The following is a 50,477-nucleotide window of genomic DNA, read 5'->3' on the forward strand; positions in this document are numbered from 1 at the left end:
GACGAAGTCACCATCAAGGTCCAGCTCAAGGCGACCTACCAACTGGCGCCGCACCCGCCGGGTCCGGCGTTCTCGTTCACGCTCGACAACGCGCACCTGGTGAAGCTGGCCCGGACACCGGTGTCCGTACACAAGATCCTTGTCGTGATGATCGTGCCGAGGACCCGGGAGGAGTGGCTGCGGGCCGGCCACGACCGGCTTGATCTGAGGCACTGCTGCTACTGGACCAATCTGGCCGGCCACCCGGTGACCGGCCGGCGCCGGACCACCGTGCGGATCCCGGTCGCGCGCATCTTCGACGACCGGGCGCTGTGCGAGATCATGACCCGGGTCGGGACGGGAGGGAGACCTTGATGCACCGCCCGATCGGTGAACCACCACCGCCACGGACCAGTTCCCCACCGCACCGCCCGCACCCGCTGCCTCTTCCGCTGCCCGAGGACGTACCGGCCCCCTGGTACGGCGGGGACGGCCCCGACCCGTCGGGCGTCGATCCCGCCGTCCTGGCGGCACTGCTCGACCGGCACGGCTGGCGCAGGCGCGGGGGAGCGGTGGGGCGGTACGCCCGCTGGACCCCGCCCGGTCCGGCGGGCGGGAGCACCAGCCTGCTGGTGCCCGAGAGCCGGGCCTTCCCGGACGCCGACGACCTGCTGAGCGAGGCGCTCACGGCTCTGGCCCGGTCGGCCGCGCCCTCGGCCCGGGAGGTGCTCGTGGGGCTCTCGGTGGCGAGCGACGAGATCCGCTGGTGGCGGGACGTCCCGCAGGACCCGGCCGGGGCGGTGGCCTGGACGGTGCAGGAGCAACTGCGGTCGGCGGCACGGCAACTGCTGCTGGCGGGGGCCCTCGCCGCGCGGAGCCGGGCCGGGTACCACGGGGCGAGGCACCGGCGCCAGGCACTCGCCGCGCTGGAGGGCGTCCTGGTCGGCCCGGCACCGGGCGGACGCGGGCTCACCGCCTTCGTACCGGTGACGGGCGGCCGGTCCGTCACCGTCAGCCTGCACCATGCGCTCGCTGCCACCCGTGAGGCCGTCGACTACCAGCGGGCAACCGGCGGGATGGACGCGTTCGACACGGCGGTCGAGGCGGGCGTGAGCCGGGAGCTCACGGAAGCCGTCGTGGCGCTGGTGCGCGGCACCGAAGGAGCCCGGGTCGCGCTGGCCTGGTCACCCGCGGCGGGAGTGCCGGAAGGCTGCGCGGCCCGCCCCGAACCCATCGAGTTCTCCCCCGGGGACCTGCCCGCCCTGCGTGCGGCCGGCGCCCGCTATCTCCGCGAGGAACCGTCCGTCCCGGTACGGATCACCGGCGCGGTGGTACGGATGCGGCGCTCGGGGACCCGCGGCGAGGGCACCGTGCGGCTGCGGGTGCTCGCGGGGGCCGAGGTCCCCCATGTCCGCGCCGTGCTCGACGAGGAGTCGTACCGGACAGCCGGCCACGCCCATCTGGTGGGACTGCCGATCCGGGTGATCGGCCGCCTCGAAAGCCGCGGCGGCTTCCGGCGCCTGAGCGATGCGACGGGCGTGGTGCCGGTGCAGGTCGATGACGCGGAACGGGACCGGCTGATGAAGGCGCTGCACGAGAACCTCGACTTCTTCGAGGAGGCGTGCGGCTCGGAGGACTGACCGGGGGCAGTTGCGCCGTGCCGCCGGCGCTGTGACGCCCGGCCCGCCAACCGTTTCGCGGGCGGGCTGCTCGGCTCGGTAGCATGGCGTTTCGCGCACGCACCGAATCGGAGCGTGCTCCCCCATCAGGCAGGAGAGACCGGTGTCGGACGTCCGTGTGATCATCCAACGCGATTCCGAGCGGGAAGAGCGCGTGGTGACCACGGGCACGACAGCGGCCGAGCTCTTCGCGGGCGACCGGACCGTCGTCGCCGCACGGGTGGCCGGTGAGCTGAGGGACCTGGCGTACGAGGTCGCGGACGGCGAGGAGATCGAGCCGGTCGGGATCTCCTCCCAGGACGGGCTCAACATCCTGCGCCACTCCACCGCGCATGTGATGGCCCAGGCCGTGCAGGAGTTGTTCCCCGAGGCCAAGCTGGGCATCGGCCCGCCGGTCAGGGACGGCTTCTACTACGACTTCGACGTGGCGAAGCCCTTCACGCCCGAGGATCTCAAGGCCATCGAGAAGAAGATGCAGGAGATCCAGAAGCGCGGCCAGCGCTTCTCGCGGCGGGTCGTCACCGACGAGGCCGCCCGCGACGAGCTCGCGGACGAGCCGTACAAGCTGGAACTCATCGGCCTCAAGGGCTCGGCGTCGAGCGACGACGGCGCCGATGTCGAGGTGGGCGGCGGCGAGCTGACCATCTACGACAACCTGGACGCCAAGACCGGTGAGCTGTGCTGGAAGGACCTCTGCCGCGGTCCCCACCTGCCGACCACCCGCAACATCCCGGCGTTCAAGCTGATGCGCAACGCCGCGGCCTACTGGCGCGGCAGCGAGAAGAACCCGATGCTCCAGCGCATCTACGGCACCGCCTGGCCGTCCAAGGACGAGCTCAAGGCGCACCTCGACTTCCTTGCCGAGGCCGAGAAGCGCGACCACCGCAGGCTCGGCTCCGAGCTGGACCTCTTCTCGATCCCGGACGAGATCGGCTCCGGCCTCGCCGTCTTCCACCCCAAGGGCGGCGTCATCCGCCGGGCCATGGAGGACTACTCGCGGCGCCGGCACGAGGAGGCGGGCTACGAGTTCGTCTACACCCCGCACGCCACCAAGGGGAAGCTGTTCGAGAAGAGCGGCCACCTGGACTGGTACGCCGAGGGCATGTACCCCCCCATGCAGCTCGACGAGGGCGTGGACTACTACCTCAAGCCCATGAACTGCCCGATGCACAACCTGATCTTCGATGCCCGGGGCCGGTCCTACCGTGAACTGCCTCTGCGTCTCTTCGAGTTCGGGACGGTGTACCGGTACGAGAAGTCCGGTGTCGTGCACGGTCTCACCCGGGCCCGCGGCTTCACCCAGGACGACGCGCACATCTACTGCACCAAGGAGCAGATGGCGGACGAGCTCGACTCGCTGCTGACCTTCGTGCTCGACCTGCTGCGCGACTACGGTCTGACCGACTTCTACCTGGAGCTGTCCACCAAGGACCCGGAGAAGTTCGTCGGCTCCGACGAGGTCTGGGAAGAGGCCACCGAGGTGCTGCGCAAGGCCGCCGAGAAGCAGGGACTGCCGCTGGTCCCCGACCCGGGCGGCGCCGCCTTCTACGGCCCGAAGATCTCGGTCCAGGTCAAGGACGCGATCGGCCGCACCTGGCAGATGTCGACCATCCAGGTCGACTTCAACCTGCCGGAGCGCTTCGACCTCGAGTACACCGGCCCCGACGGCACCAAGCAGCGACCGGTCATGATCCACCGCGCCCTGTTCGGCTCCATCGAGCGCTTCTTCGCGGTGCTGCTCGAGCACTACGCGGGCGCCTTCCCGGCGTGGCTGGCGCCGGTACAGGCGGCGGGCATCCCGGTCGGCGACACCCACGTCCCGTACCTCCAGGACTTCGCCGCGGATGCCCGGAAGCGTGGGCTGCGGGTCGAGGTGGACGCGTCCTCGGACCGGATGCAGAAGAAGATCAGGAACTGGCAGAAGCAGAAGGTTCCGTTCATGATCATCGTCGGTGACGACGACATGAACGCGGGGACGGTGTCGTTCCGCTACCGCGACGGTTCGCAGGAGAACGGCATCCCCCGGGAAGAGGCGCTGGCGAAGCTCGCCGACGTGGTGGAGCGCCGGGTACAGGTCTGAGCCGTCCCCGCCGCAGCGTTCAGAGAGAGGACCCCGGAGGACGTCCGTCCTCCGGGGGCCTCCTCTCGTCCTCCCTGGTGAAGATCTGCACCAGCCAGGACGAGAACGAGCCCGTCACCGCGCCCAGCAGGGCCAGGCCGCAGATCATCATCCCCACCGCGATCAGCCGCCCTCGCTGGGTCACGGGCGTGACGTCGCCGTAGCCGACGGTGGTCAGCGTCTCGGAGGCCCACCACAGGGCGTCCCCGAATGTACGGATCGACGCCCCCGGCGCGTTGTGCTCCGCCTGGTAGACGGTGAGCGCTCCGGCATAGCCCAGCAGGACGGCTCCCGTCCCCGCGTAGGAGATGACCCGTGCGTGGAGGCTCAGCTTCGGTGTCTCCCGTCTGCTCTGCACCGCGGTGTAGACCTTGAGCAGCCGCAGCGGGCGCAGCAGCGGAAGGATCAGGACCAGGGTGTCCAGCCAGTGCGTCCGCAGGAAGCGGCGGGGCCGCTGACCGCTCAGCCGCAGCCGCACCACGTAGTCCGCCGCGAAGACCGCCCACATCAGGAGCGCGACCGCGAGGGCGATGTCACGCCAGGCCCGTTCCGACTCCGGGGCCAGTGCGATTACCGAGTAAGCCGCCAGGAAGACCAGCGAGGCCCAGAACAGCGGCAGCTCAACCCGCTGCTCCCAGCGCTGGAGCGGGGTGAGCGCGTCATCGACGTCCATCGGCCCAGCATCGCCCGGAGTCCGCCAGGGTCCGCCCCGGCGACACGCTCCGAACGGTCGAAGTCATATGCTGCACCACATGACGAGTGAGCCGGAGCAGCAGATCGGAGTCGGGATCCAGGACGCCTTCCAGCGTCTGTGGACCCCCCACCGGATGGCGTACATCCAGGGGGAGAACAAGCCGACCGGGCCGGGAGCCGGGGACGGCTGCCCCTTCTGCTCGATTCCCTCGAAGTCCGACGAGGACGGACTCGTCATCGCGCGCGGCGCGAGCGTGTACGCGGTGCTCAATCTGTACCCGTACAACGGCGGGCACCTGATGGTGGTGCCCTACCGGCATGTCGCCGACTACACGGACCTGGACGAGGCGGAGACCGCCGAGCTCGCCGCGTTCACCAAGCGGGCGATGACGGCGCTGCGTACGGCCTCCGGGGCGCACGGTTTCAACATCGGGATGAACCAGGGCTCGGTGGCGGGTGCCGGTATCGCCGCCCATCTCCACCAGCACCTCGTGCCCCGCTGGGGCGGCGACACCAACTTCATGCCCGTGGTCGGGCACACCAAGGTGCTGCCCCAACTCCTCGCCGACACAAGGAAGATGCTGGCGGAGGCCTGGCCGCAGGGATGACCTGGAACGGGCGCCCCCTGTCTTGCGGGCGGCACCCCGGCCTATGCGGTGGTTCTACGCGTCGTAGACATCGGCCTTGCGCGGCATCGGGTCCTGGATCATTCCGCTCACGATCAGGGACCGGTTGCTGAAGCGCTCGGTGTCCACCCCGTTCTCCTCCAGCACCCTCATCGCGGCGGCATGCGTCACCCGCAGCACGGGGGTGGCCGCGCGCATGGCGTCGTCCGCCATGAACCGGTGCCGCCAGGGCTTGTCCGCCCAGGCGTGCCGCAGCCCGAAGGGCTCCGGCAGGACCAGTTTCCCGCCGAGGAAGTCCAGCAGCGGCGGGTACCAGGTGAACGGTGCCCTGACCATCAGCCGCACCACCTCGGGCGTCTCCACCACCGGTATCGTCCGTGTCTCGGTCTCCCAGAACCGCACGGTCTTCGGGACCTCCACGGTCTTCGGCGCCGGTTTGGACGTGAACAGGGAGTGGACCGGACCGAGCGCATGGCCGGTCACCTCGATGCGCAGGGTCTCGTACAGCACGGTCACCGTGATCATCATGGTGATCACCAACTGGCCGTCCCACAGCGTGAACTGCACCCCCAGGTAGTGTCGGTTGCCGCTGCCGAACTGCTGGTGGTCGCACATGCGCTGTATCTCGTGGCGCCTGACCTGGTACCTGTTGTCCACGTCCTGGCCCTCGGGCCTGGCCACCTCCGCCGCGTTCTCCCCGACCGGCACCACGACCCAGTGCTTCACCGAAGGGGCGGGGAAGCCGCCCGTGTGCAGCGGGCCGCGCTGGAGCAGGGTGAGCTGGTCGTGGATCACCTTGATGACGTCCCAGCTGCGGAACTGGTGGAACTCCTTGGCCGGTGCCTTCGCCACCAGCTCCTCCGCGAGCTGCCAGCTGCCCCAGCGGGTGCCCATGCCCAGTATCCCCTTGGGGCCGGCGTAGAACACCGAGTTGGCGTGCTGCTCCGCCGTGAGCAGCTCCAGTCCCTGGCGCAGCTGCTCGGCCGCGGTCTCGTTCGGGTGGCCGGGCACCGCCTCGGGGACCTTCGCGCCGATTCCGCCGCCGGACAGCAGGCTGTCCCAGCGCTCGCGCATGTCCGTGGCAGTGGCCAGGCAGATCCGCTTCGCCAGCCACCAGCCGATCACCGGGGCGACGAGCATGGCACGCAGGTAGGCGCCCAGGAAGCCGGTGAACGGCAGCTTCAGCAGGAAGATCACCCCCAGCAGGGCGATCGCGGCCATCAGCGCCCCGCCCAGTGCCCCCATCCGCTTGTTCTGCGCCCCGGCGACCATCCGCCGCAGCGCGAACACGGCTATCCACAGCAGCATCCCGGGCAGGAACAGCAGCCCGAACACCGCCATGATCGCGGTGAGCTTGGCGTCCCGCTGCCTGCGGATCCCGTTCGCGGCGAGCGCGTGCTCGACCACTGTCTGGGGCTCGGTGCCGAAGGACTGGATCAGGGGCTTGCGCCCGCCCCCGAGCAGCCGCACCTGGACGGCCCGGGAGAAGGCCTCGCCCAGACTCGGCTCGAACAGCTTGATCTTGGGCTTGGTCACCTTGGACTCGTGCCACTCGCTGTTGGCCTTGAGTATCTCGTCGACCTTGCCGTCCCGGTAGGCAGCCGACGCGAGCGCGTGTGTCGCCGCCGTCTGCCCGGCCGCACCCTGGAGCGGGACCTGTGCCCCGGGAGAGAAATCGAATGCCTGCTCCGCCACCGCACCGCCCCCATCGCCGCATTCGCGGTAGTCGCCGAAATCCTCCGGCACCGCGACCTGTTCCCCGCTACCGCACCCCGCACACCTTCTGAACTGGGCACCCCAGCGTATCGAGGACGCGCTGTGTCCGCCTCATCACCATGAAATACCGCCCGCCGCAAGGGGGTACGGCGGGCGGCATGCACAACTCCTAGGCAGCCTCGGCCTGTTCCCTGATCTTGCCCGCCAACTGCGGTGGCATCGCCTCATGTCGGGCGTACGAGCGGTCGAATCGGCCGGTGCCGTGCGAGATCGACCGCAGGTCGACCGCGTACCTCCCGATCTCGATTTCCGGTACCTCAGCTCGTACGAACGTCCTTCCCTGGCCCGCCTGTTCGGTGCCGACCACCCGCCCCCTGCGGCCCGACAGATCGCTCATGACCGCACCCACGTACTCGTCAGGCACCATCACCTGCACCTCGGCCACGGGCTCCAGCAGATGGATCCGTGTCGCAGTCGCCGCCTCGCGCAGCGCCAGCGCACCCGCCGTCTGGAACGCGGCGTCGGACGAGTCCACCGAGTGGGCCTTGCCGTCCAGCAGCGTCACCCGCACATCCACCAGGGGATAGCCGGCGGCGACACCCTTCGCCGCCTGCGCCCTGATGCCCTTCTCCACGGACGGGATGAACTGCCGCGGCACCGCGCCGCCCACGACCTTGTCCACGAACTCGATGCCCGAGCCGGCGGGCAGCGGCTCGACCTCGATCTCGCAGATCGCGTACTGGCCGTGCCCACCGGACTGCTTCACATGGCGGCCCCGCCCTGCCGACCGCTCACCGAACGTCTCCCGCAGCGACACCTTGTGCGGTACCACGTCCACCTGGACCCCGTACCGGTTCCGCAACCGTTCCAGCGCCACGTCCATATGGGCCTCGCCCAGACACCACAGCACCACCTGGTGCGTGTCCTGGTTCTGTTCGAGGCGCATCGTCGGATCCTCGGCGACCAGCCGGGAGAGACCCTGTGACAGCCGGTCCTCGTCCGCCTTGCTGTGCGCCTCGATGGCCAGCGGCAGCAACGGGTCCGGCATCGCCCACGGCTCCATCAGCAGCGGATCGTCCTTGGACGAGAGCGTGTCGCCCGTCTCCGCCCGCGACAGCTTGGCGACACAGGCCAGATCGCCCGCGATACACGCCCCCATGGTGCGCTGCTGTTTGCCGAACGGTGAGGTGAGCGCCCCCACGCGCTCGTCCACGTCATGGTCCTCATGACCGCGGTCCGTCAGGCCGTGCCCGGAGACATGCACGGTCTCGTCCGGGCGCAGCGTCCCCGAGAACACCCGCACCAGCGACAGCCGCCCGACGTAGGGGTCCGAGGCGGTCCTGACGACCTCCGCGACCAGCGGCCCGTCGGGGTCACAGCTGATCGCCGGACGCGGCGCTCCCTCCGGTGTGGTGACCGCCGGCGCCTCCCGCTCGAGCGGGGTCGGGAAGCCGCCCGTGATCAGCTCCAGAAGTTCGATGGTGCCGAGGCCCTGCTTCCCGCCGTCCGCGGCGGGCGCCGCGAACAGCACCGGGTGGAAGACGCCCCGGGCGACGGCCTTCTCCAGATCGTCGATCAGCGTCTTGAGGTCGATCTCCTCGCCGCCCAGATAGCGGTCCATGAGGGTCTCGTCCTCGCTCTCCGCGATGATCCCCTCGATGAGCCGGTTCCGTGACTCCTCGATGAGCGGAAGCTGATCCTGTGCCGGTGTCTGCTCCGCGCGCCCGCCGCCCGAGTAGTCGAACAGCTTCTGCGTCAGCAGCCCTATCAGCCCGGTCACCGGAGCGTGCCCGTCGGCGGCCTCGGGGCCGTACAGGGGCAGATAGAGCGGCAGTACGGCGTCGGGGTCGTCGCCGCCGAAGATCTGCCCGCAGATCCGGGTGAGGTCGTCATAGCCGGTGCGGGCCGTGTCCAGGTGGGTGACCACGATGGCCCGTGGCATGCCCACCGCCGCGCACTCCTCCCAGACCATCCGGGTGGAAGCGGCCACGGCGTCGGCCTCCTGGGCAGCGGAGACAACGAAAAGGGCCGCGTCCGCGGCTCGCAGACCGGCCCTGAGCTCCCCGACGAAGTCGGCATATCCGGGGGTGTCCAGCAGATTGACCTTGTACCCGCCCCATTCGACCGGGATGAGGCTGAGCTGTACGGAGCGCTGCTGGCGGTGTTCGATCTCGTCGTAGTCCGAGACCGTCCCGCCGTCCTCGACCCGGCCCGCCCTGTTGACCGCTCCGGCGGTCAGAGCGAGGGCCTCGACCAGTGTGGTCTTGCCTGAGCCGCTGTGGCCGACCAGCACCACATTCCGTACGGATGAGGGCCGGTCGGCCGTCGTAGCCCTGCCGGCGGCTCCGGGGTGTGCGTTTGCCTTGTCGCCCATGATTCGTTCCTCCCGACTGCGTGCACGGTGAGGTGAGGGCGCGGACCCGGGGGCGCCGTGTCGGGGAGACCCCCGGCCGGAACGAGTCGCTCGCTCCGGCACATGCCCGCGGTGGTCTTTCGAGCTTTCCACTCCCTTCACGGTGCGTCCATACGTCGTACGTGACCGGGGGAGTCCGCTCGCCCGCGGCCGGCTTGACTACGATGGGCCCGCCGGTGGCCATTGGGGCCGCACGGCCCCACAGAACCCCGGGACGGCCATGCTGAACAAGTACGCGCGTGCGTTCTTCACGCGTGTCCTCACACCGTTCGCCGCGTTTCTGCTCCGCAGGGGGGTGAGCCCCGACGCGGTCACGCTCATCGGCACGGCCGGAGTGATGGTGGGGGCGCTGGCGTTCTTCCCGCGCGGAGAGTTCTTCTGGGGCACGATCATCATCACCCTGTTCGTCTTCTCGGACCTCGTCGACGGGAACATGGCCCGCCAGGCCGGCATCTCCAGCCGCTGGGGCGCCTTCCTCGACTCGACGCTGGACCGGGTGGCGGACGGGGCGATCTTCGGCGGATTCGCCCTCTGGTACGCGGGCAAGGGCGACGACAACATGATGTGCGCCGTCGCCATCTTCTGCCTGGCCAGCGGGCAGGTCGTCTCGTACACCAAGGCGCGGGGCGAGTCCATCGGCCTGCCGGTCGCCGTGAACGGGCTGGTCGAACGTGCCGAGCGGCTGGTCATCTCGCTGGTCGCGGCCGGTCTCGCCGGGCTGCACGGCTTCGGTGTGCCCGGTATCCAGATCCTCCTGCCGATCGCGCTGTGGATCGTGGCGGTGGGCTCCCTGGTTACCCTGGGGCAGCGGGTGGTGACGGTACGTCGTGAGGCGGCCGAGGCGGATGCCGGGGCGTCATCAGAGGGGAGTGGGGCGGCTTCATGAAGGAACGGCTGACGGACGCGCTGTACGGACTGGGGTGGTCCGCGGTGAAGAAGCTCCCCGAGTCCGCCGCGACGGGACTTGGCCGCACCATCGCCGACACGGCCTGGAAGCGCCGCGGCAAGGGCGTGCTCCGCCTGGAGTCCAACCTGGCCCGGGTCGTCCCGGACGCGGGGCCCGAGCGGCTCGCCGAACTCTCCCAGGCCGGAATGCGCTCCTATATGCGCTACTGGATGGAGTCCTTCCGGCTGCCCACATGGGACCAGGAACGCGTCAGGCGCAGCGTCCACATCAATGAAGTCCACCGGCTGACCGACGGCATCGCATCGGACCGCGGTGTGGTGCTCGCGCTGCCCCACATGGCCAACTACGACCTCGCGGGTGTCTGGGTCACCCGTGCCCTGGACACCCCGTTCACCACGGTCGCCGAACGCCTCAAGCCGGAGAGTCTGTACGACCGGTTCGTCGCCTACCGCGAGTCGCTCGGCATGGAGGTGCTTCCGCATGTCGGCGGCTCCGCGTTCGGCACCCTCGCCCGCCGGCTGCGCGAGGGCGGTCTCGTCTGCCTGGTCGCCGACCGCGACCTCTCCGCCTCGGGTATCGAGGTCAAGTTCTTCGGCGAGACGGCCCGGATGCCGGCCGGGCCGGCGCTGCTCGCCCAGCAGACCGGGGCCCTGCTGCTGCCGGTCACGCTCTGGTATGACGACACCGAGGTCATGCAGGGCCGTGTCCACCCGCCCGTCGACGTACCCGAGACGGGCACCCGGGCCGAGAAGACGTCTGTCATGACACAGGCGCTGGCGGATGCCTACGCCACCGGAATCGCCGAGCACCCGGAGGACTGGCACATGCTCCAGCGTCTGTGGCTCGCGGACCTCGAGGAGCCGAGGGCATGAGGATCGGCATCGTCTGCCCGTACTCCTGGGATGTCCCGGGAGGCGTGCAGTTCCACATCAGGGACCTGGCGGAGCACCTGATCCGGCTGGGGCACCAGGTGTCCGTACTCGCTCCCGCCGACGACGACACCCCGCTGCCCCCGTATGTGGTCTCCGCCGGGCGCGCCGTGCCCGTGCCCTACAACGGCTCGGTGGCCCGGCTCAACTTCGGCTTCCTCTCCGCGGCCCGGGTCCGGCGCTGGCTCCACGACGGCACCTTCGACGTCATCCACATCCACGAACCCGCCTCACCCTCCCTCGGGCTGCTGACCTGCTGGGCGGCGCAGGGGCCGATCGTCGCCACCTTCCACACCTCCAACCCGCGCTCGCGCGCGATGATCGCGGCGTACCCGATCCTCCAGCCCGCGCTGGAGAAGATCAGTGCCCGCATCGCGGTCAGCGAGTACGCCCGGCGGACCCTGGTCGAGCACCTTGGCGGCGACGCCGTCGTCATCCCGAACGGCGTCGACGTGGACTTCTTCGCCACGGCGGAGCCCACGGCCGAGTGGCAGGGCGGGAGCACCTCCGGTGAAGCCGGGGGCGACACCATCGGGTTCATCGGCCGCATCGACGAGCCCCGCAAGGGCCTGCCCGTGCTGATGAAGGCCCTCCCGAAGATCCTCGCGGAGCGGCCGGACACCCGGCTCCTCGTCGCCGGGCGCGGCGACGAGGAGGAGGCCGTGGCCTCCCTCCCGGCGGAGATGCGCTCGCGCGTGGAGTTCCTCGGCATGGTGAGCGACGAGGACAAGGCTCGGCTGCTGCGCAGCGTCGACGTGTACGTCGCACCCAACACGGGCGGCGAGAGCTTCGGGATCATCCTGGTCGAGGCCCTCTCGGCGGGCGCACCTGTGCTGGCCTCCGACCTGGACGCCTTCGTCCAGGTCCTGGACCAGGGTGCCGCGGGTGAACTCTTCGCCAACGAGGACGCGGACGCGCTGGCCGCCGCGGCGGTACGGCTGCTCGGTGACCCGGCCCGCCGGGAGGAGCTCAGCGCGCGGGGCAGCGCGCATGTCCGGCGCTTCGACTGGTCGACGGTGGGGGCGGACATCCTCGCGGTCTACGAGACCGTGACGGACGGCGCAGCCTCGGTGGCGGCGGTGGAACGACCTGGGCTGATGGCCCGCTTCGGCCTGGCGCGCGACTAGGGCGTGTTGTGAAAGTAGCGCCGTCCGCCCGGGGGGTGGGGCTCGCGGCGTCCGGTGCGTGCGATCGCAAGGCGGAGGGTCGTCCTCGTACTGGACGTACTTGGATGAGTCCGACAACGCAGTGAGTGTGCGTGCTGGGGGCACCTCCCAGGCGAAGCTCTGGGGGAGTCGCGTGCCAGGCGGGACTTTCGCAACACGCCCCAGGTCGCTGGGCGGGCGGAGCAGGCCCGCCACCGTGGAGCGGCCGCTGCCCGCGTCCCCTGGCGGATCAGGCAGGACGGTCCGCGAGCGCGACCGGGGGCTCGTCGTCCATCTCGAACGCCAACGGGAACGGGGCGTGACCGGCGAGACGGAACCAGCGGACCTTGCGGTGCCTGCGCAGCGCGCGGGCGGCGCGGACGGCGTCGTTGTGGAATCGGCGCGCCATGGGGACGCGTCGCACGGCCGCCGCGAGTTCGTTCGCGGCGTCGTCGCCGCCCGGGGCCTCCCTGACCGCCTCGACCTGCTCCGTCTCGCCGAACACGGCACGCAGCGCCTGGCTGAGCTCGCTCTCCGCGACCTCGCGGTGCTCCTCGTCGGCCTGGCGTGCGGCGTGGGCGGCCTCGTAGAGCACGATCGAGGACGCCGGGTCGAGCACTCCGGAAGTGGCGAGCTCCTGCGTGACCGACGCGCGCCGCAGCAACTGGGCGTCGAGCGCGGCGCGGGCGGCGTCGATCCTGGCGTGCAGGCGGTCGAGGCGGCCTGCGGTCCAGCTCAGGTAGAGCCCGATGAGGACGAGCGCGACGAGGATCCAGATCATGGTTGCGGTCACGGCGGGCAAGGGTACCGGTCAGTGCCGGTGTGCCCGCACCGTCCGGGGCGTGGCCGCCTGCGGGACGGGGCCGGTCCGACTGCCCGGCCTGTCCGCCCCGCTGCCCGGCCTGCCGGGGGCCGGAGGGCGGCTCGTCGGGTGTTCGAGGACGGACTCCTGTGCGCAGTGGGGTGCCGCGCACCGGCCGACGCCACCCGACCGGTGGCCACCCAGAACGAGCCACAGCCTCCTCATTGGCCCTTGCAGTGGCCTGGGCCCGCCCTGTTTGCTCGACGGAGCACCACTGCACCAACTCCGTCGTCACCGAATGAGGTCGATCGTGTCCAGCACGCTTTCCACCACGCCCCAGTCCCCCGAGACCGGCACCGCCCGCGTCAAGCGCGGTATGGCCGAGCAGCTCAAGGGCGGCGTGATCATGGATGTCGTCACCCCGGAGCAGGCGAAGATCGCCGAGGACGCGGGCGCCGTGGCGGTCATGGCCCTGGAGCGGGTGCCGGCCGACATCCGCAAGGACGGCGGCGTGGCCCGGATGTCGGACCCCGACATGATCGAGGGCATCATCGATGCCGTCTCCATCCCGGTCATGGCCAAGTCCCGCATCGGCCACTTCGTCGAGGCCCAGGTGCTCCAGTCCCTCGGCGTCGACTACATCGACGAGTCCGAGGTGCTGACCCCGGCCGACGAGGTCAACCACTCCGACAAGTGGGCCTTCACCACCCCGTTCGTCTGCGGTGCCACCAACCTGGGTGAGGCCCTGCGCCGTATCGCCGAGGGTGCGGCCATGATCCGCTCCAAGGGCGAGGCCGGCACCGGCAACGTCGTGGAGGCCGTGCGCCACCTGCGTCAGATCAAGAACGAGATCGCCAAGCTGCGCGGCTTCGACAACAACGAGCTGTACGCCGCCGCCAAGGACCTGCGTGCCCCGTACGAGCTGGTCAAGGAGGTCGCCGAGCTCGGCAAGCTGCCGGTCGTGCTGTTCTCCGCCGGCGGTGTCGCCACCCCCGCCGACGCCGCGCTGATGCGCCAGCTCGGTGCCGAGGGCGTCTTCGTCGGATCCGGCATCTTCAAGTCGGGCGACCCGGCAAAGCGCGCCGCGGCCATCGTGAAGGCCACCACCTTCTACGACGACCCGAAGATCATCGCGGAGGCCTCCCGCAACCTGGGCGAGGCCATGGTCGGCATCAACTGCGACACCCTCCCCGAGACCGAGCGCTACGCCAACCGCGGCTGGTAACCACTGATGAGCACCCTCCCCCCGCCTTCGCCGGCGGTGGCGCCCCCACTGGTCGGTGTCCTGGCCCTCCAGGGCGACGTACGGGAGCACCTGATCGCCCTGGCCGCGGCGGATGCCGTGGCCAGGCCGGTCCGGCGCCCCGAGGAGCTCGCCGAGGTCGACGGTCTCGTCATCCCCGGCGGTGAGTCCACCACCATCTCCAAGCTGGCCCATCTCTTCGGACTGATGGAGCCGCTGCGTGAGCGCGTGCGCGCGGGCATGCCGGTCTACGGCACCTGCGCGGGCCTGATCCTGCTCGCCGAGAAGATCCTCGACCCGCGCTCGGGCCAGGAGACCATCGGCGGTATCGACATGATCGTGCGCCGCAACGCCTTCGGCCGCCAGAACGAGTCCTTCGAGTCCGCGGTCGACGTCAAGGGTGTCGAAGACGGCCCCGTGGAAGGCGTCTTCATCCGCGCGCCGTGGGTCGAGTCCGTCGGTGCCGAGGCCGAGGTGCTCGCCGAGCACGGCGGCCATATCGTCGCCGTACGGCAGGGGAACGCGCTGGCCACTTCGTTCCACCCGGAGCTGACCGGTGACCACCGCGTCCACGCGCTGTTCGTCGACATGGTGCGCTCCGCGCAGTGACCTGGTCCCGGTAGGATCACAGGCGAACGCAGCAGAGATTGGTTACGCGAAGGAGACAGGCAGATGTCCGGCCACTCTAAATGGGCCACGACGAAGCACAAGAAGGCCGTGATCGACGCCAAGCGCGGCAAGCTCTTCGCGAAGCTGATCAAGAACATCGAGGTCGCGGCCCGCACCGGTGGCTCCGACGTGGAAGGCAACCCCACGCTCTTCGACGCCATCCAGAAGGCGAAGAAGCAGTCGGTGCCGAACAAGAACATCGACTCCGCGGTCAAGCGCGGCGCCGGTCTTGAGGCGGGTGGCGCCGACTACGAGACGATCATGTACGAGGGCTACGGTCCGAACGGTGTCGCGGTGCTCATCGAGTGCCTCACCGACAACCGCAACCGCGCCGCGTCCGACGTGCGTGTCGCCATGACCCGCAACGGCGGCTCGATGGCCGACCCCGGCTCGGTGTCGTACCTGTTCAACCGCAAGGGTGTCATCGTCCTCCCGAAGGGCGAGCTGAGCGAGGACGACGTACTCGGCGCGGTGCTGGACGCCGGTGCCGAGGAGGTCAACGACCTCGGCGAGAGCTTCGAGGTCATCAGTGAGGCCACCGACCTGGTCGCGGTGCGCACCGCGCTCCAGGAGGCCGGTATCGACTACGACTCGGCCGAGGCCAACTTCGTCCCGACCATGCAGGTGGAGCTGGACGAGGACGGCGCGCGCAAGATCTTCAAGCTGATCGACGCGCTGGAGGACAGCGACGACGTGCAGAACGTCTTCGCCAACTTCGATGTCTCGGACGATGTCATGGAGAAGGTCGACGCCTGATCCCGCTTCGTACGACGGGCCGACGGGGACGCACGCCCCCGTCGGCCCGTCGCGTTGCGGGGCGTTGTCAGTGCGAGCCGATAGCCTGCACGAACAGTTGGCTCAAAGGGGGTGACGTGTGCGAGTGCTGGGGGTGGACCCGGGGCTGACCCGTTGCGGTATCGGCGTCGTCGAGGGCGTCGCGGGGCGCCCGCTGACCATGCTCGGTGTCGGTGTGGTGCGCACCCCGGCCGATGCGGACACCAGCCACCGCCTTGTCGCCATCGAGCGGGGCATCGAGGAGTGGCTGGACGCTCACCGACCCGAACTGGTCGCCGTGGAGCGGGTGTTCAGCCAGCACAACGTGCGCACGGTGATGGGCACGGCCCAGGCCAGCGCCGTCGCCATGCTCTGCGCCGCCCGCCGCGGACTGCCCGTCGTGCTGCACACGCCCAGCGAGGTCAAGGCCGCCGTCACCGGCAGCGGCCGTGCCGACAAGGCGCAGGTCGGTGCCATGGTGACCCGGCTGCTGCGACTTGACGCACCGCCGAAGCCGGCCGACGCCGCGGACGCGCTGGCCCTCGCCATCTGCCACATCTGGCGCGCCCCCGCGCAGAACCGCCTCCAGCAGGCGGTCGCCGCACACCACGCAAGGAAAGGCCGCAGCGAATGATCGCCTTTGTGAGAGGCCCCGTGGCCGCTCTCGCCCCGACGACGGCCGTGATCGAGGTCGGCGGCGTCGGCATGGCGGTGCAGTGCACACCCAACACACTTGCCGGACTGAGGGTCGGTCAGGAGGCCACGCTGGCAACGTCGTTGGTCGTGCGCGAAGACTCGCTGACGCTGTACGGCTTCGCCGATGACGACGAGCGGCAGGTCTTCGAACTGCTCCAGACCGCCAGCGGCGTGGGCCCGCGCCTCGCCCAGGCGATGCTGGCCGTGCACAGCCCGGACGCGCTGCGCCGCGCGGTGGCCACGGGCGACGAGAAGGCACTCACCGCAGTGCCGGGCATCGGTAAGAAGGGCGCCCAGAAGTTGCTCCTGGAGCTCAAGGACCGGCTCGGCGAGCCCATCGGCTCCGCCTCCCGCGCCATCGGCGCACCCGTCACCCAGTCCTGGGGCGACCAGCTCCACGCCGCGCTGATCGGCCTCGGCTACGCCACCCGCGAGGCCGACGAGGCCGTCACCGCCGTCACCCCCCTCGCGGAGGCCGCGGACGGCCCGCCGCAGATCGGTCGGCTGCTCAAGGCCGCCCTCCAGACCCTCAACCGCACCCGCTGACACCACACCCGAGGCGATCCACTGTGAACTGGGACGACGACACCGCATCGCCGACCGACGAAGGCACCGAGGCGCGGCTCGTCGGCGCGTCCGCCGACGGCGAGGACCAGGCCGTCGAAGCCGCCCTGCGCCCCAAGTCGCTGGACGAGTTCGTGGGCCAGGAGCGGGTGCGGGAGCAGCTCGACCTGGTCCTGAAGGCGGCACTGGCCCGCGGCGCCACCGCCGACCATGTGCTGCTCTCCGGGGCGCCGGGCCTCGGCAAGACCACCCTCTCCATGATCATCGCCGCCGAGATGGGCGCCCCCATCAGGATCACCAGCGGCCCCGCCATCCAGCACGCGGGTGATCTCGCCGCCATCCTGTCGTCCCTGCAAGAGGGCGAGGTGCTGTTCCTCGACGAGATCCACCGGATGTCCCGGCCCGCCGAGGAAATGCTCTACATGGCCATGGAGGACTTCCGGGTCGACGTCATCGTCGGCAAGGGCCCGGGCGCCACCGCGATCCCCCTGGAGCTGCCACCGTTCACCCTGGTCGGTGCCACCACCAGGGCAGGACTGCTGCCCCCACCGCTGCGTGACCGCTTCGGTTTCACCGCCCACATGGAGTTCTACGAGCCGGCCGAGCTCCAGCGCGTCATCCACCGGTCCTCCCAGCTCCTCGATGTGGTCATCGACACGGAAGGCGCCGCCGAGATCGCCGGCCGTTCCCGTGGCACGCCCCGCATCGCCAACCGGCTGCTGCGTCGGGTCAGGGACTTTACGCAGGTCAAGGCCGATGGCCGGATCACCCGGGAGATCGCCGCCGCAGCGCTCGCGGTGTACGAGGTCGACGGCCGAGGGCTCGACCGGCTGGACCGTGCGGTGCTCCAGGCCCTGCTCAAGCTGTTCGGCGGCGGACCGGTCGGTCTGTCCACCCTGGCCGTGGCCGTGGGGGAGGAGCGCGAAACGGTCGAGGAGGTCGCCGAGCCCTTCCTCGTACGGGAAGGCCTGCTCGCCCGCACCCCGCGAGGACGCGTAGCCACCCCCGCGGCCTGGGCGCATCTGGGGCTCGTACCTCCGCAGCACGGCGCCGGTGGGCAGCAGGGTCTGTTCGGCGCCTGACGGCGCGGAGGGTCGCCGGGCGGGGAACGACGGTGCCATGCTGGGCGTTGTTCCATCGATGCGGACTCGCTTAGACTCCGCCGATGCCGACCTGTCTGTCACGGTCGGCTGCCCACCCCCGTAGACCAGGCCGCAACGCAGCGCGGTCGTGCGAAGGAATTCCGTCCCGTGAATATCGTGACCCTCCTCCCCTTCATCGTGCTCATCGGGGCCATGTTCCTGATGACCCGCTCTGCCAAGAAGAAGCAGCAGCAGGCGGCATCGATGCGCAACCAGATGCAGCCCGGTACCGGAGTGCGGACCATCGGTGGGCTGTACGCGACCGTCAAGGAGGTCAACGACGACACGGTCCTCCTCGAGGCCGCGCCCGGCGTCCACCTGATGTTCGCCAAGAACGCGATCGGCGCCGTCCTCGACGACGCGGAGTACAACCGGATCGTGCACGGCGACGGGGACGAAGCCCTGAAGAGTGACACGCCGATCGTGCCGGACGACGCTTCCTCGCTCACCGGCGCCCCTGGCGACGACGACCACGCCGAGGATGGCAAGATCGACCTGGGCAAGAAGGACGAGGCGGACGACGCCGCTTCCACGCCCGAAGCCAAGGACGCCGCCGAGGACGACGCGAAGAAGACCGACGGCGACACCGACGCGAAGTAGCAGCGACCGGGGGACCGCGGCGCGCAAGATGCGCAGCCTGCGGTCCCCGGTTCGTGCCGACCACTGCGGGGGCAGGTCCCCACTACACTTCGTGGCCGCTCCGTCGCACACTCGGCGCGCAGCGGTTGGACAGGGAGAATCGAGAAGGTGGCAGCACCGAAGAAGGGCCGAAAGGCGCCCTCCGGTCAGGGAAAGCCAGGGCGCACCCTGGCGATGCTCCTGATCGCCATGGCCGCTCTGGTCGGCGGGATGTTCTGGTCCGGGGAGACGACTCCCCGCCTCGGCATCGACCTCGCCGGCGGCACGACGATCACGCTCAAGGCCGAGCCGGACGCCGGCAAGGAAAGCGCGATCAACCCGACCAACATGAACACCGCGGTCGGGATCATCGACCGCCGCGTCAACGGTCTGGGTGTGTCCGAAGCCGAGGTACAGACCCAGGGCGACCGGAACATCATCGTCAACATCCCCAAGGGCACGAACTCGGAGCAGGCGCAGAAGCAGGTGGGCACGACCGCCCTGCTGTACTTCCGCCCGGTCCTGGCCGTGGCCGCCGGGGCACCGACGACGCCTGAGCCCGCCAAGAGCGGCGCCCCGAGCACCAAGCCCAGCGCCACGCCATCGGCGAAGGCAGGCAACGGCGCGCCCAAGGCGACCACCCCTTCCGGCGCGCCCAGTGCCAGCACCCAGGGCCGCGCGGTGACCGACGCGCTGAAGGCCCCGTCGCCGGGCCCGAGCGCTCCCGCGGCCAAGCCGTCCACCGTGCCCTCGGGCAAGCCGGGGGCCACGCCCAGCGCGCCCCCGACGCCGTCCCCCTCGGACGCCGCGCTCCAGAAGAAGTTCACCGAGCTGAACTGCCTGGTCCCTGCTCAGCGCGCCAACGTCGCCAAGGGCACCACGGACAAGGACACCATCGTGGCCTGCGGCGAGAACGGCGCGGGCCAGTGGGAGAAGTACCTGCTGGGCCCGGCAGAGGTCGACGGCAAGGACGTCGACAGCGCCGCGGGCGTGCTCGACCCGCAGCGTGGCATCTGGAAGGTCACCATGGACTTCACGAGCGCCGGCTCGAAGAAGTTCGCGGCGATCACCGGCAAGCTGTCGCAGCAGCAGCCGCCGATGAACCAGTTCGCCATCGTGCTGGACAACAACGTGGTCTCGGCCCCGTCGGTCAGCTCCACGCTGAGCGGTTCCGCGGAGATCACCGGAAACTTCACCCAGCAGTCCGCCCAGGACCTGGGGAACATCCTGAGCTACGGCGCACTCCCGCTGACGTTCAAGACCGAGACCGTCACCACCGTGAGCCCCGCGCTCGGCGGTGAGCAGCTCAAGGCCGGTCTCCTCGCGGGTGCCATCGGCCTCGCGCTGGTCGTGATCTACCTGCTGGCGTACTACCGCGGTCTGTCGATCGTCGCCCTGCTCAGCCTGCTGGTCTCGGGAATCCTGACCTACACGCTGATGTCGTTGCTCGGCCCGGCCATCGGCTTCGCGCTGAACCTGCCCGCGGTCTGCGGCGCAATCGTCGCCATCGGTATCACCGCGGACTCGTTCATCGTGTACTTCGAACGCATCCGTGACGAGATCCGCGAAGGCCGCACCCTGCGTCCGGCCGTCGAGCGTGCCTGGCCGCGTGCCCGGCGCACCATCCTGGTCTCCGACTTCGTGTCGTTCCTCGCCGCCGCGGTGCTCTTCATCGTCACCGTCGGCAAGGTCCAGGGCTTCGCGTTCACCCTCGGTCTGACCACCGTGCTCGACGTCGTCGTGGTGTTCTTCTTCACGAAGCCGCTCATGACGCTGCTGGCCCGTACCAAGTTCTTCGCGAGCGGCCACCCGTGGTCCGGTCTCGACCCGAAGCGGCTGGGCGCCAAGCCCCCGCTGCGCCGCACCCGGCGTACCTCCGCCCCCGTCGACCCGAAGGAGGCGTGAGATGTCGCGACTCGGAACTCTCGGCGCCCGGCTCTACCGCGGCGAAGTCGGCTATGACTTCTACGGCAAGCGGAAGATCTGGTACGGCGTCTCGATCCTGATCACCATCACGGCCATCGTCGGCCTGGCGGTGCGGGGTCTCAACATGGGCATCGAGTTCAAGGGCGGTGCCGTCTTCACCGTGGAGAAGGCGTCCTCGATCTCGGTCACCCAGGCCCAGGAAGCCGCCCAGGAGGCGTCGGGGCACCCCGCGATCGTGCAGAAGCTCGGCAACGGCAGCATGCGCATCCAGGTCAGCGAGGTGGACGGCGCCAAGGCAGGGCAGGTCGGCGACGCGATCGCCAAGGAGCTGAAGGTCCCAGCGGACGAGATCAACGACGAGGTGGTCGGCCCCAGCTGGGGTGAGCAGATCGCCAACAAGGCGTGGACCGGCCTCGGCGTGTTCATGTTCCTCGTGGTGATCTATCTGGCGATCGCCTTCGAATGGCGCATGGCGGTCGCCGCGCTGGTCGCGCTGATCCACGACCTCACCATCACCGTCGGTGTGTACGCACTCGTCGGCTTCGAGGTCACCCCGGGCACCGTGATCGGTCTGCTGACCATCCTCGGCTACTCGCTCTACGACACGGTGGTCGTCTTCGACAGCCTCAAGGAAGGCACGAAGGACATCACCAAGCAGACCCGCTGGACATACAGCGAGATCGCCAACCGCTCGATCAACGGCACCCTGGTGCGGTCGATCAACACCACCGTGGTGGCGCTGCTGCCGGTCGCCGGTCTGCTCTTCATCGGCGGAGGCTTCCTTGGCGCGGGCATGCTCAACGACATCTCGCTGTCGCTGTTCGTGGGTCTCGCCGCCGGTGCCTACTCGTCGATCTTCATCGCCACTCCGCTGGTCGCCGACCTGAAGGAGCGCGAGCCGCAGATGAAGGCCCTGCGCAAGCGGGTCCTCGCCAAGCGCGCCGCTGCCGCGGCCAGGGGCGAGTCCCTCGACGACACCTCATCGGAGGGCGCGGAGGGTGAATCCACCGAGCGGAACGCGCCCGCCGCAAGCGCCGTCGTGGGCCAGCGCGACCGCGGTCGTGGCCGTCCCTCGCAGGGAAGGCGCCGATGACGGGAGCGACGCGCGAGCTGCTGCTCAGCCGTATCCGTGACGTGCAGGACTATCCGAAGCCGGGGGTGCTGTTCAAGGACATCACCCCGCTGCTCGCGGACCCCAAGGCGTTCACGGTGCTCACCGACACCCTCGCCGAGCTGTGCGTGCGCGAGGGAGCGACCAAGATCGTCGGCTTGGAGGCGCGCGGCTTCATCCTGGCCGCGCCGGTCGCCGTCAAGGCCGGGATGGGCTTCATCCCCGTACGCAAGGCGGGCAAGCTCCCCGGCGCGACCCTGTCCCAGGCGTACGACCTGGAGTACGGCTCCGCCGAGATCGAGGTGCACGCCGAGGACCTCGACGCGGACGACCGCGTCATGGTCATCGACGATGTGCTCGCCACCGGCGGAACCGCGGAAGCGTCGCTGGAGCTGATCCGCCGCGCCGGCGCCGAGATCGCGGGCGTCGCCATACTGATGGAGCTGGGCTTCCTCGGCGGGCGCGCCCGTCTGGAGCCCGCCCTTCGGGGCGCTCCGCTGGAGTGTCTGATCACGCTCTGAGCACGCCGCGCCGCTCAGCGGCCCCAGAGAACGGGCACCCGGGAACACCGGGTGCCCGTTCCACGTTGTGGACAGTCCCGGGTCCCCGGGCGAGGTCGTCGCCCGGGATCGATACCATGGCATTTCCGGGCCTGACCGGGGGACCCGGATCCGCTTGAGGAGCGCCCTTGCCAGACGAGGCCAAGCACGCCACCGCGCAGTCCGACCAGCAGGCCGAGCAGGCTGTCGCGGACTCCGCCACGCCCGAGGAGAAGTCCGTGCCCGAGCGGAGCGAGCAGCCCCGCCCGGCCGAGGGCTGGGGCAGCGCGAAGAGCCAGGCCCCGGCACCGGTGACCGCCCCCAAGCCCGCTCCGGCCGCGCCCTCGCGTTCGGGCGGTTCGTCCAACCGCGTCCGCGCCCGGCTTGCCCGGCTCGGGGTGCAGCGCTCCAGCGCCTACAACCCCGTCCTGGAGCCCCTGCTCAGGATCGTCCGCAGCAACGACCCCAAGATCGAGACGTCGACGCTGCGCCAGGTCGAGAGCGCCTACCAGGTGGCCGAGCGCTGGCACCGCGGTCAGAAGCGCAAGAGCGGCGACCCGTACATCACCCATCCCCTGGCCGTCACCACCATCCTCGCCGAGCTCGGCATGGACCCGGCGACTCTCATGGCGGGCCTGCTCCACGACACCGTCGAGGACACGGAGTACGGCCTGGACACCCTGCGCCGCGACTTCGGCGACCAGGTGGCCCTGCTGGTCGACGGCGTGACCAAGCTGGACAAGGTGAAGTTCGGCGAGGCCGCGCAGGCAGAGACCGTGCGCAAGATGGTCGTCGCCATGGCCAAGGACCCCCGGGTGCTGGTCATCAAGCTCGCCGACCGGCTGCACAACATGCGCACGATGCGCTACCTCAAGCGGGAGAAGCAGGAGAAGAAGGCCCGCGAGACCCTCGAGATCTACGCCCCGCTGGCGCACCGCCTGGGCATGAACACCATCAAGTGGGAGCTCGAGGATCTCGCCTTCGCGATCCTCTACCCCAAGATGTACGACGAGATCGTCCGGCTCGTCGCCGAGCGCGCGCCCAAGCGCGACGAGTACCTCGCCATAGTGACCGACGAGGTCCAGACCGATCTGCGGGCCGCCCGGATCAAGGCCACCGTCACCGGCCGCCCCAAGCACTACTACAGCGTCTACCAGAAGATGATCGTCCGCGGCCGTGACTTCGCGGAGATCTACGACCTGGTCGGCATCCGCGTCCTCGTCGACACCGTCCGCGACTGTTACGCGGCGCTCGGCACCGTCCACGCCCGCTGGAACCCGGTCCCGGGGCGGTTCAAGGACTACATCGCGATGCCGAAGTTCAACATGTACCAGTCGCTGCACACGACGGTCATCGGGCCCAACGGCAAGCCCGTCGAACTCCAGATCCGGACCTTCGACATGCACCGCCGCGCCGAGTACGGCATCGCCGCGCACTGGAAGTACAAGCAGGAAGCCATGGCCGGTGCTTCCAAGGTCCGCACCGATGTCCCCAAGGTCAGCGGCAAGGACAAAGACGCGCTCAACGACATGGCGTGGCTGCGGCAGCTCCTCGACTGGCAGAAGGAGACCGAGGACCCGGGCGAGTTCCTGGAGTCGCTGCGCTTCGACCTGTCCCGCAACGAGGTCTTCGTCTTCACCCCCAAGGGCGATGTCATAGCGCTGCCCGCGGGCGCGACCCCGGTCGACTTCGCGTACGCCGTCCACACCGAGGTCGGTCACCGCACCATAGGAGCCCGGGTCAACGGGCGCCTGGTGCCGCTGGAGTCCACCCTGGACAACGGTGACCTGGTAGAGGTCTTCACCTCCAAGGCCACGGGCGCGGGCCCGTCCCGCGACTGGCTCGGCTTCGTCAAGTCACCGCGCGCCAGGAACAAGATCCGGGCCTGGTTCTCCAAGGAACGCCGCGAGGAGGCGATCGAGCAGGGCAAGGACGCGATCGCCCGCGCGATGCGCAAGCAGAACCTGCCGATCCAGCGCATCCTCACCGGGGACTCGCTGGTGACGCTGGCGCACGAGATGCGCTACCCCGACATCTCGTCGCTGTACGCGGCGATCGGTGAGGGCCATGTCGCCGCGCAGGGCGTCGTCCAGAAGCTCGTCCAGGCACTCGGCGGCGAAGAGGCCGCCACCGAGGACATCGCCGAGTCCGTACCGCCGTCCCGTACCCGTGGCCGCAAGCGCCGTGCGAACGCCGACCCCGGCGTCGTGGTCAAGGGCGTCGATGACGTCTGGGTCAAGCTCGCCCGCTGCTGTACGCCGGTGCCGGGGGACCCCATCATCGGCTTCGTCACCCGCGGCAGCGGAGTCTCGGTCCACCGCGCGGACTGCGTCAACGTGGACTCGCTCTCGCAGCAGCCCGAGCGGATCCTGGACGTCGAGTGGGCGCCCACGCAGTCCTCGGTCTTCCTGGTCGCCATCCAGGTGGAGGCGCTGGACCGCTCCCGGCTGCTGTCGGACGTCACACGGGTCCTCTCCGACCAGCACGTCAACATCCTCTCGGCCGCGGTCCAGACCTCCCGTGACCGGGTCGCCACATCCCGCTTCACCTTCGAAATGGGCGACCCCAAGCACCTGGGCCACGTCCTCAAGGCGGTGCGCGGCGTGGAGGGCGTCTACGACGTCTACCGCGTCACCTCGGCGCGGCGCCCATAAGGCCAGGCCTGTCGGGTCGGCCGAAAACCGGCCTCTTCCGAGACCGAGCACGGGGGAGGCTGAGGACGCCCCCCGGCCGCCCGCCTGATGTGCGGCACACCGGAACGCCGAAGGGCCCGGCGGCACGCAGCCACCAGGCCCTCCGGCTCGCTCACGCAAGCGGAAACGTCAGCCGCCGAACTCGTGGAGCCCCTTCAGGGCCTGGTCCAGCAGCGCCTGCCGCCCCTCCAGCTCCTTTGCCAGCTTGTCGGCCTTGGCGTTGTTGCCCGCCGCACGCGCCGCGTCGATCTGACCGCGCAGCTTGTCGACCGCCGACTGGAGCTGGCCCGTCAGCCCCTCGGCGCGGGCCCGCGCCTCGGGGTTGGTGCGGCGCCACTCGGCCTCCTCGGCCTCCTGGATCGCGCGCTCCACCGCGTGCATCCGGCCCTCGACCTTCGGGCGGGCGTCACGCGGGACATGGCCGATAGCCTCCCAGCGCTCGTTGATGGACCGGAAGGCGGCACGCGCGGCCTTCAGGTCCGTCACCGGCATGATCTTCTCGGCCTCGGCCGCCAGCTCTTCCTTGAGCTTCAGGTTCTCGGTCTGCTCCGCGTCACGCTCGGCGAACACCCCGCTGCGCGCGGCGAAGAAGACGTCCTGCGCACCGCGGAAACGGTTCCACAGGTCGTCCTCGTGCTCACGCTGGGCACGGCCCGCCGCCTTCCAGTCCGCCATCAGCTCGCGGTAGCGCGCCGCTGTGGCACCCCAGTCCGACGAACCGGACAGCGACTCGGCCTCCGCGACCAGCCGCTCCTTCGTCTGCCTGGCCTGCTCCCGCTGTGCGTCCAGCGAGGCGAAGTGCGCCTTGCGGCGCTTGGAGAACGCCGAGCGCGCATGGGAGAACCGGTGCCACAGCTCGTCGTCGGACTTGCGGTCGAGCCGGGGCAGGCCCTTCCAGTTGTCCACGAGCGCGCGCAGCCGTTCGCCGGCCGACCGCCACTGCTCGCTCTGCGCCAGCTCCTCCGCCTCGGCGACCAGCGCCTCCTTGGAGTGCCTCGCCTCGTCGGTCTGTTTGGCCTTCTGCGCCTTGCGCTCCTCACGGCGCGTCTCGACCGTGGCGGTCAGCCCGTCCAGCCGCTTGCGCAGGGCTTCGAGGTCACCGACGGCGTGATGCTCGTCGACCTGCTGACGGATGTGCTCGATCGCCGTCGTCGCGTCCTTCGCGGACAGATCGGTGGTCTTCACCCGCTTCTCGAGGAGGCCGATCTCGACAACCAAGCCCTCGTACTTGCGCTCGAAGTAAGCCAGTGCCTCCTCGGGAGTCCCGGCCTGCCACGATCCGACGACCTGCTCGCCCTCGGAAGTCCGCACGTACACGGTGCCCGTCTCGTCGACGCGGCCCCACGGGTCGCTGCTCACAGCGCCTCCTCCACATGATGCCTGCGAAGCGTTCCGGCCCCGGGCATCGTCCACAGTTTCCCGGACGGGCCTCGCCCGTCCCTCACAGCGTGGACCCGGTCCACACTGCACAACGCCAATCTAGGCGACCGGCCGCCTGGCTGTCCGCACTCGGCGCCGCCGAATTCGCCTGTTCATGCCTTGGCGACGGTCACCTTCTCCAAGGTGACAGCCTTCTTCGGGGCTCCGTCAGAGGCGCCGCCTTCGACCCCCGCGGCCCCGACCGCCTCGACGGTGTTCAGGCCGGCGTCGTCGATGGTGCCGAAGGGCGTGTAGCCGGGCGGCAGTTTGCTGTCCTTGTACACCAGGAAGAACTGGCTGCCACCGCTGTTCGGCTGGCCGGTGTTCGCCATGGCGACCGTGCCCGCCTTGTAGGTCACCATGCCGTCCGCGCCCGCCTTGCCGAGGGCGGTCAGGTTCTCGTCCGGGATCGTGTAGCCGGGGCCGCCGGTGCCGGTGCCCTCGGGGTCGCCGCACTGGAGCACGAAGATGCCGGCCGTGGTCAGCCGGTGGCACTTCGTGTTGTCGAAGTAGCCCTTGTCGGCCAGCTGCTTGAACGAGTTGACCGTGTGCGGGGTCTTGGCGGCGTCCATCGTCACCTTGATGTCGCCCTGGTTGGACTTCAGCGACATCGTGTACGAGGCCTTCTGGTCGATGGCCATCTTGGGCTCGGCAGAGCCGCTCTTGCCCGTCTTCGGCGCCGGGGACGAGCTGACATCCTCGGGAGACGCCGCGGCGTCGCTGTCGTTGCCGTTGTCCGACAGCCCGACCGAGGCGTAGACCGCCGCGCCCGCCGCCAGTACCACGGCGAGTGACGCCGCGATGATCGTGTTGCGGCGCCTGGCCTTCTTGTGGGCCTCCTCACGGCGCTGCTGCTGCCGCTCGAACTTCTCTCTGGCGAGCTGGCGCCGCCGCTGATCGCTGCTGACCACCGGGTCTTCTCCTTGTCGGTCGCGTAGGTGTGCGTGGGTGGATCACATGTGGAGCCACAAGCATGCGGAGCTGTTGGAGCTACACGTGTGGAGCCCACGGAGTCCCGCCCGAGATGTCCGGCGGAGCGTGCCCGTACCGTATACGGGTTGGCTGTGTAATGAGCACCGCCGGTAGGCTCTGAACTGCTGCATTCCGCAACAGCAATCCCGTCGGACGACGACACCGTGAGGACGATCGTGCTTATTGCCGGGTTCCCCGCAGGAGCCTGGGGGACCAATTGTTATCTGGTCGCCCCGGCCGCAGGCGAGGAGTGCGTGATCATCGACCCGGGCCACCAGGCCGCGCAGGGAGTCGAGGAAGCGCTCAAGAAGCATCGGCTCAAGCCTGTGGCGGTCGTGCTCACCCATGGCCACATCGATCATGTCGCCTCCGTCGTCCCGGTGTGCGGGGCCCATGACGTACCGGCGTGGATCCACCCCGCAGACAGGTACATGATGAGCGACCCGGGGAAGGCCATCGGCCGCTCCATCGGGATGCCGCTCATGGGCGACCTCACCGTGGGGGAGCCGGACGACGTGCGCGAGCTGACGGACGGCGCCGCGCTGAAGCTGGCGGGTCTGGAGCTGACCGTGAAGCACGCGCCCGGCCATACCAAGGGGTCGGTGACCTTCAGCCTGCCCGAGGCCGCGGACATCCCGCCGGTCTTCTTCTCGGGCGATCTGCTCTTCGCCGGCTCCATCGGACGCACCGACCTGCCCGGCGGTGACATGGCCGAGATGCTCGACTCGCTGGCCCGCGTGTGCCTGCCGCTCGAGGACTCGACCGTGGTGCTGTCCGGTCACGGCCCCCAGACGACCATCGGCCGCGAACGCGCCACCAACCCGTATCTGCGGGAGGTGGCCGCCGGCCAGGGAGACGGTGGCACCGCCGCTCCCCGACGAGGAATGTGACGAGACCTTCCGTGAGTACCTTCCAGGCCCCCAAGGGCACCTACGACCTGACCCCGCCGGACTCCGCGAAGTACCTGGCGGTGCGCGAGGCGATCGCCGCCCCGCTGCGGAGCTCCGGCTACGGCTACGTCGAGACCCCTGGATTCGAGAACGTCGAGCTGTTCGCCCGCGGCGTCGGTGAGTCCACCGACATCGTGACCAAGGAGATGTACGCCTTCGAGACCAAGGGCGGCGACAAGCTGGCCCTGCGCCCCGAGGGCACCGCGTCCGTGCTGCGCGCGGCGCTGGAGGCCAACCTCCACAAGACCGGCAACCTCCCGGTCAAGCTCTGGTACTCGGGCTCGTACTACCGCTACGAGCGCCCGCAGAAGGGCCGCTACAGGCACTTCTCGCAGGTCGGCGCCGAGGCGATCGGTGCCGAGGACCCGGCACTCGACGCCGAGCTGATCATCCTGGCCGACCAGGCCTACCGCTCGCTCGGGCTCAGCGACTTCCGGATCCTGTTGAACTCGCTCGGCGACAAGGAGTGCCGTCCGGTCTACCGGGAGGCCCTTCAGGGATTCCTGCGCGGGCTCGACCTGGACGAGGACACCCGCCGCCGTGTCGACATCAACCCGCTGCGGGTGCTCGACGACAAGCGTGAGTCGGTCCAGAAACAGCTCGTCGGCGCGCCGCTGCTGCGTGACTACCTGTGCGACGCGTGCAAGGCGTACCACGAGGAAGTACGCGAGCTGCTGACGGCCGCGGGCGTGGCCTTCGAGGACGACGAGAAGCTGGTCCGAGGCCTCGACTACTACACGCGCACGACCTTCGAGTTCGTCCACGACGGTCTCGGCTCGCAGTCGGCGGTGGGCGGCGGTGGCCGCTACGACGGGCTGTCCGAGATGATCGGCGGTCCTGCGCTGCCGTCCGTCGGCTGGGCGCTCGGCGTGGACCGTACGGTCCTGGCGCTGGAGGCCGAGGGCATCGAGCTTGAACTCCCCTCGTCCACCAGCGTGTTCGCCGTCCCGCTCGGCGACGAGGCGCGGCGCGTCCTGTTCCGCGTCGTCACCGAGCTGCGCAAGGCCGGTGTCGCCGCCGACTTCAGCTTCGGGGGCAAGGGTCTCAAGGGCGCCATGAAGAACGCGAACCGCAGCGGTGCGCGCTACACCATCGTCGCGGGCGAGCGGGACCTCGCCGACGGCCTGGTCCAGCTCAAGGACATGGAGTCCGGAGAGCAGAGCGCCGTCGCGCTGGACAGGCTGGTGGCGGAGATCCGGTCACGTCTGTCCTGACGCGGTTACCGGGTGCGGGCTCGGCCGAGCCCGCACCCGGCCCGTCCAGCAGGCCGCCCGGACGGGCCTTAGAGCAGCCCCTGACGCATCGCGCTGGTCACGGCCGCCGTGCGGTCGGTGACATCCAGCTTGTTGAAGATCCGCAGCATATGGGTCTTCACCGTCGACTCGGCGACGTAGAGCCGGCGTCCGATCTCCGCGTTCGTCGCCCCCTCCGCCACCAGGCGCAGCACGGCCGTCTCACGCTCCGACAGCCGTGGGCGCTCCGGCCTGGTGCGCAACTGGTCCATGAGACGCGCCGCCACTGAGGGCGCGAGGACCGTCTCCCCGCGGACGGCGGCGCGCACCGCGTCGGCGAGTTCCGCTCGTGCCATGTCCTTGAGCAGATAGCCCGCGGCACCCGCCTCCACGGCACGCAGGATGTCCCGGTCCGACTCGTACGTGGTCAGCACCACGATCCGGCAGGGCAGGCCCGCCGCCGTCATCCGGGCGATGGAGTCGACGCCGTCGCCGCCGGGCATCCTCAGATCCATCAGCACGATGTCCGGCCGCAGTTCGGCGGCCAGGGCCTCCGCCTGCGGTCCGTTCGCGGCCTCCCCGACCACCTCCAGGCCGGGTTCGGCGCTGAGCATCCCGCGCAGGCCCTCCCGGACGACCGGGTGGTCGTCCGCGAGCAGGATGCGGATCATGACCGACTCCTCAGGGTGACGGTGACCGTGGTGCCCTCGCCGGGCGTGCTGGCGATCTCGGCGGTCCCGCCGACCTCGGCGGCGCGGGCCCGCAGACCTGGCAGTCCGTAGCCCTGGCTGGGCACGGCCGGGTCGAAGCCCCGGCCCGTGTCCCGGACGGCGACGGTCAGTCGATGATCGTCGTAATCCAGGGACAGCGCCACACCGGCCCCGGGGCCCGCGTGCTTCGCCGCGTTCGCCAGGGCCTCCTGGCAGGTACGCAGGGCGACCACCTCCAGGGCCGCGGGCAGCGGGCGGGCCTCGCCCGTCACCGTGACCGCGGCCGGCGGGTCGTGCCGGGCGGCGAGCCGGGACACCGCGTCGGGCAGCGAACCGCCGTCGAGATCGGCGGGCGCGCCCCCGGCGACCAGGGCTCGTGCCTCGGCCAGATTCTGACGGGCTGTCACTGCCATCAGTTCGAGGTGCTTGCGTGCCTGCGCCGGGTCGGTGCCGAGTTCCGACTGCACCGCCTGGACCAGCATCAGCAGGCTCGTGAAGCCCTGGGCCAGTGTGTCGTGGATCTCCCGGGACATCCTTTCCCTTTCGGTGAGGGCTCCGCGCTCCGCCGAGAGCCGGGCCACTTCCCCGCGGCTGGCCTCCAGCTCGGCGATGAGCGAGGCCCGTTCCCTGCTCTGGGTGATGATCCGGTCGATCCAGACCCCGAAGAAGCCGGAGAAGGCGAGGCTGACGATCGCGAACAGGACGTTGAACACCACCAGATGGACAGGCGGCCGCCAGAAGAGCGACCAGCCCGCCACCGGTACGAGGTTGATGACCGCCAGCCACCCCATCGCACGGCGAGGGGACAGCAGCATGAAGCACTGCGGTGCGAGGGCGAAGGTACCCACCCGCGTCTCGCCGACCAGGGAGGCGGGCACCAGGAACAGCAGCACCACCCCGGCCAGGTACAGCACCGCCGCCGTGTCGTCGTCGGGGGCGGGGCTGAGCATCCGCGGCCGGCCCGCCAGCAGGTACCAGGGGACCATCAGCGTGAGAAGGACAAGGGCGGCGATCCGGTAGCGCAGTCCGGGAGAGCCGGCGCCGTAGACGCCGGTCATGGTCGCCAGCCACACCGCGGCGTAGTAGAAGTCCCAGGTGCGGGACGTGCGATCCCAGATGTGGGTGTCGCGCGCCCCGCGCCTGGTCATGGGCATCGTCATCCGTCGCGGCGGCTCTTCCACCTGAAGGTCAGCAGACACAGGACCAATCCTCCGACGCACCAGGCACCGAGCACCAGCGCGATCCTGCCGAACTCCCAGCCCCCGCCCGGTTCGAGCACGGCCGCGGACTCGGGCAGGAAGATTCCACGGAAGCCCTGGCACATCCACTTGAGCGGGAAGAACGAGCTGATGTCCAGCAGCCAGGACGGGATGGTGCCGACCGGGATGTACACCCCCGAGATGAACTGGAGGATCAGGAAGGGCAGTACGACCACGGAGCTGGCGGTGCTGCCGGACCGCGGCAGGCTGCTGATCGCGATGCCCAGCAGCGCACACCCGGTGATACCGAGGACGAAGATCCAGCCGAACGCGAGCCACTTCGCGGCCGTGGTGGGCAGATCGAGGTCGAACAGCGTCGCGCCCACCAGCAGCAGCACCGCGGTCTCCGCGATTCCGGTGACCAGCACCATCCACACCTTGCCGAGGAAGTACGCGGCGGGCGGCATCGGCGTGCCCCGCAGCCGCCGCAGCACCTTCTCGTCCCGTTCGATCGCGATCGAGATGCCGAGTGACTGGAAACTCGTGGACATGATGCCCGCCGCGACCATGCCGGCCGCGTAGAGCTGGGACGCGCTCACCCCGGCCTCCGGCACGTCGTCGCTGAAGATCGAGGCGAAGAGCACCAGGAAGACGACCGGGAAGGCGAAGGTGAAGATCACCGCGTCCCGCTTGCGGATGAACTGCTTCAGTTCCAGCACCCCGCGGCTCAGGCCGAGTGCCCAGGCGCCGGGCACGGAGGCGGTGCTCTGCCGGACGGCGGGTGTGGTGGAGGCGGTATCGGTGCTCATCGGGCGTCGTCCTCGGTCAGCTGGGAGTCATGGCCGGCGTCGAGCCGGCCGGTGCCGTCGGCATCGTGGGCGCCGTGCTGTTCGGTGAGGCGCAGATACACGTCCTCGAGGGTGGGACGGCTGACCGTCAGACCGGGGACCTCGCCGTCGAAGCGGCTCATCAGCTCGGCGACGGTGCGGGTCGGGGTGTCCGTGGCGGCACTGCGTGGAGTGCCGTCCGTCTCGGTCCAGGCGACGGTGGCGCCGTTGCCGAAGCGGGCGCGCAGTCCTGCGGGCGAGCCCTCGGCGACGATCTTGCCCCGGTTCACGATGGCGAGACGGTCGGCGAGGGTCTCGGCCTCCTCCAGGTAGTGCGTGGTGAGCAGGATCGTGGTGCCCTCCTCGGCGAGCTGCTGGATCAGTTCCCAGAACCGCCTGCGGGCCGCCGGGTCGAAGCCCGTGGTGGGCTCGTCGAGCAGCAGGAGTTCCGGGTCGCCGATCACTCCGAGCGCCACGTCGAGCCTGCGCCGCTGTCCGCCGGACAGTCCTCTGGTCCGCGCGTCCGCCTTGTTCTCCAGGCCCACGAGACGGATCACCTGGGCCGGGTCGCGGGGTGCGGGGTAGTAGCGCGCGAAGTGCTCCACGGTCTCGCGGACGGTCAGCTCGGCGGGAGTTGACTCGTCCTGCCAGACGACGCCCACCTTCGCCCGCCAGGCGCGGCCCGCCCTGGCGGGGTCCGCGCCGAGGACCTGGACATCGCCGCCGTCCCGGTCGCGGTAACCCTGGAGGATCTCCACGGTCGTGCTCTTGCCCGCTCCGTTGTGCCCCAGCAGACCGAAGACCTCGCCCCGCGTGATCGAGAGGTCCAGGCCGTCCAGCGCGGTGACCTCGCCGTACTGTTTGCGAAGCCCGCGCACTTCCACTGCCGTTGTCGTCATGACGTCAAGACTCGTGCGGAACCCAGGCCACCGGGCCCCCCGGGCGTACGTCCTTATGTCCATCGAACGGTGGACACCGGCAGGGGTGCGGCAGAATGACCGTGCCAGCCAGTGACCCGAGTGATGGAACGGCGATATGACGACTTCAGCGGTTGACGGGGTGTCCTCCGGCCAGGAGAAGGAGGGCGGGGTGCGCGGCGCGGTCGGGGGCAGTCGTGCGTTCGCCTGGCTCCTGGTGGTCACCGGCGCCGCCGGGCTGCTGGCCGCCTGGGTCATCACGATCGACAAGTTCAAGATCCTCGAAGCCAAGATCGCGGGCACCACCTTCACGCCCGGATGCAGCCTCAACCCGATCGTCTCCTGCGGCAGCGTGATGGAGAGCGAACAGGCATCCGCGTTCGGCTTCCCCAACCCGATGCTCGGTCTCGTCGCCTACGGCATCGTGATCTGCGTCGGGGTGAGCCTGCTGGCGGGAGCGCGCTTCCCGCGCTGGTACTGGCTGACGTTCAACGCGGGCACGCTCTTCGGCGTCGGCTTCTGCACCTGGCTCCAGTACCAGTCGCTGTACAACATCAACGCGCTGTGCCTGTGGTGCTGTCTGGCCTGGGTCGCCACGATCTTCATGTTCTGGTACGTGACCTCCCACAACGTCCGGGCCGGTCTGCTCCCGGCACCGGCCTGGGCCAGGAGCTTCCTCGGCGAGTTCACCTGGGTCCTGCCGGTGCTCCACACCGGCGTCATCGGGATGCTGGTGCTGACCCGCTGGTGGGACTTCTGGACCAGCTGAGCCCGGCCCGGGGCTCCGGTACGGCGCTGTCAGCGGTCTGACCTAGGCTTCACTGCGTGGAGCCCGATCTCTTTACCGCGGCCGCCGAGGAGCGCCAGGAGAAGGACCCGTCCGCCAGCCCCCTGGCCGTACGGATGCGTCCGCGCACCCTGGACGAGGTGGTGGGCCAGCAGCATCTGCTGAAGCCCGGGTCGCCGCTGCGGCGGCTGGTCGGCGAAGGCGGCACAGGACCCGCGGGTGTCTCGTCCGTGATCCTCTGGGGCCCGCCGGGCACGGGCAAGACGACCCTGGCGTATGTCGTCTCCAAGGCGACCAACAAGCGCTTCGTCGAGCTCTCGGCGATCACCGCGGGGGTCAAGGAGGTCCGGGCGGTCATCGAGGGTGCCCGCAGGGCCGCGGGTGGCTTCGGCAAGGAGACCGTGCTCTTCCTGGACGAGATCCACCGCTTCAGCAAGGCCCAGCAGGACTCCCTGCTGCCGGCCGTCGAGAACCGCTGGGTCACGCTCATCGCCGCGACCACCGAGAATCCGTACTTCTCCGTGATCTCCCCGCTGCTCTCCCGTTCGCTGCTCCTCACGCTGGAGCCGCTCACCGACGACGATCTGCGCGACCTGCTGCGCCGCGCCCTGGAGGACGAGCGGGGACTCGGCGGAGCGCTGGGCCTCCAGGAGGACGCGCAGGCGCATCTGCTGCGGATCGCCGGTGGTGACGCCAGACGGGCGCTGACCGCGCTGGAGGCCGCGGCGGGCGCGGCGCTCGCGAAGGGCGAGCAGGAGATCTTCCTGAGCACGCTGGAGGAGACGGTCGACCGCGCGGCGGTGAAGTACGACCGCGACGGGGACCAGCACTACGACGTGGCGAGCGCGCTGATCAAGTCCATCCGCGGCTCCGACGTCGACGCCGCGCTGCACTATCTGGCGCGGATGATCGAGGCGGGGGAGGACCCGCGGTTCATCGCACGCCGTCTGATGATCTCGGCGAGCGAGGACATCGGCCTCGCCGATCCGACGGCCCTGCCGACCGCGGTCGCCGCCGCCCAGGCCGTGGCCATGATCGGCTTCCCCGAGGCGGCGCTCACTCTGAGCCATGCCACGATCGCTTTGGCCCTCGCACCGAAGTCCAACGCGGCGACGACCGCGATAGGCGCCGCCCTCGCGGATGTGCGCGGTGGGCTCGCCGGGTCCGTCCCGGCTCATCTGCGGGACGGTCACTACAAGGGGGCGGCCAAGCTGGGCCACGCCCAGGGGTATGTCTATCCCCATGACGTACCGGGTGCCATCGCCGCCCAGCAGTACGCCCCGGACGCGATCCACGGCAAGCGCTATTACGAGCCGACGCGCTATGGCGCGGAGGCGCGTTACGCCGACGTGGTGGAGAAGGTCCGCGAGCGGCTGAGGGGCGAACAGAAGGGCGACTGAGCCTGTTCGGCTCTCCGGGTGCTTCAGCGGTTCCGGCTCACGCGCGACACCTGCCTGAGTTTGCCGACGCTCTCGTCCCCAGGCCTTCTCTGGCCGACCTGACCCGCACGATCGTGGGCCGCGCGGAGCCGGTGCTCATCCCGTGGGACCGCGCTGACGGCTTCTTCGAGGCACACTGGCGCCGGCCCGAGGCGTACCTGGACGAACATGCGCGCCGTGCGGTCGGTCTGGACCAGAGTCGGGACGGAGGCCGAGCAGCGGGCCGTGGACAGACTCCGCGACGACCCTTCCTCAGGCCGGTGGGCCGAGCGCAACCGCGATCTCGTCGCCCTCGACGCGGCAGAGCTCGGCCTCCGCCTGCTCGTAGCCTGAACTGTCGTGCGCGAGAACGCCGCGAAGGGGCCGACCTGCCGGAATCAGTAGACGTCGGAGCGGTCGGCGCTACCCCAGCTGCGTATCCCGGGTACGTCGCCCCAGGCCCGTCTCCGGGGTCTGGCACAGACGGTGGGCGAGTCCGGCGAGGTCCGGGGGTTCCTCGTGGCCGAGCCGTGTGTGTGACGCGCCGGCTTTCCTGCGGAGCGCTGATTGGACAGCCCTCAGCCGAGGGCCGCGGTGAACAGGGTGTGCATGGCGCGCCGGAGGCCGGCGACGTCCTCGACCGGCTCGGGAAAGTCGAAGCGGGCGTCGAAGATCCCGTGCTGTGCCCCGGTGAACCGCACCCGCAGCCCGAAGCGGTCCAGCGCCAGCGGCACCACCTCCCGCACCTGCGCCGGGTCCGTCTCCGGACGGTCGCCGAGCAGGGTGACGAGCGCGCCCACCTGGTCGCCGTGTGCGGAGTGCAGATGCTGGAGCAGCTCCGCCTCGTGCCGCGCGACCGGATCCGGCCGGGCTCCGGCCAGCAGCTCGGGTTCCACACAGCCGGCGCCCCAGAGATCGTCCAGTGAGATCTCGCCGACCTCCAGCCGCACCGGCATCCAGGCGGGCTGCTCGCCGTCGCTCTCCAGCAGGGCGCTCACGGGGTGCTGCTCGGCGAGCAGCTCGATGCAGCGGGTCCGGTCCTCGCCCCGTGCGGCGGTCAGCCACCCTGCCAGCCACGCGCGGCCCCGCACCCGCTGGCGCACCGCCACCGGGGCGATGTCCGTGATCTCCATCACGCAGGTCAGGTCGTCGTCCTGGGCGTAGGCGGCGGCCCGCGCCGTGGGAGAATCCCATGGCACAAGCAGTACGACGTCCCCCTCGGGTGTCACGGTGCGGGCCGCGGGGTCCCAGAACCCGGGACCCTGGTCGCGAGCACCCGGCAAGGTGAGGAATACTGAGGCGTTGTACTCAACGAGGGTTCGTACGCGCTCGGCTTTGGTGGGCTGCCGAGCGTCTTCCCTGGGACGCGGCTGACCTTGTTCATCGTCGTCGTAAGCAGTCACCGATTCGCTCGAGTGGTCTGAACTGCGATGCGCTCTGGGCAGGGGGATCCCATGCGGTCGAGACATTACGTCCTCCTCGCTAAGGTAAGGCTCACCTAACTTACATGGAGGTAGGTTCCCCGTGAACCAGTCGCGACCCAAGGTCAAGAAGTCGCGTGCACTCGGCATCGCCCTGACGCCGAAGGCCGTCAAGTACTTCGAGGCTCGCCCCTACCCCCCGGGTGAGCACGGCCGTGGCCGCAAGCAGAACTCGGACTACAAGGTCCGTCTGCTCGAGAAGCAGCGTCTCCGCGCTCAGTACGACGTCTCCGAGCGTCAGCTGGTCCGTGCCTACGACCGCGCCAGCAAGGTCCAGGGCAAGACCGGTGAGGCTCTCATCATCGAGCTCGAGCGCCGTCTCGACGCCCTGGTGCTGCGCTCCGGTATCGCTCGCACGATCTACCAGGCCCGTCAGATGGTCGTCCACGGCCACATCGAGGTGAACGGTGGCAAGGTCGACAAGCCGTCCTTCCGCGTGCGCCCCGACGACGTCGTGACGGTCCGCGAGCGCTCCCGCGCCAAGCACCCGTTCCAGGTCGCCCGTGAGGGTGGTTACGCCCCCGACGGCGAGACCCCCCGCTACCTTCAGGTCAACCTGAAGGCGCTGGCCTTCCGCCTGGACCGGGACCCGAACCGCAAGGAGATCCCGGTGATCTGCGACGAGCAGCTCGTCGTCGAGTACTACGCCCGCTGATCCAGCGGCCGTAGCACCATCGGTCTCACGCCTGAGCCCGTCCCTCCGCGCCTGCCCGGCCGGAGAGGGCGGGCTCTCGCGTTGCCCACCCGGACTCGGGGCCGCCTCCCCGGCTGCCCAGGCCGTGCCGGACGGCCAGCGGGGCCGTACAGCGGGCGCTCCTGCCCCCTGATCCGGTACGGGACGTGACCTCTGGCGCGATAGGGTCGGATGACGACTTCGCCGGGCCACGACGAGCCCGATGACGAAGCCTCAAACGAGGAAAGCCCCAACAACGATCAGGGAGCGGTGCAGCGTGACCGGTGGAGAGGTTGCCGGGATCCTTGTGGCCGTCTTCTGGGCGATCCTGGTCTCCTTCCTCGCCGTGGTTCTGGTGAGGCTGGCCCAGACGCTCAAGGCGACCACCAAGCTGGTGGCGGATGTGACGGAGCAGGCCGTGCCACTGCTGGCGGACGCGTCGGCGACCGTGCGCTCCGCGCAGACCCAGCTCGACCGGGTCGACGCCATTGCCTCCGACGTCCAGGAGGTCACCTCCAACGCGTCGGCGCTGTCCACCACCGTCGCCTCGACCTTCGGCGGCCCCCTCGTCAAGGTCGCCGCATTCGGCTACGGGGTGCGCCGGGCGCTGAGCCGCGACAAGGCGGCGGATGCCCCGGCAGACCAGCGGACCAGGCGCACCGTCGTCGGGCGCACCGTCCCCGCCGCCCGGCGGGGCAGGCAGAAGGGCTGAGCAAGCGATGTTCCGCCGTACGTTCTGGTTCACTGCGGGCGCCGCGGCCGGTGTGTGGGCCACCACCAAGGTCAACCGCAAGCTCAGGCAGCTAACCCCGGAGAGCCTCGCCGCCCAGGCGGCCAACAAGGCGGTCGAGACCGGGCACCGCCTCAAGGACTTCGCACTCGACGTCAGGGCCTCGATGGCCCAGCGCGAGGCCGAGCTCGGTGAAGCTCTCGGTATCGAGCCGCCCGACCAAGGCCTCCCCGCGCAGCGGCGTTCCGCCGCACTCGGGAGCCGCACCGAAAACCACGAGCAGGACACCAAGCACTACGGGATCCTGGACAGCAGGTACCCGTACGACCGGAATGAGGACCACTGATGGAGTCGGCTGAAATCCGCCGCCGCTGGCTGAGCTTCTTCGAGGAGCGCGGGCACACCGTCGTGCCTTCGGCGTCGCTCATCGCGGACGACCCGACTCTGCTGCTGGTCAACGCGGGCATGGTGCCCTTCAAGCCCTACTTCCTCGGCGAGACCAAGCCGCCCGCCCCGCGCGCCACCAGCGTGCAGAAGTGCGTGCGCACGCCCGACATCGAAGAGGTCGGCAAGACCACCCGCCACGGCACGTTCTTCCAGATGTGCGGCAACTTCTCCTTCGGCGACTACTTCAAGGAAGGCGCCATCAAGTACGCCTGGGAGCTGCTCACCTCCCCGGTGGCTGACGGCGGCTACGGGCTGGAGCCGGAGAAGCTCTGGATCACCGTCTACCTCGACGACGACGAGGCCGAGCGCATCTGGCGCGAGGTGGTCGGCGTGCCCGCCGAGCGCATCCAGCGCCTGGGCAAGAAGGACAACTTCTGGTCCATGGGCGTCCCGGGCCCCTGCGGACCCTGTTCGGAGATCAACTACGACCGGGGTCCGGAGTTCGGCGTCGAGGGCGGCCCGGCCGTCAACGACGAGCGCTATGTGGAGATCTGGAACCTGGTCTTCATGCAGTACGAGCGCGGCGAGGGCTCCGGCAAGGAGGACTTCGAGATCCTCGGCGACCTCCCGAGCAAGAACATCGACACCGGTCTCGGTCTCGAACGCCTCGCCATGATCCTCCAGGGCGTGCGGAACATGTACGAGACCGACACGCTGCGCGTCGTGATCGACAAGGCCACCGAGCTCACCGGTGTCCGCTACGGCGCCGCCGACGCCAGCGATGTCTCGCTGCGCGTGGTCGCCGACCACCTCCGTACGTCCGTGATGCTCATCGGCGACGGCGTCACCCCCGGCAACGAGGGCCGTGGCTACGTCCTGCGCCGCATCATGCGCCGCGCCATCCGCAACATGCGGCTGCTCGGCGCCACCGAGCCGGTGGTCGCCACGCTCATCGACGTGGTCATCAAGGCCATGGGCCAGCAGTACCCGGAGCTGGAGACCGACCGCAAGCGCATCGAGGCCGTCGCGCTGGCCGAAGAGGCCGCCTTCCTCAAGGCCCTCAAGAGCGGCACGAACATCCTCGACACCGCCGTCTCCGAGACCAAGTCCGCCGGCGGCACCGTGCTCCCCGGCGACAAGGCCTTCCTGCTCCACGACACCTGGGGCTTCCCGATCGACCTCACCCTCGAAATGGCCGCCGAGCAGGGCCTGACCGTGGACGAGGACGGCTTCCGCCGCCTGATGAAGGAGCAGCGGGCCAAGGCCAAGGCCGACGCCAAGGCCAAGAAGACCGGCCACGCCGACCTCTCCGCCTACCGCGAGGTCGCCGACACCTCAGGGGCGACCGAGTTCACCGGCTACGCCGGCACCGAGGGCGAGTCGACCATCGTCGGTCTGCTCGTCGACGGCGTGCCCTCGCCCGCCGCCTCCGAGGGCGACGAGGTCGAGGTCGTGCTCGACCGCACCCCGTTCTACGCCGAGGGCGGCGGCCAGCTCGCCGACCAGGGCCGGATCAGGCTCGACAGCGGTGCCGTCATCGAGGTTCGCGATGTGCAGCAGCCGGTCCCGGGCGTCTCGGTGCACAAGGGCTCGGTGCAGGTCGGCGAGGTGACCGTGGGCGCCTCCGCCTACGCCGCCATCGACGTCAAGCGCCGCCGTGCCATCGCCCGCGCCCACAGCGCCACCCACCTCACCCACCAGGCGCTGCGCGACGCCCTCGGACCCACGGCCGCCCAGGCCGGCTCCGAGAACTCGCCGGGCCGCTTCCGCTTCGACTTCGGCTCCCCGGCCGCCGTGCCCGGCACGGTCCTCACCGACGTCGAGCAGAAGATCAACGAGGTCCTCGCCCGCGAGCTCGACGTCCAGGCCGAGGTCATGAGCATCGACGAGGCCAAGAAGCAGGGTGCCATCGCCGAGTTCGGCGAGAAGTACGGCGAGCGGGTGCGGGTCGTCACCATCGGCGACTTCTCCAAGGAGCTCTGCGGCGGTACGCACGTCCACAACACCTCCCAACTGGGCCTGGTGAAGCTGCTCGGCGAGTCGTCGATCGGCAGCGGCGTGCGCCGCATCGAGGCCCTCGTCGGCGTCGACGCCTACAACTTCCTGGCCAAGGAGCACACGGTCGTCGCCCAGCTCCAGGAGCTGGTCAAAGGCCGTTCCGAGGAGCTTCCGGAGAAGATCGCCGCCATGCTCGGCAAGCTGAGGGACGCCGAGAAGGAGATCGAGAAGTTCCGCGCCGAGAAGGTGCTGCAGGCCGCCGCCGGGCTCGCCCAGGGAGCCAAGGACATCCGAGGCATCGCTCTGGTGACCGGGCAGGTCCCGGACGGCACCTCCGCCGACGACCTGCGCAAGCTGGTCCTGGATGTGCGCGGCCGACTGCAGCAGTTGTCGGGGGCCGGCGACCGCCCCGCGGTCGTGGCCGTGTTCACCACGGCCAACGGCCGCCCGCTGACGGTGATCGCCACCAACGAGTCCGCCCGCGAGCGCGGTCTCAAGGCCGGTGACCTGGTCCGCGCCGCCGCCAAGACCCTCGGCGGAGGCGGCGGCGGCAAGCCGGACGTGGCCCAGGGCGGCGGTCAGAACCCGGAGGCGATCGGCGATGCCATCGACGCCGTCGAGCGCCTCGTCGCCGAATCGGCGTGATATCCGTCATGCGCAGAGGACGCCGGCTCGCTGTCGACGTCGGGGATGCCCGGATCGGGGTCGCCTCGTGCGACCCCGACGGGGTCCTCGCCACGCCGGTGGAGACCGTGCCCGGACGTGACGTCCCGGCCGCCCACCGGCGGCTGCGCCAGATCACCGATGAGTACGAACCGGTCGAGGTCGTCGTGGGCCTGCCCCGCTCGCTCAGCGGCGGGGAAGGCCCGGCGGCCGCCAAGGTCAGGGCCTTCGCCCAGGAGTTGGCCCGAGGGATCGCACCGGTGCCGGTGCGGCTGGTGGACGAGCGGATGACCACGGTCTCGGCCACTCAGGGGCTTCGGGCGTCCGGTGTGAAATCCCGGAAGGGCCGCTCGGTCATCGATCAGGCAGCCGCTGTGATCATCCTTCAGAACGCTCTTGAGTCCGAACGGGTATCGGGTAATCCGCCCGGGGAGAGCGTCGAAGTGGTCATCTGATCGCGATACGGTAACGTTCCGCGCGATGCGGCCCGCTGTTCGAACAGCTGGCGCACTACGTAGAGGCGGGCCGTCCGGGCGTCTCACGGCTGTTTGGGGATCGATGACTGAATATGGCCGGAGCCCCGGCTCCGAACCGTGGGATCCCGAGGACCCTGCCGCTCCCCCTGCCCACGGGCAGCAGGGTCACGGCGGGGACCGGGGATGGACAGGTCATCAGGCACCTCCCGGGCTTGACCAGGGCTACGGCGACCAGTACCAGCAGCCCTACCCGCAGCAGGAGCAGCAGTACGGGGGCTACCCGGACCAGCAGCAGTACCAGCAGCAGTACGGCGGGCAGCAGCAGTACGGCGGAGAGCAGCAGTACCAGCAGTACGGCGACCAGCAGCAGTACGCCGACCAGCAGGTCTACGGCACTGGCTCCCACCAGTACGTCGGTCAGCCGTACCCGGCGCAGGGCTACGGCGACCAGGGCTACACCGAGCAGCAGTACCAGTACGGCGCGGGGGGCTGGGACACCGCGCAGCAGGCGGCGATGCCGTACGAGCCCAGCGCCGCCACGCCCTATGGCGACGAGCGGCCCGACCTCTACGGCACCCCCGACGCCTACCCGCCGCCGCAGCCTCCCGGCCACCGCACCGCTCCGGCCGCCGAGCCGGGACCGAAAACCGGCCCCGATCAGGAGTGGCAGCAGGAGCAGGAAGAGGAAACCCACCCCTTCTTCACCGGTGAGGATCCCGCCGACGACGGCGACGGCACCGAGCCGGGCGAATCACGCCGCGGCCCGGGAGAGGACCGGGGCCGGGGCTCCAAGAAGCAGAAGAAGGGCCGCAACGGCATCGCCTGCCTGTTCGTGGCGGTCGTACTGGCCGGCGGCGCCGGCGGTGTGGGCTACGTCGGCTACCAGCTCTGGCAGGACAAGTTCGGCGCCGCGCCAGACTTCGCGGGCGGCGGCAGCGGCTCCGTCCAGGTGGAGATCCCGCCGGGCGCGACCGGCGCCGACATCGGCAATGCGCTCAAGGACGCCGGCGTGGTGAAGAGCGTCGACGCCTTCGTCGCCGCGCAGAGCGCGAACCCCGAGGGGGCCAAGATCCAGGACGGCGTCTACACGCTGAAGAAGGGCATGTCGGCGGCGAGCGCCGTCGACATGATGCTCAAGCCCGCCAGCCGTAACGGCTTCACCATCAGCGAGGGCCGGCGCAACTCCTGGGTCTACGAACAGATCGACACCCGCCTCGGACTCAAGGCCGGTACGACCGAGTCCGTCGCCAAGGAACAGGCCGGGAATCTCGGACTCCCCGAGTGGGCCAAGGGCCACGAAGACCTCAAGGACCCGCTCGAGGGCTTCCTCTTCCCCGCCACGTACCCGGTCGCCAAGGGAGCAAAGCCCCAGGACGTCCTCAAGAAGATGGTGGCCCGCGCCAACCAGGAGTACGCCAGGGTCGGCCTCGAGGCCAAGGCGAAGAAGTTCGGTCTCGACGGCCCCTGGGAGCTCCTCACCGTGGCCAGCCTGGTCCAGGCAGAGGGCAAGACGGACGACGACTACCGGAAGATGGCCGAGGTCGTCTACAACCGGCTCAAGGCCAGCAACACGGAAACGAATCAGCTTCTCCAGTTCGACTCCGCCTTCAACTATCTCAAGGGCGAGAGCAAGATCGACATCAGCGAGTCCGAGATCAACAGCAATCAGGACCCGTACAACACGTACACGCAGAAGGGCCTCACCCCGGGCCCCATCGGCAACCCCGGTCAGAAGGCACTGATGGGGGCCACCACCCCGACGACCGACGGCTGGATGTACTTCGTCGCCACCGACGGAGAGCACAAGACCGAGTTCGCCAAGACGCACGCCGAGTTCCAGAGGCTGAAGGACAAGTTCAATGAGCAGCGCGGCAGTCAGTGACGCCCGCAGGGCCGCCGTACTCGGATCGCCGATCACCCATTCGCTGTCTCCCGTGCTGCACCGCGCCGCATACGCGGCGCTCGGCCTCGGCGACTGGACCTACGACCGCTTCGAGGTGAACGAGGGGGAGCTACCCGGTTTCCTCGGGCAGCTCGGTCGCGGCTGGGCCGGACTCTCGCTGACCATGCCGCTCAAGAGGGCGGTCATCCCGCTGCTCGACGAGATCAGCGCAACCGCGGCGTCCGTGGAAACCGTCAACACCGTCGTGTTCACCGAGGGCGGCCGCCGCACCGGCGACAACACCGACATCCCCGGCATGATCGCCGCGCTGCGGGAGCGCGGTGTGGACAAGATCGACCACGCCGCCGTGCTGGGCGCCGGTGCCACCGCGTCCTCCGCCCTCGCCGCTCTCGCCCGGATCTGCACGGGCCCGGTCACCGCCTACGTGCGCACCCACGCCCGCGCCGAGGAGATGCGCGGCTGGGGCGAGCGGCTCGGGGTCGAGGTGCACACCGCCGACTGGTCGGAGGCGGGCCACGCCCTCGACGCCCCGCTCGTCATCGCCACCACCCCGGCCGGGGCCACGGACGTCCTCGCGCCCTACGTCCCGGAGCGCCCCGGAACCCTCTTCGACGTGGTGTACGACCCGTGGCCGACCCCGCTCGCAGCCGCCTGGACGGAGCAGGGCGGAGCCGTCGTCGGCGGCCTCGACCTCCTGGTCCACCAGGCCGTCCTCCAGGTCGAACTGATGACTGGCCACACTCCGGGCCCCCTCACCGCGATGCGCACGGCGGGGGAGCGCGCCCTCGCGGAGCGTTAGACCCTTTCCGGGCGATCTTCTCGGGCCCTCGACGCCGGCTACGGCGCTCCCCCTGGCTTCGCCGGGTAGTACCCCACGCTGCGTAGTCGCAGTCGCCGGAATACGCCCGGTACGAGGGCGGTCGGCCTTTGGCTTCGCCGCGGTATTGCGGGGTTTCGTGGTCCGCCCTGCCCCGTGGGTGGGCCGGAGTGCCCGTACGCAAACCCCGGACGGGCTGGGTGGCCGGAGGCGCACGCGTCCGATAGCTGGACCACGATCAGCTGCGCGCCCCGGGGCATGGGAGGATCAAAGGAGGCGGACCAGGGCCGCGCCCCAGGTCGCGCCGTCGCATTCCAGGCGCGAGCAAGAGGAGCACCGTTGAGCAGGTTGCGCTGGCTGACCGCGGGAGAGTCGCACGGCCCCGCACTGGTGGCGACGCTGGAGGGCCTTCCCGCCGGTGTCCCGGTCACCACCGAGATGGTGGCCGATCACCTGGCCAGGCGGCGCCTCGGCTATGGACGCGGTGCGCGGATGAAGTTCGAGCGGGACGAGATCACCTTCCTCGGCGGCGTACGGCACGGGCTCACGCTCGGCTCCCCGGTCGCTGTCATGGTCGGGAACACCGAGTGGCCCAAGTGGGACAAGGTCATGGCAGCCGACCCGGTGGACCCGGACGAGCTCGCCGAGCTGGCCAGGAACGCTCCGCTGACGCGTCCCCGCCCCGGCCACGCGGACCTCGCCGGAATGCAGAAGTACGGCTTCGACGAGGCCCGGCCGATCCTGGAGCGCGCCAGCGCCCGTGAGACCGCTGCCCGTGTCGCCCTCGGCGCCGTGGCACGCTCGTACCTCAAGGAGACCGCGGGCATCGAGATCGTCTCGCATGTCGTGGAGCTGGCCGCCGCGAAGGCCCCGTACGGCGTCTACCCGACGCCCGCCGACGTCGAGAAGCTGGACGCCGACCCGGTGCGCTGCCTCGACGCCGACGCCTCGAAGGCGATGGTCGCCGAGATCGACCAGGCCCACAAGGACGGCGACACCCTCGGCGGAGTGGTCGAGGTCCTCTCCTACGGAGTGCCCGTCGGCCTCGGCTCCCACGTCCACTGGGACCGGCGCCTGGACGCCCGGCTCGCCGCCGCGCTCATGGGCATCCAGGCCATCAAGGGCGTCGAGGTCGGCGACGGATTCGAGCTGGCGCGGGTGCCCGGCTCCAAGGCGCACGACGAGATCATCGCCACCGCGGACGGCATCCGCCGCACCTCCGGCCGGTCCGGTGGCACCGAGGGCGGGCTCACCACCGGCGAGCTGCTGCGGGTGCGTGCCGCGATGAAGCCGATCGCGACCGTGCCCCGGGCCCTGAAGACCATCGATGTGGCCACCGGGGAGACCGCCGCCGCGCACCACCAGCGCTCCGACGTGTGCGCCGTGCCCGCGGCCGGGATCGTCGCCGAGGCCATGGTGGCGCTGGTGCTCGCCGACGCGGTCGCCGAGAAGTTCGGTGGCGACAGCGTCATCGAGACCCGTCGCAACGTGCAGACATACCTCGAGCACCTGGCCATCCGGTGAGCAACGCGCACGCGGCCGCAGGCCCGCGGATCGTGCTGATCGGGCCGATGGGCGTCGGCAAGTCCACCGTCGGCGCTCTGCTGGCCGAGCGGCTCGGCATCGGCTACCGGGACACCGACGCCGATATCGTCACCGCGGAAGGCCGGGAGATCTCGGACATCTTCATCGAGGACGGCGAGCCGCGCTTCCGCGAGCTGGAGCGCGCCGCGGTCCGTACCGCGGTCGCCGAGCACACGGGCGTGCTCTCCCTCGGTGGGGGAGCGGTCCTCGACGAGGGCACCCGGGAGCTGCTGGCCCCCCTGCCCGTCGTCTATCTCTCCATGGACGTCGAGGAGGCCGTGCGGCGCGTCGGGCTGAACACCGCCCGTCCGCTGCTCGCCGTCAACCCGCGCCGGCAGTGGCGCGAGCTGATGGACGCCCGGCGCCATCTCTACACCGAAGCCGCGCGCGTCGTCGTCACCACCGACGGGCGCGCCCCCGAAGAGGTCGCCCAGGCGGTCCTCGACGCACTCGAATTGAAGGACGCATGACGGACCAGGACCAGGCAGTCACTCGCATCCAGGTCGGCGGTACGGCGGGCACCGACCCGTATGAGGTGCTCGTCGGCCGTCAGCTGCTCGGTGAACTCCCGGGGCTGATCGGCCCCCGGGCCAAGCGCGTCGCCGTCATCCACCCCGAGGCGCTCGCCGGGACCGGCGAGGCGATCCGCGAGGACCTCGCCGGCCAGGGGTACGAGGCGGTCGCCATCCAGGTGCCCAACGCCGAGGAGGCAAAGACCGCGGAGGTCGCTGCTTACTGCTGGAAGGCACTCGGGCAGACCGGGTTCACCCGCACCGATGTCATCGTCGGCGTGGGCGGCGGCGCCACCACCGACCTCGCCGGGTTCGTGGCCGCGAGCTGGCTGCGCGGAGTGCGCTGGATCGCCGTGCCGACGACGGTACTCGGCATGGTCGACGCGGCCGTAGGCGGCAAGACCGGTATCAACACCGCCGAGGGCAAGAACCTGGTGGGCGCCTTCCACCCACCGGCCGGGGTCCTCTGCGACCTCGGTGCGCTCGACTCGCTCCCGGTCCACGACTACGTCAGCGGCATGGCCGAGATCATCAAGGCCGGTTTCATCGCCGATCCGGCGATCCTCGAGCTGATCGAGAACGACCCACAGGCCGCACGCACCCCCGCAGGACCGCACACCGCCGAGCTGATCGAGCGCTCCATCCGGGTCAAGGCCGAGGTCGTCTCCAGCGACCTCAAGGAATCCGGGCTGCGCGAGATCCTCAACTACGGCCACACGCTGGCGCACGCCATCGAGAAGAACGAGCGCTACAAGTGGCGGCACGGCGCGGCGGTCTCCGTCGGCATGGTCTTCGCCGCCGAGCTGGGCCGGCTGGCCGGGCGGCTGGACGACGCGACCGCCGAGCGCCACCGCACCGTGCTCGAGTCCGTCGGGCTCCCGTTGACCTACCGTGGCGACCAGTGGCCCAAACTCCTGGAGACCATGAAGGTCGACAAGAAGTCCCGCGGCGACCTGCTGCGCTTCATCGTCCTGGACGGACTGGCCAAGCCGACCGTGCTGGAGGGCCCCGACCCGGCCGTCCTGCTCGCGGCCTTCGGAGAGGTCTCCGCGTGAGCCGCCGCGTGCTCGTCCTCAACGGACCCAACCTCGGGCGGCTGGGCTCCCGTGAACCCGATGTGTACGGCGCCACCTCGTACGCGGGCCTCGTGGACGCGTGCCAGGGCCTCGGCAAGGAACTCGGCTTCGACGTCGACGTACGAGAGACGAACGACGAGGGCGAGATGATCCGCTGGCTGCACGAGGCGGCCGACGGTTCCCTCCCGGTCGTCCTCAATCCCGGTGCGTTCACGCACTACTCGTACGGAATGCGCGACGCGGCGGCCCAGCGGACCGCGCCGCTCATCGAGGTGCACATCTCCAACCCGTACGCACGCGAGGAATTCCGCCACACCTCGGTGGTCGCCGCGGTCGCGTCCGGCACGGTCGCCGGATTCGGGATCGGCTCGTACCTGCTGGCCCTGCGGGCGCTGGCGGACGAACTCGGCGGCTGAACAGGGCCGGCACGGGCACTCAGTACCGGTCCCGGGCGTTCCCCTTGCGGGGGCAGGGGAGGGTACGGTTCGATCCGGGCCGGTCAACTGCCGCCCGACCAGCATGAACTCGCACGAGACGGAGTGGCACCGGATGCACGACGCAGTGGGGGCTCCACTGCCGCCAGGCGGACCGGGACCCGGACAGGGGCCGGCCGCATGGGGGCACCGGCAGCAGGCTCAGCACCCCGCCCCGCCGCCGCGCCCCCCGCACCCGGTCGCCCAGCAGCCGGGCCCGCCACAGGGCCCGCCTGCCCGGCATCCGGGTGCCCCCGCTCAGCACCCGGGCCCCCCGCCGCAGGCTCCACCTGCCAGGCACCCGGCTGGGCCCGCCCAAGGGCCGCCCGTCCAGCCCCAGGCCCCGGTCGCACCCGGCTGGACCGCTCCTGCCCAGCCGAGCCACACCTCGGTACCCGAGTCGCCGCCCGACAGCACGGGATACGTGCGGCTGCCCCCCGGTGGACCGGTACCCGTGCCCACGCCCGTGCCACCCGACAGCGGGACGGGCTCCGCCACGCTCGCCGTGCTGCTCATCGGCCCGGCCGGGGCCGGCAAGACGACTGTGGCCCGCCACTGGGCATCGGCCCGCCGGGTTCCCACCGCCCACATCAGCCTCGACGACGTCCGCGAATGGGTCTGCTCCGGTTTCGCCGACCCCCAGTCAGGCTGGAACGACCAGTCCGAGGCCCAGTACCGCCTCGCCCGCCGCACCTGTGGATTCGCCGCGCGCAACTACCTGGCCAACGGCATCTCCTGCATACTCGACGACGCGGTCTTCCCGGACCGCCCGGTCGTCGGCCTCGGCGGCTGGAAACGCCACGTAGGACCCGGACTGCTCCCCGTGGTCCTGCTGCCCGGCCTCGATGTTGTCCTCGAGCGAAACGCGGAGCGCAGCGGCAACCGGCGCCTCTCCGACGAGGAAGTCGCCAGCATCCACGGCAGGATGGCCGGCTGGTACGGCTCGGGCCTGCCGATCATCGACAACTCGAACTGCGACGTCGAGACCACCTCCCGCATCCTGGACGAGGTTCTGGCACGCGCGCTGGCGAGCCCCCCGGCCTGGTAGCCCCTGGCGACCGGGGGTCTCCTCCTCGCGGTCGGCGACGGCACGCTCGGGGGAGGGTCCCGCCCGCTCCGACCTGGTTGAGGAGGGCGCGGATCGCCTCAGTCCGTGACCGGAGGGCTCACGGCCGGGGAAAAACTCCTCGGGGCGACGTCTCGTGTCTGGCGGTCGGTTCAGACGGCCCCGGGGTGGTGCCGTGCATGACGGAAGTCTGCTGGAACGGGCTGAGGGCGCTCGTGGTCTCGGGGACGGGGGAAGGACCGGGACAGGTGAAGCCGAGTTTGATCATGGCCCGGAGGACTTCACTGGAGCTGAAGTCGCGGCGGTCCTGGCGTGTGATGACCTGCCCGACCTGCTTGACGGGGTAGGTGTGGCGGCCGATGATCACGGACTCGCCGGTGACCTGCTCGGGCTTGACGCCCTTCATTGATTCCAGGACGCCGATCCTGGTGAGGTCGAACGGGAAGCGGGCGATGACACAGCGCATGATGCCTCACAGGCAGAAGGTTGGAAGGGAGCTGGTCCTGTCGCGGTGAGCTGGTCAGCGGGCGAGGGCGACGATGTCGCGCAGCTGGACCCGGTCCGTGTAGGCGGAGCTGTCGCGGACTGCGGCGAGCTGGGCCCGGGTGACCAGCTCGGTGCACAGGCCGTCGTTGTCGCAGACGAGCAGGTGCCCGGAACGGGCACTGTGCATGACGGACAGGGCGACCTCGATGGTCATGTCGTCCCAGACCTGCGGTCCGGCTGCCGTGGCGTCGGTTTCCGTCGTGTGCATGAGGGCGGCATCCGCCGAGCGGGGCTGCATCTGAACCAGCATCAAAACGTACCTCCTGCGGAGATGGGTCGGCTTTCCGATCACGAAGATTCGAGGCGTGCTTGAGAACGAGCGCCGCCCGCCCGGAGGGCGGGGGACGTCCTCGCACTGGGCGCACTCGGACGGATCTCGACGACGCAGCGAGTCTGCGTGCCGGGGGCACCTCCCAGGCGACGTCTGGGGGAGTCGCGAGCCAGGCGGGAGTTCTCAAGCACGGCCTGGTGCCGCCGCACCGGAGGAGGACTGCCGAACGGTCACGCGCCGGGCGGCCGAGGCGGGGCCGCGGCGGCCGCGGGAGGAGGATGCGCTGCGCGTACGCCGCTCGGACACCGGCGTCGTGATGGTGACCGGGATGCCGGAGGGGGCCTGGGCTCCGGTGATCCGGCTGAGTGCCTCCTCGCCGGAGCGGACCTGGGTGGTCTGGGGCACGA

At 70.2% G+C, this 50,477-nt stretch carries 46 protein-coding genes and 3 pseudogenes (1 of these 49 only partly in view); 35 read left to right on the top strand and 14 right to left on the bottom strand.

The features are described from left to right. The 3 genes from ABZ532_RS21395 to thrS form a co-directional block, all read left to right on the top strand. Positions 1-354, top strand: the 3' portion of a protein-coding gene (locus ABZ532_RS21395; RefSeq protein WP_361285814.1) for a DUF4365 domain-containing protein. 210 nt of this gene lie to the left of the window's left edge; the window shows 354 of its 564 coding nt (coding positions 211-564); the start codon falls outside the window, past its left edge; it ends in the stop codon at positions 352-354. After that, positions 354-1,619: a hypothetical protein gene (locus ABZ532_RS21400; RefSeq protein ID WP_361285817.1), complete on the top strand. Its 1,266-nt coding sequence runs from the start codon at positions 354-356 to the stop codon at positions 1,617-1,619. Before ABZ532_RS21395 ends, ABZ532_RS21400 begins: the two co-directional genes overlap by 1 nt. A gap of 142 nt (positions 1,620-1,761) precedes the next feature. Beyond that, positions 1,762-3,738 carry a threonine--tRNA ligase gene (gene thrS, locus ABZ532_RS21405; RefSeq protein WP_361285820.1) on the top strand — a complete coding sequence of 659 codons (1,977 nt, stop codon included), beginning with the start codon at positions 1,762-1,764 and terminating at the stop codon, positions 3,736-3,738. A 19-nt stretch (positions 3,739-3,757) separates the two neighbouring features. Here the strand turns inward: thrS and ABZ532_RS21410 are convergent, their stop codons facing one another. Next, entirely contained in the window at positions 3,758-4,450 is a 693-nt protein-coding gene (locus tag ABZ532_RS21410; RefSeq protein WP_361285823.1) for a potassium channel family protein, read from the bottom strand. Positions 4,451-4,517: 67 nt separating this feature from the next. On the opposite strand from ABZ532_RS21410, the gene ABZ532_RS21415 reads away from it, so the two are divergent. Then, the gene (locus ABZ532_RS21415; protein ID WP_361285827.1) at positions 4,518-5,078 is read left to right on the top strand and encodes an HIT domain-containing protein; all 561 of its coding nucleotides are present in this window, start codon (positions 4,518-4,520) and stop codon (positions 5,076-5,078) included. Between the two features lie 54 nt (positions 5,079-5,132). On the opposite strand, the gene ABZ532_RS21420 is transcribed toward ABZ532_RS21415, so the two are convergent. Together ABZ532_RS21420 and ABZ532_RS21425 are read right to left on the bottom strand one after the other, a co-directional pair. Beyond that, positions 5,133-6,791 carry a hypothetical protein gene (locus tag ABZ532_RS21420; RefSeq protein WP_361285978.1) on the bottom strand — a complete coding sequence of 553 codons (1,659 nt, stop codon included), beginning with the start codon at positions 6,789-6,791 and terminating at the stop codon, positions 5,133-5,135. Between the two features lie 190 nt (positions 6,792-6,981). Further along, the gene (locus ABZ532_RS21425; protein ID WP_361285830.1) at positions 6,982-9,186 is read right to left on the bottom strand and encodes an elongation factor G-like protein EF-G2; all 2,205 of its coding nucleotides are present in this window, start codon (positions 9,184-9,186) and stop codon (positions 6,982-6,984) included. Between the two features lie 259 nt (positions 9,187-9,445). On the opposite strand from ABZ532_RS21425, the gene pgsA reads away from it, so the two are divergent. Genes pgsA through ABZ532_RS21440 form a run of 3 tightly spaced genes read left to right on the top strand, consistent with a single transcriptional unit; the run spans position 9,446 to position 12,188 of the window. After that, positions 9,446-10,111, top strand: coding sequence for a phosphatidylinositol phosphate synthase (gene pgsA / locus ABZ532_RS21430; RefSeq protein WP_361285833.1), 666 nt, complete (start codon positions 9,446-9,448; stop codon positions 10,109-10,111). Further along, positions 10,108-11,004: a phosphatidylinositol mannoside acyltransferase gene (locus ABZ532_RS21435; RefSeq protein WP_361285835.1), complete on the top strand. Its 897-nt coding sequence runs from the start codon at positions 10,108-10,110 to the stop codon at positions 11,002-11,004. The genes pgsA and ABZ532_RS21435 overlap by 4 nt, the downstream gene beginning before the upstream one ends. Further along, positions 11,001-12,188, top strand: coding sequence for a glycosyltransferase family 4 protein (locus ABZ532_RS21440; RefSeq protein WP_361285837.1), 1,188 nt, complete (start codon positions 11,001-11,003; stop codon positions 12,186-12,188). The genes ABZ532_RS21435 and ABZ532_RS21440 overlap by 4 nt, the downstream gene beginning before the upstream one ends. Before the next feature lie 268 nt (positions 12,189-12,456). Here ABZ532_RS21440 and ABZ532_RS21445 read toward each other — a convergent pair whose 3' ends face one another. Then, complete coding sequence (locus ABZ532_RS21445; RefSeq protein ID WP_361285840.1) at positions 12,457-12,999, bottom strand: hypothetical protein; 543 nt, start codon at positions 12,997-12,999, stop codon at positions 12,457-12,459. Between the two features lie 307 nt (positions 13,000-13,306). On the opposite strand from ABZ532_RS21445, the gene pdxS reads away from it, so the two are divergent. From pdxS to ABZ532_RS21500, 11 genes are all read left to right on the top strand, one after another. After that, the gene (pdxS, locus tag ABZ532_RS21450) at positions 13,307-14,233 is read left to right on the top strand and encodes a pyridoxal 5'-phosphate synthase lyase subunit PdxS (RefSeq protein WP_361285843.1); all 927 of its coding nucleotides are present in this window, start codon (positions 13,307-13,309) and stop codon (positions 14,231-14,233) included. Positions 14,234-14,239: 6 nt separating this feature from the next. After that, positions 14,240-14,860: a pyridoxal 5'-phosphate synthase glutaminase subunit PdxT gene (gene pdxT, locus ABZ532_RS21455; RefSeq protein ID WP_361285846.1), complete on the top strand. Its 621-nt coding sequence runs from the start codon at positions 14,240-14,242 to the stop codon at positions 14,858-14,860. A gap of 63 nt (positions 14,861-14,923) precedes the next feature. Next, positions 14,924-15,676 carry a YebC/PmpR family DNA-binding transcriptional regulator gene (locus ABZ532_RS21460; protein WP_361285849.1) on the top strand — a complete coding sequence of 251 codons (753 nt, stop codon included), beginning with the start codon at positions 14,924-14,926 and terminating at the stop codon, positions 15,674-15,676. Positions 15,677-15,794: 118 nt separating this feature from the next. Beyond that, the gene (ruvC, locus tag ABZ532_RS21465; protein ID WP_361285852.1) at positions 15,795-16,328 is read left to right on the top strand and encodes a crossover junction endodeoxyribonuclease RuvC; all 534 of its coding nucleotides are present in this window, start codon (positions 15,795-15,797) and stop codon (positions 16,326-16,328) included. Then, on the top strand, positions 16,325-16,936 hold the full coding sequence (ruvA, locus tag ABZ532_RS21470) for a Holliday junction branch migration protein RuvA (protein WP_361285855.1): 612 nt from the start codon (positions 16,325-16,327) through the stop codon (positions 16,934-16,936). Before ruvC ends, ruvA begins: the two co-directional genes overlap by 4 nt. Positions 16,937-16,959: 23 nt before the next feature. Beyond that, entirely contained in the window at positions 16,960-18,036 is a 1,077-nt protein-coding gene (gene ruvB / locus ABZ532_RS21475) for a Holliday junction branch migration DNA helicase RuvB (protein WP_361285858.1), read from the top strand. A gap of 168 nt (positions 18,037-18,204) precedes the next feature. Next, the gene (gene yajC, locus ABZ532_RS21480) at positions 18,205-18,696 is read left to right on the top strand and encodes a preprotein translocase subunit YajC (RefSeq protein ID WP_361285863.1); all 492 of its coding nucleotides are present in this window, start codon (positions 18,205-18,207) and stop codon (positions 18,694-18,696) included. A gap of 147 nt (positions 18,697-18,843) precedes the next feature. Then, positions 18,844-20,619 carry a protein translocase subunit SecD gene (gene secD / locus ABZ532_RS21485; protein ID WP_361285866.1) on the top strand — a complete coding sequence of 592 codons (1,776 nt, stop codon included), beginning with the start codon at positions 18,844-18,846 and terminating at the stop codon, positions 20,617-20,619. A 1-nt stretch (position 20,620) separates the two neighbouring features. Beyond that, the gene (gene secF, locus ABZ532_RS21490) at positions 20,621-21,733 is read left to right on the top strand and encodes a protein translocase subunit SecF (protein WP_361285869.1); all 1,113 of its coding nucleotides are present in this window, start codon (positions 20,621-20,623) and stop codon (positions 21,731-21,733) included. Next, entirely contained in the window at positions 21,730-22,272 is a 543-nt protein-coding gene (locus ABZ532_RS21495; RefSeq protein ID WP_361285872.1) for an adenine phosphoribosyltransferase, read from the top strand. The genes secF and ABZ532_RS21495 overlap by 4 nt, the downstream gene beginning before the upstream one ends. Before the next feature lie 167 nt (positions 22,273-22,439). Then, positions 22,440-24,944, top strand: a complete 2,505-nt coding sequence (locus ABZ532_RS21500; RefSeq protein ID WP_361285875.1) for a bifunctional (p)ppGpp synthetase/guanosine-3',5'-bis(diphosphate) 3'-pyrophosphohydrolase — start codon at positions 22,440-22,442, stop codon at positions 24,942-24,944. A 168-nt stretch (positions 24,945-25,112) separates the two neighbouring features. Here the strand turns inward: ABZ532_RS21500 and ABZ532_RS21505 are convergent, their stop codons facing one another. Next, positions 25,113-26,342 carry a DUF349 domain-containing protein gene (locus tag ABZ532_RS21505; RefSeq protein ID WP_361285878.1) on the bottom strand — a complete coding sequence of 410 codons (1,230 nt, stop codon included), beginning with the start codon at positions 26,340-26,342 and terminating at the stop codon, positions 25,113-25,115. Between the two features lie 173 nt (positions 26,343-26,515). Continuing rightward, positions 26,516-27,313 carry a peptidylprolyl isomerase gene (locus ABZ532_RS21510; RefSeq protein WP_361285881.1) on the bottom strand — a complete coding sequence of 266 codons (798 nt, stop codon included), beginning with the start codon at positions 27,311-27,313 and terminating at the stop codon, positions 26,516-26,518. 237 nt (positions 27,314-27,550) lie between these two features. On the opposite strand from ABZ532_RS21510, the gene ABZ532_RS21515 reads away from it, so the two are divergent. Both ABZ532_RS21515 and hisS read left to right on the top strand, forming a co-directional pair. Next, positions 27,551-28,264 (top strand): MBL fold metallo-hydrolase, encoded by a 714-nt coding sequence (locus ABZ532_RS21515; protein ID WP_361285884.1) that lies wholly within the window; start codon positions 27,551-27,553, stop codon positions 28,262-28,264. 11 nt (positions 28,265-28,275) lie between these two features. Then, the gene (hisS, locus tag ABZ532_RS21520; RefSeq protein ID WP_361285887.1) at positions 28,276-29,538 is read left to right on the top strand and encodes a histidine--tRNA ligase; all 1,263 of its coding nucleotides are present in this window, start codon (positions 28,276-28,278) and stop codon (positions 29,536-29,538) included. Between the two features lie 68 nt (positions 29,539-29,606). On the opposite strand, the gene ABZ532_RS21525 is transcribed toward hisS, so the two are convergent. The 4 genes from ABZ532_RS21525 to ABZ532_RS21540 are packed head-to-tail and all read right to left on the bottom strand — an operon-like array spanning position 29,607 to position 33,191. Then, complete coding sequence (locus ABZ532_RS21525) at positions 29,607-30,227, bottom strand: response regulator transcription factor (RefSeq protein WP_361285890.1); 621 nt, start codon at positions 30,225-30,227, stop codon at positions 29,607-29,609. Further along, positions 30,224-31,465 carry a sensor histidine kinase gene (locus ABZ532_RS21530; protein WP_361285893.1) on the bottom strand — a complete coding sequence of 414 codons (1,242 nt, stop codon included), beginning with the start codon at positions 31,463-31,465 and terminating at the stop codon, positions 30,224-30,226. The genes ABZ532_RS21525 and ABZ532_RS21530 overlap by 4 nt, the downstream gene beginning before the upstream one ends. Continuing rightward, on the bottom strand, positions 31,423-32,274 hold the full coding sequence (locus ABZ532_RS21535) for an ABC transporter permease (RefSeq protein ID WP_361285896.1): 852 nt from the start codon (positions 32,272-32,274) through the stop codon (positions 31,423-31,425). The genes ABZ532_RS21530 and ABZ532_RS21535 overlap by 43 nt, the downstream gene beginning before the upstream one ends. Continuing rightward, entirely contained in the window at positions 32,271-33,191 is a 921-nt protein-coding gene (locus tag ABZ532_RS21540; protein ID WP_361285899.1) for an ABC transporter ATP-binding protein, read from the bottom strand. The genes ABZ532_RS21535 and ABZ532_RS21540 overlap by 4 nt, the downstream gene beginning before the upstream one ends. A gap of 136 nt (positions 33,192-33,327) precedes the next feature. On the opposite strand from ABZ532_RS21540, the gene ABZ532_RS21545 reads away from it, so the two are divergent. The 3 genes and pseudogenes from ABZ532_RS21545 to ABZ532_RS21555 form a co-directional block, all read left to right on the top strand. Continuing rightward, complete coding sequence (locus tag ABZ532_RS21545) at positions 33,328-33,978, top strand: vitamin K epoxide reductase family protein (protein ID WP_361285901.1); 651 nt, start codon at positions 33,328-33,330, stop codon at positions 33,976-33,978. Between the two features lie 56 nt (positions 33,979-34,034). Continuing rightward, on the top strand, positions 34,035-35,396 hold the full coding sequence (locus ABZ532_RS21550; RefSeq protein ID WP_361285904.1) for a replication-associated recombination protein A: 1,362 nt from the start codon (positions 34,035-34,037) through the stop codon (positions 35,394-35,396). Between the two features lie 24 nt (positions 35,397-35,420). Then, positions 35,421-35,768, top strand: a pseudogene (locus ABZ532_RS21555) (MerR family transcriptional regulator); the annotation flags it as partial. A 224-nt stretch (positions 35,769-35,992) separates the two neighbouring features. Here the strand turns inward: ABZ532_RS21555 and ABZ532_RS21560 are convergent. After that, positions 35,993-36,697, bottom strand: coding sequence for a DUF2470 domain-containing protein (locus ABZ532_RS21560; RefSeq protein ID WP_361285907.1), 705 nt, complete (start codon positions 36,695-36,697; stop codon positions 35,993-35,995). A 241-nt stretch (positions 36,698-36,938) separates the two neighbouring features. Here ABZ532_RS21560 and rpsD point away from each other — a divergent pair, with 241 nt between their 5' ends. The 12 genes from rpsD to ABZ532_RS21620 all read left to right on the top strand — a co-directional run bounded on the left by rpsD (position 36,939) and on the right by ABZ532_RS21620 (position 49,235). After that, positions 36,939-37,550, top strand: a complete 612-nt coding sequence (gene rpsD / locus ABZ532_RS21565; RefSeq protein ID WP_361285910.1) for a 30S ribosomal protein S4 — start codon at positions 36,939-36,941, stop codon at positions 37,548-37,550. A 295-nt stretch (positions 37,551-37,845) separates the two neighbouring features. Beyond that, positions 37,846-38,280 carry a DUF948 domain-containing protein gene (locus ABZ532_RS21570; RefSeq protein ID WP_361285913.1) on the top strand — a complete coding sequence of 145 codons (435 nt, stop codon included), beginning with the start codon at positions 37,846-37,848 and terminating at the stop codon, positions 38,278-38,280. A 7-nt stretch (positions 38,281-38,287) separates the two neighbouring features. Further along, on the top strand, positions 38,288-38,644 hold the full coding sequence (locus ABZ532_RS21575) for a DUF6167 family protein (RefSeq protein ID WP_361285916.1): 357 nt from the start codon (positions 38,288-38,290) through the stop codon (positions 38,642-38,644). Next, a complete protein-coding gene (gene alaS, locus ABZ532_RS21580; protein ID WP_361285919.1) occupies positions 38,644-41,328 on the top strand; it encodes an alanine--tRNA ligase in 2,685 nt (894 codons plus the stop codon). Before ABZ532_RS21575 ends, alaS begins: the two co-directional genes overlap by 1 nt. An 8-nt stretch (positions 41,329-41,336) precedes the next feature. After that, positions 41,337-41,801 (top strand): Holliday junction resolvase RuvX, encoded by a 465-nt coding sequence (gene ruvX, locus ABZ532_RS21585; protein WP_361285922.1) that lies wholly within the window; start codon positions 41,337-41,339, stop codon positions 41,799-41,801. A 103-nt stretch (positions 41,802-41,904) separates the two neighbouring features. Then, positions 41,905-43,704, top strand: a complete 1,800-nt coding sequence (gene mltG, locus ABZ532_RS21590) for an endolytic transglycosylase MltG (RefSeq protein ID WP_361285925.1) — start codon at positions 41,905-41,907, stop codon at positions 43,702-43,704. After that, on the top strand, positions 43,682-44,524 hold the full coding sequence (locus ABZ532_RS21595; RefSeq protein ID WP_361285928.1) for a shikimate dehydrogenase: 843 nt from the start codon (positions 43,682-43,684) through the stop codon (positions 44,522-44,524). The genes mltG and ABZ532_RS21595 overlap by 23 nt, the downstream gene beginning before the upstream one ends. 357 nt (positions 44,525-44,881) lie before the next feature. Further along, on the top strand, positions 44,882-46,066 hold the full coding sequence (gene aroC / locus ABZ532_RS21600) for a chorismate synthase (protein WP_361285931.1): 1,185 nt from the start codon (positions 44,882-44,884) through the stop codon (positions 46,064-46,066). Positions 46,067-46,113: 47 nt separating this feature from the next. Then, complete coding sequence (locus ABZ532_RS21605; RefSeq protein ID WP_361285981.1) at positions 46,114-46,596, top strand: shikimate kinase; 483 nt, start codon at positions 46,114-46,116, stop codon at positions 46,594-46,596. Further along, positions 46,593-47,693 (top strand): 3-dehydroquinate synthase, encoded by a 1,101-nt coding sequence (aroB, locus tag ABZ532_RS21610; RefSeq protein ID WP_361285934.1) that lies wholly within the window; start codon positions 46,593-46,595, stop codon positions 47,691-47,693. Before ABZ532_RS21605 ends, aroB begins: the two co-directional genes overlap by 4 nt. Next, entirely contained in the window at positions 47,690-48,130 is a 441-nt protein-coding gene (locus ABZ532_RS21615) for a type II 3-dehydroquinate dehydratase (RefSeq protein WP_361285936.1), read from the top strand. The genes aroB and ABZ532_RS21615 overlap by 4 nt, the downstream gene beginning before the upstream one ends. Positions 48,131-48,263: 133 nt before the next feature. After that, positions 48,264-49,235 carry an AAA family ATPase gene (locus ABZ532_RS21620; RefSeq protein WP_361285939.1) on the top strand — a complete coding sequence of 324 codons (972 nt, stop codon included), beginning with the start codon at positions 48,264-48,266 and terminating at the stop codon, positions 49,233-49,235. 118 nt (positions 49,236-49,353) lie between these two features. Here ABZ532_RS21620 and ABZ532_RS21625 read toward each other — a convergent pair whose 3' ends face one another. From ABZ532_RS21625 to ABZ532_RS21635, 3 genes and pseudogenes are all read right to left on the bottom strand, one after another. Further along, positions 49,354-49,719 (bottom strand): SCO5918 family protein, encoded by a 366-nt coding sequence (locus ABZ532_RS21625; RefSeq protein ID WP_361285942.1) that lies wholly within the window; start codon positions 49,717-49,719, stop codon positions 49,354-49,356. A gap of 69 nt (positions 49,720-49,788) precedes the next feature. Beyond that, positions 49,789-50,052 (bottom strand): annotated as a pseudogene (locus tag ABZ532_RS21630) (hypothetical protein); the annotation flags it as partial. Between the two features lie 201 nt (positions 50,053-50,253). Next, positions 50,254-50,477: pseudogene (locus ABZ532_RS21635) on the bottom strand (ATP-dependent helicase); the annotation flags it as partial.

This window comes from Streptomyces sp. NPDC019396 (genome assembly GCF_040632375.1).
GTDB lineage: Bacteria > Actinomycetota > Actinomycetes > Streptomycetales > Streptomycetaceae > Streptomyces.

Coding starts and splice junctions, on each gene's coding strand:
- ABZ532_RS21535 (WP_361285896.1), bottom strand. CDS start 32,274: ATGAGCACCGATACCGCCTCCACCACACCCGCCGTCCGGCAGAGCACC.
- secF (WP_361285869.1), top strand. CDS start 20,621: ATGTCGCGACTCGGAACTCTCGGCGCCCGGCTCTACCGCGGCGAAGTC.
- mltG (WP_361285925.1), top strand. CDS start 41,905: ATGACTGAATATGGCCGGAGCCCCGGCTCCGAACCGTGGGATCCCGAG.
- ABZ532_RS21400 (WP_361285817.1), top strand. CDS start 354: ATGCACCGCCCGATCGGTGAACCACCACCGCCACGGACCAGTTCCCCA.
- ABZ532_RS21620 (WP_361285939.1), top strand. CDS start 48,264: ATGCACGACGCAGTGGGGGCTCCACTGCCGCCAGGCGGACCGGGACCC.
- ABZ532_RS21545 (WP_361285901.1), top strand. CDS start 33,328: ATGACGACTTCAGCGGTTGACGGGGTGTCCTCCGGCCAGGAGAAGGAG.
- ABZ532_RS21575 (WP_361285916.1), top strand. CDS start 38,288: ATGTTCCGCCGTACGTTCTGGTTCACTGCGGGCGCCGCGGCCGGTGTG.
- ABZ532_RS21625 (WP_361285942.1), bottom strand. CDS start 49,719: ATGCGCTGTGTCATCGCCCGCTTCCCGTTCGACCTCACCAGGATCGGC.
- ruvA (WP_361285855.1), top strand. CDS start 16,325: ATGATCGCCTTTGTGAGAGGCCCCGTGGCCGCTCTCGCCCCGACGACG.
- ABZ532_RS21605 (WP_361285981.1), top strand. CDS start 46,114: ATGGGCGTCGGCAAGTCCACCGTCGGCGCTCTGCTGGCCGAGCGGCTC.
- pdxS (WP_361285843.1), top strand. CDS start 13,307: ATGAGGTCGATCGTGTCCAGCACGCTTTCCACCACGCCCCAGTCCCCC.
- ABZ532_RS21435 (WP_361285835.1), top strand. CDS start 10,108: ATGAAGGAACGGCTGACGGACGCGCTGTACGGACTGGGGTGGTCCGCG.
- alaS (WP_361285919.1), top strand. CDS start 38,644: ATGGAGTCGGCTGAAATCCGCCGCCGCTGGCTGAGCTTCTTCGAGGAG.
- ABZ532_RS21460 (WP_361285849.1), top strand. CDS start 14,924: ATGTCCGGCCACTCTAAATGGGCCACGACGAAGCACAAGAAGGCCGTG.
- ABZ532_RS21410 (WP_361285823.1), bottom strand. CDS start 4,450: ATGGACGTCGATGACGCGCTCACCCCGCTCCAGCGCTGGGAGCAGCGG.
- ABZ532_RS21440 (WP_361285837.1), top strand. CDS start 11,001: ATGAGGATCGGCATCGTCTGCCCGTACTCCTGGGATGTCCCGGGAGGC.
- ABZ532_RS21595 (WP_361285928.1), top strand. CDS start 43,682: ATGAGCAGCGCGGCAGTCAGTGACGCCCGCAGGGCCGCCGTACTCGGA.
- pgsA (WP_361285833.1), top strand. CDS start 9,446: ATGCTGAACAAGTACGCGCGTGCGTTCTTCACGCGTGTCCTCACACCG.
- ruvX (WP_361285922.1), top strand. CDS start 41,337: ATGCGCAGAGGACGCCGGCTCGCTGTCGACGTCGGGGATGCCCGGATC.
- pdxT (WP_361285846.1), top strand. CDS start 14,240: ATGAGCACCCTCCCCCCGCCTTCGCCGGCGGTGGCGCCCCCACTGGTC.
- ABZ532_RS21495 (WP_361285872.1), top strand. CDS start 21,730: ATGACGGGAGCGACGCGCGAGCTGCTGCTCAGCCGTATCCGTGACGTG.
- ABZ532_RS21525 (WP_361285890.1), bottom strand. CDS start 30,227: ATGATCCGCATCCTGCTCGCGGACGACCACCCGGTCGTCCGGGAGGGC.
- ABZ532_RS21415 (WP_361285827.1), top strand. CDS start 4,518: ATGCTGCACCACATGACGAGTGAGCCGGAGCAGCAGATCGGAGTCGGG.
- ABZ532_RS21540 (WP_361285899.1), bottom strand. CDS start 33,191: ATGACGACAACGGCAGTGGAAGTGCGCGGGCTTCGCAAACAGTACGGC.
- ABZ532_RS21425 (WP_361285830.1), bottom strand. CDS start 9,186: ATGGGCGACAAGGCAAACGCACACCCCGGAGCCGCCGGCAGGGCTACG.
- aroB (WP_361285934.1), top strand. CDS start 46,593: ATGACGGACCAGGACCAGGCAGTCACTCGCATCCAGGTCGGCGGTACG.